The sequence below is a fragment of the Streptomyces albiflavescens genome (genome assembly GCF_014645835.1).
Taxonomy (GTDB): Bacteria; Actinomycetota; Actinomycetes; order Streptomycetales; family Streptomycetaceae; genus Streptomyces; species Streptomyces albiflavescens.
Genome location: NZ_BMMM01000036.1, coordinates 1 through 54,239, shown reverse-complemented (window position 1 = coordinate 54,239; position 54,239 = coordinate 1). Strand labels below are relative to the sequence as shown.

Genomic DNA, 54,239 nt, shown 5'->3' with positions numbered 1-54,239 from the left:
AACGATCTTGGACGCCCTGTCTGCGTTGCCGGACACACCGTCAGCATTCGGAATGACTCGTCTAGGTCCTCGCGTACTGCTGGTACCCGTCACGTATTCGAAAGCTGCGGTATTCGTGGGGCTGCCGGCAACACCTCGTCACTCGCCAGGACACCGCATAAGGACGGGCGCCCAGCCGACAGCCAGACGCCCTGCACCAAGATTTTCAGTGATCTTCTGCTAGAGGTTGTAGCCGCCCGATACCTCGATGTTCTGAGCGGTGACCCAGCGGCTCTCGTCGGAGACCAGTGTGGCGATCATCGCGCCGATGTCGTCGGGTTCGCCGACGCGGCCGAGCGCGGTCTTCGCGGCGAGGGCTGGGACGACCTCGGGGAACCGGGTGAAGGCGTCGTCGGCGATCCGAGTGCGGGTCGACCCCGGCGAGACGGCGTTGACGCGGATGCCACGCGTGCTGAATTCCTTGGCCATGTACCGGGTCAGCACGTCCAGTCCGCCCTTCATCGAGGCGTAGGCAGAGTAGCCAGGCTCCAGGCCGGTCGCCGCCGTCGCCGAGTTGCTGCTCGTATTGACGATGGCTCCGCCGTCCGCCATCAGGGGCAGCAACTTCTGCGTCAGGAAGTACGGGCCCTTGAGCAGTACTCGCATGAGCCTGTCGAACGTCTCCTCGGTCGTGTCCTCGATCAACGACGTCTGCGCGAAACCGGCGTTGTTGACCAGATAGTCGAAGGTTTCGCGCTGCCAGGTGTCGCGCAGCACGTCAGCCACTGTGTCGCGGAAGGCCGCGAAGGTGCCCGCTTCGCTGACGTCCAGCGGGAGTGCGACGGCCGTGCCGCCCTCCTTCTCGATGGTGGCGGCCGTCTCCAGCCCTCCTTGTGGGTTGGTGCCGTAGGTGAGGATGACTCCGTTTCCGCTTTTGGCGATCTCGATCGCGGCGCTTCGTCCGATGCCGGAGCTGGCGCCCGTGACGATGGCGACCTTCATGGTGTTCCTCCTGGTGTGCGGTCGTGCGTGTGTTGTGTGAGTGCGCCGGTGGCGCTACGCGGCGGAGTCCGGCAGCAGGAGCCGGGCGAGCCAGGCGGTGCGGGTCTGGCGGGCTGCGGCCGAGATGCGCGCCTGCGGGTACAGGGCGTCGAAGCCGTGGAAGCCGCCCGCCCAGACGTGGAGTTCGGCCTGGCCGCCGTCCGCCCAGATGCGGGTGGCGTAGTCGGTGTCCTCGTCGCGGAAGACTTCGGCGGAGCCGGTGTCGATGTAGGTGGTCGGCAGGCCGGAGAGGTCGTCGGCCAGCGCGGGTGAGACGTACTCGGGTACCTCGTGGTCGGTGAGGTCGCCGAGGACACAGCGCCATCCGAACTCGTTCATCTCGCGGGTCCACACGCCGGGCCCGCCGGAGTACTGGCGGCTGGAGGTGCTGGTGTTGCGGTGGTCGAGCATGGGGCAGATCAGCATCTGCGCGGCGATCGCCGGGGTGCCGAGGTCGCGGGCCAGCAGGGTGACACCGGCCGCGAGGCCGCCGCCCGCGCTGGCGCCCGCGACGACGATCCGGGCGGGATCGATGCCCAGTTCGGCGGAGTGTTCGGCGACCCAGAGCAGTCCCTGGTAGCAGTCGTCGACCAGGGTGGTACCGGTGGCCTCGGGTGCGAGCCGGTAGTCGACGGAGACCACGACCGCGCCGAACTCGTCGAGCCACTCCAGGGGGATGTCGATCTGCGAGAAGCGGTCACCCATGACCATCCCGCCGCCGTGCATCCAGTAGACGCAGGGTGCGGCGATAGCGCGATCGGTGTTCGCGGGGCTGAAGACCGACAGGGGGATCGGGGCACCGTCCTTGGCGGGCACGGTGACTTCGCGCCGGTCGACCTGCCGGTGGGCGAGGAGGGGCTCGACGGGCGTCGAGGGGAGCTGGCGCAGTTGCGCGAGTACTTCCGGGCTGAGCTGGGACATGAGGGGCATGTCGGCGAGCAGCTCACGCAGTTCGGGGTCCAAGGTGGGTCGTGCCCTGGTCATGGTCGCGGCCTTTCGTGGGGTGGTGGCGGACGGTCGGGCGAGGAGAGAGCCGGCTCGGCAGGCGCCGAGGCGGCAGGGGCCGGGGTATGGGGCGATCGGCGGGTCAGAAGGCGGCCTTGCCGCGGACCGGGACGTAGTCGGTGTACTCGGACTCCTTGGCCAGTAGTCCGTCGATCTGCGCGACGATGGCCTGGGCGGCCTCGCCGGCGAAGATCCGGTGGTGGTCCTCCTCGCTGGTCCAGCCCTCGGTGACGTGGACGATGTCGGGGTCGGACGCGGAACGGGAGACGAGGTAGACGACGCAGTGTGCGCTCGCGCCGGGGCTGCCCTCGTTCAGGCCGGTCAGTAGCAGGTCGACCAGCTGGTCGCCCATTCCGGGCTTGGCGGTCAGGGTGGCATTGAAGCCGTAGTTGGCGATCATGGATGTCCTCTTTTCGGTGATGGAGTGAGGTGATTCCATTCAACCGAGTTGACCTGCGGAAACGTTAGAACGATGCTCGCTCGTACTTGCACGATCCTCGCGTACGCGAGAGTTGCAGCGCGGAATGGTGCTGCAATGGACACATGTACCTCGAAGAGCTCCGCACACTGCTGGCCCGGCATGCCCGGCCCGACTGGACCACCGCCATCGACGGCGTCCTCATCTCGAAGGTCGACCGGCCGGATCCGCCGGCGCCCTCCATGTCCGGCACGGTGCTCGCGGTCATCGCCCAGGGGGCCAAGCGCCTCGCGCTGGGCGACCGGGTCTACGAGTACGGCCCCGGGCAGTACCTGGTCGCATCCGTCGACCTGCCTGTCACGGGGCAGTTCGCCCGGGCCGACCCCGAGCAGCCGGCCCTCGGTTTCGGTCTCACACTGGAACCGTCCGCCGTTGCCGAACTGCTGTTGCAGGCCGGTCCCGGAGACATCCCCCGCGCCGGCGGAGGCGTTCCGTCGGGGATCGCCGTCAGCGACGCTCCGGCCGCGCTGCTCGACGCGGTGGTGCGGCTGCTGCGCCTGCTCGACGAGCCCCGCGACCGGGCCGTTTTGGCCCCGCTGATCAAGCGCGAGATCCTGTGGCGTGTGATCACCGGCGAGCAAGGCGCGACGGTTCGTCAGCTCGGCCTGGCCGACAGCAGCCTCAGCCACGTCTCCCGGGCAGTGCGCTGGATCCGCGAGCACTACGCCGAGCCCTTCCGGGTCGACGAGGTGGCACGCATGGCCGGCATGAGCGTCTCCGCCTTCTACCGCAACTTCCAGGCGGTGACCGCGATGAGCCCCATCCAGTTCCAGAAGCAGATCCGGCTGCAGGAGGCCCGGCTGCTGCTCGCCACGCAACCGGGCGACGTCACCGGGGTCGGCCACCGCGTCGGCTATGACAACCCGTCACAGTTCAGCCGGGAGTATCGCCGCCGGTTCGGCGCGCCGCCCAGCCAGGACGCCGCCCGCCTGCGTCAGGCCGTGCGCACCCCGGCAGGTGTCCTTCCTTGAGCAGGCCGCGCCACGCAGGAGGATCGTGCAAGGGCGAGCGAGAATCAGTCTACGGTTTCCGCAGGTCACAGCGGTTCAATGGGATCACCGGTTCTCCTACGGAGCAGGAAAATGCCTGCCCGTCCCTGGATCCCACCACACCGCAAGGGTCACAGCATGAGTGAAACAGCGCTCTTCGCCCGCGAGTTCCTGCGCAGCCCGCTCCGGACGGCCTCCCTGATCCCGAGTTCGTCCCGCCTGGTCGAGCGGCTCATCGCCGCCGTGCCGGAGCGGGGCGAGCCCGTGGTGGTGGAACTCGGTCCGGGCACCGGGCCAGCCACCGAGGCGATCCAACGCAAACTGGCAGGCCGCGGCCGTCACATTGCGGTCGAACTGAACGAGCGGCTCGCCACGCATCTGGTTCGGCGGTTCCCTCGCGCCGAGATAGTCACCGCCTCCGCCTGGGACCTCCCCAGCGTCCTCGCTGACCGGGGCGTGCGCACAGCGGACGTGGTGGTGAGCAGCCTGCCCTGGTCGGCGTTCACCGGCCCGCACGGCGGCACCCTCGTACCGAAGATTGCCTCGCTTCTGTCCGAGAGCGGCGTGTACACGCAATTCACCTACACCTTCGCCCGCTGGGCGCCTCCGAGCCGTCACCGGCTCGCGCAGTTGCGGCAGGCGTTCGAAGAAGTGGTCGCAAGCAGGACGGTGTACCGTAACCTGCCTCCCGCCCTGGTGTATTCCGCCCGCAGGCCGCGCGGTCCGGTCGGTCAATCCCTTTCGCCGGCCGTGCGTGCCGCAAATCGAATCGCGTCCTGACTGGGTGGCGCGCCGAAGAGGCGTCGGTATTCTCGGCTGAACTGGGACGGGCTGTCGTATCCAACGCGGTATCCGATGTGTGCGATGTCCTTTGGATGTGTTGCCAGGAGAAGCCGGGCCTCATGGAGTCTGATCTTCTTCTGGAACTGGATGGGGCTCATTCCGGTGACGGCCTGGAAATTCCGGTAGAAGGCGGAAGTACTCATCCCGATCAACTCCGCCACGTCGTCCACCCGGAACGGATGTCGGTAGTTCTCCCTGATCCAGTGCACCGCCCTGGCGATATGGGACAGTTTGCTGTCGGCGAGACCGATCTGGCGAACCGTCGAGCCCTGCTCGCCGGTGATCAGTCGCCACAGGATCTCCCTTTTGACGAGGGGGGCGAGCATGTCCCTGTCGCGTGGCTGGTCGAGCAGGCGCAGCAATCGCACGGCGGCATCGAGGAGCTCGTCGGATGCGTCACTGACGGCGATAGCGGAGGGTGCGGTGCCGTTCGGCCGAGAACAGCCGTGAGCGGCCTGCAGCATCATCTCGGCGACGTCCGAGGATTGCAGGAGCAGGCCGAGCCCCAGCGCCGGCTGCTCCGGGGTGGCCCCGATGAAATGACCAGTGACGGGTAGGTCGACGGACGCGACCAGGTACTGCCCGGGGCCGTACTCGAACACCCTGTCGCCCAGGGCGAGACGTTTGGCGCCTTGGACGATCAGGGCCATGACCGTCCCCGTCATGGACGCATGGGGTGCTTGCGACTCCTCGCGGCCGATCAGCACATGCTCGATGGCGGTCGTTGCGTCACCTCGAGCGTGACGCACCAACAGGGTCCGGAGTTCGTCCAGCAGCATGCACCGATTGATACACCGCGGGCGAGGAGAGGTCCAGCAGTGCTTTCCGGGCCATAGGAGGTCGCGGAGAGGATTGTGCAAGGCTTCGCCACTTTCAGGCAAAGCAACTCCCCAGGTGGGCTGGTTGAATGTCAGAAATCCCTGAAGCTGTAGCTTTTCGGGGGTTCTCCGAATTGAGGAAGGAGGAGCGGCATGACGGACTACACCCGCAGCGAGATACACCTTTGCGTCAACGGTCAGTCGCACCGTTTGAACGTCGACAATCGCAGGACACTGCTCGACGCGCTCCGTGAGGAAACGGGCCACACAGGGCCGAAAAAGGGCTGCGATCGGGGTCAGTGCGGCGCCTGCACGGTGCTGCTGGACGGCCGGCGCGTGGTGTCCTGCCTGACGCTGGCGGTCGCCGCCGACGGCTCGGACGTCACGACGATCGAGGGCCTCGCATCCGATGGTGAACTGCACCCGCTGCAGCAGGCGTTCGTGCAGCTTGACGGTTTCCAGTGCGGGTACTGCACACCCGGGCAGCTGTGCTCCGCGGTCGGCATGCTGGCCGAACACGCGGCGGGCTGGCCCAGCGCGGTCACCACCGACGTCTCAGCCGAGGGACCGGCGCCGGAGTTGGACGCCGAGGAGGTGCGCGAGCGCCTGAGCGGAAACCTGTGCCGCTGCGGCGCGTACCCGTCGATCGTGCGCGCTGTGCTGGAGACGGCGTCCCGCGCGGAGGTGACTGGGTGAAGGAGTTCAGCTACCAGCGGCCCGGGCAGGTCCGTGAAGCGCTCGCCCTGGCCGCCGACGACGGCGCCCGGTTTCTCGGCGGTGGAACCAATCTCGTCGATCTGATGAAGGACGGGATCGAGACGCCCAACCGGCTGGTGGATGTGCGCGGCCTGCCGCTGGACGGAGTCCGCGACGCACCCGACGGAGGACTCGTCATCGGCGCGACGACGACCAACAGCGACGCGGCCGCCCACCCCGAGGTGCGCCGCCGGTACCCGGCGCTCAGCCAGGCCGTGCTGGCGGGCGCGTCGGGGCAGCTGCGCAACATGGCCACGGTGGGCGGCAACCTGCTGCAGCGGACCCGGTGCGGCTACTTCGCAGACTCCTCCCAGCCGTGCAACAAGCGCAGCCCCGGCAGCGGCTGTTCCGCGATCGCCGGAGAGCACCACAACCACGCGATTCTCGGCTGGTCCGACCACTGTGCGGCCACCCATCCCTCGGACATGGCCGTGGCCCTGGTCGCGTTCGACGCGGTCGTGCACTACGAGACCCTGGACGGGACCCAAGAGATCCCGCTGTCCGAGTTCTATCCGCCGGTCGGCGAGACCCCGCAACGGGAAACCATGCTCCCCTCGGGTGCCCTGATCACCGCGGTCACCCTGCCGGGCGCCGCTGCAAGCCCGCGATCGCGCTACCGGAAGGTCCGCGAGCGCGCGTCCTACGCCTTCGCGAACGTCTCCGTCGCAGCCGCGCTGGACGTCAACGAGGGTGTCGTGCAAGGTGCCCGGATCGCGCTCGGCGGGCTCGCCTCACGGCCGTTGCGCGCTCACGCCGCCGAGTCCGCCCTGCAGGGCGCCCCCGCCACAGCCGACCGCTTCGGTGTCGCCGCCGATGCGGAGCTGTCCGCCGCGCGGCCGCTGCGCGACAACGCCTACAAGGTGACGCTGGCCCGCAACCTCATCGTGGCCGTCCTGACCGAGCTCGCCCACCCGGCCGAGTGACGAATCGCTCCCGTCACGCCCCTGAAGGAGATCAACCCATGGCCGCCTCCTCGACCAGTCCATCACCGGCACCATCCGGACACCAGGCCCTCCGGCCGAACACTGCCGGGACCTCCGCGCCGTCGGCCCGCATGGGTGAACCGCCACTGGGAGCCATCGGCATGGCACGGCCCCGGGTGGAGGGTATGGCCAAGGTCACCGGCGCGGTGCGCTACGCCGCAGACGAGCCGATGAGCGAGCTGGCGCACGGGTGGGTCGTCACCTCCACGGTGACCCGCGGACGCATTCGCGACATCGACACCTCCGCCGCGCTTGCCATGCCGGGCGTGCTGGGCGTGCTCGACCACAGCAACGCACCTCGGCTCAACCTGGATGCCGGATCGTTCTTCGGGCCCGACGGCGGCATGCACCTGCTGCAGAACGATGAGATCCCTCACTCCGGTCGGCCGATTGCGCTGGTGGTAGCGGAGACGGCGGAGCAGGCCCGGTCGGCAGCCATGGCGCTGCGGGTGACATATGACGAGGAACCGTACGACGTCGACTTCTCACTCGAGCACCCGGCCGCCCGGCCGGCGACGGCGTTCTTCGGCGAGGACGCCACCGTCGGTGACGTCGAGAGGGAGGTGGCCGCGAGTACGGTGGCCGTCGACGAGCGCTACGTCACCCCCGAGGCGCACGGCGCCGCCATGGAGCCGCACTCTGCGACCGCCTGGTGGGAAGGCGAGCGCCTGCAGGTCGTCGACTCCAACCAAGGGCCCTTCCTGGTCGCCATGACGGTGGCCACGCTGTTCCACCTCGAACCGAAGCAGGTGCGCGTCCGGTCCTTGCATGTCGGTGGCGGCTTCGGGTCCAAATCGGGGGGCTGCGGACCCCAGTTGGTCCTGGCGGTGATGGCTGCGACGATGTTCAACCGCGCCGTGCGCGTCACCCTGACCCGCAGTCAGGTGTTTCAGACGGTCTCGATGCGGCCGGCGACCGACCAGCGCGTGCGGATCGGGGCCGATGCCGACGGCCGGCTGCGCGCCATCGACCACACAGCGGCCTTCGAAGTCTCGAAACTCGCGGATTACCTCGAGAACTGCACCGAGCTCTCCAACACGCTCTACGCGGCACGGGCGATCCGCACCCGGCGCACCGCAGTCCCCGTCGACATCCTGCCGCCGTACTCGGTGCGCGGGCCCGGCGCGACACCCGGCTCGTTCGCGCTTGAATCCGCCATGGACGAGGTGGCGGAGCGGTTGCGCATGGACCCCCTCGAGCTTCGGCTGCGCAACGAGCCCCGCGTCGGCCCTGTGTCCGGCCTGCCGTTCAGCCGCCGCAACCTCGTCACGTGCCTGAGAGAGGGCGCTCGCCGGTTCGGCTGGGCCACACGCGACCGCGAGCCGCGCACGCGGAGCGAGGGACACCTGCTCGTCGGCACCGGGATGGCGGCCACGTCCTTCTCCGCGGGTGCGCTGCCCTCGACGGCGTCGATCACCGCCGAGGCGGACGGGGGCTTCACCGTGGCCATCGGCGCCAGCGACATCGGTACGGGCGCACGCACCGCGTTGACCGCAGTGGCGGCCGAGGCGCTGCGCATAGATCCCGAACGGATACGGCTGCTGATCGCGGACAGCGACCTCGGTCCCGCGTGGAGCGCCGGCGGATCCCGGGGCACGACGTCCTGGTCCTGGGCGATCACCGGGGCCGCGGCGAAGCTGCGCTCCCAGCTGGCAGGCGCCACGCTGCCGCTGACCGTCTCGTTCGACACCACCGAGTCGCTCGGTGCGCTGCCCCCCATGGAACGGCATTCCTACAGTGCCGTGTTCTGCGAAGTAACCGTCGATCCGGCGACCGGCGAGGTGCGGGTGCGGCGGCTGTTGGGCATGTTCGCCGTGGGCCGCGTGATCAACCCGCTGCTCGCACGCAGTCAGCTCGTCGGGGGCATGATCATGGGGTTGTCGATGGCCCTGCACGAAGAAGGCGTCCGGGATCCGGCCACCGGCCGCCACGTCAACGGGGACTTCGCCGGCTACCACATCGCCGCACACGCCGACATCCCCGACATCGAAGCCGACTTCGTACCCGACTACGAACCGGGCGACCCCTCCGGCATCAAGGGTGTCGGCGAAATCGGCACCGTCGGCACCGCCGCCGCGATCGCGAATGCCGTCTGGCACGCCACCGGCCGCCGCCACCGGACCCTGCCCATCCGTCCGGACCGAGTGCTTGAGGAACCGCCTCCGCGGTGAGCGTTCGCAAGAACGGGCTCCCGGACCGCTGCCGTCACCGCCCCGGCACGGGGCCTGAACAGGAGGAACGCGTGCTACGCGAGGTATGGCCCTTCGTCGACGCCCACCGTCGGGCGGGCCGACCCGTCGTGCTGGCCCGGCTGGTGGGCCGGGACGGGCCCGGATCACGACCGCTCGGCGCCACCATGGCCGCCGCCGAGGACGGTACGTGGCGCGGCTCGCTGTCGGGCGGCTGCGTCGAGGGCATCGTCCTGGACACGGCCCGCGCCGTGCTCGCAGGGGCCGCGCCGCATGTGACCGCGGTATCGCCCGGGGACGACCTCCTGCCCTGGGAGGACACTCCCGTCTGCGCCGGCGAGCTGCGAGTCCTCATCACGCCCGCGCCGCCCAAGCCGGTGCACACCGCCATCACCACGGCCCTGGCCGAGGACCGTCCGCTCACCGTGCGGGTCGGGCTGAGGCCACCCCACCGCTGGTCGACGGCAGCCACGGCCGACCAACTGCCCGACATGGGCCCCGCGTTCACCGAGGAACTGACGGGTCGGCCGCGGCTGCTGCTGATCGGCGCAACAGATCTCGCCGCAGTCCTGGCCACCCTGGCCGGGACCTTGCACCGCAAGGTCGCCGTCCTCGATCCCCGACCCGGGCATGTCGCCTCCGGGGCCTTCACCGGCACCGCCGACATCGTCCGTGCCTGGCCCGACGACTGGATCGCCCGGCATCCGCTCGGCGTACGCGACGCGGTCGTCACACTCAGCCATGACCCGCGCATCGACGACCGTGCACTTCGCGCCGCTCTGGCAGGCCCCGCCGGGTACGTCGCCGCGCTCGGCAGCAGGGCCACTCACGCACAACGCCTGCGGCGCCTGGCCGACGCGCCCGGACTGGACCGGCTGACCGGCCCGGCGGGCCTCGATCTCGGCGGAGCGTCGCTCGCCGAGAGCGCCCTGTCGATCCTCGCCGAGCTCGTCGCGGTGGACAACGGCCGCGGCGGGCGTCGCCTGCGCGACGGCGATCTGCCCATCCGGGCCACGACGGCCGCAGCGCACATCTAGTGCTGGATTCCTCTTTCGTTGGGTATATGTCCTGGTGGCGGGGTAGTTGGCGGTGCTCGGGGACGGGTGCTGGACGATGGTTTTACGGGCACGACCGGGTCGTGATGAGGACGAGCGGACCGTCGTTCGCCGGTTGTCGCGGGCACGGAAGGCGCCGCGCGATGCAGTGATGCGGGCCCGGATGATCGAGCTGAGCTGGTCGGGACTACGGGTGCCGGCGATCGCCGTGGAGCTGGACTGCAGCCAGAAAACGGTCCGGTGCTGGCTGCATCGCTTCAACCGCTCAGGCCTGCAAGGACTGGAGGATCTGGGCGTGCAGGGCCGCAAGCGACGGATCACCGAGGAGGACCGATCTCGGATCATCTTCCTGGTCAAGAACCGTGCCGCCAGGGCGGCTGAGGTGGGAGCCCGTCGGGGAACTGTGGGCCTTCGACGAGTCCGGGCCATCCGAGTGGACGTTGGATTCCCTGGCCGCGGCAGCGCGGGCCGAAGGGATCGACCGCGCACTCCAAAGACGGAGTGGAGACGAAGCTGAAGAACGCCGTCTGCGCCGGCACCATCACCCTGTCCTCCGCCCGCAGCGCCATCAAGAACAACTGGACCACGGCCCTGCAGGTCACCGGAATCGGCTGACCCAGCCAACGGCCGGGACATCCAGACCACACGGGCTGGATGTCCCGGCAACAAGCGTCGAGTCCGCTTCGACCTGATCGACGCTGACGGTGGCCGGCCGGCCCGGCCGGGGCTCGTCGACCAGTCCGTCCAGCCGCTGGACGAGAAACCGCCACCGCCACTTGCGGACCGTGTCCGCGGCCACCCGAAGCTCCCGGGCAACCGTGACAATCGGCGGAACCTCCAGCCCCGCACACGCCAACACGATCCGTGCCCGCAGAGCCAGCGCCTGAGCCGATGTCGCCCGAAGCATCCACCGTTCCAACGTCGCCTGCTCCTCAGCAGAGAGCAACAACGGTTCCAGCTTCGGGCCCCGACGAGGAACTGACCACCAGCATTGTCCGGCTGTGCAGCCTGATTGCGCACCGCTCGTCCGAGGATGCGCAATCAGGCTGCGCACCACATGCACGCCAGGGCTGAGACGCGTGGTGGCCCGACCATGAGCCCGACCACGGCAGCTAGACGGGCGGCAGGGTCAGCGCAGGGCGTCGATGGCCTTCACGATCAGTGCGCGAGCGTCAGCCCCGTACACGGCCATGCCGCGCAGATGCTCGAACGCCTTCAAATACAGGGCGATTTCGCTGGGCTGGGTGACGCGGACCTGGGCCGACAGGAGCTCCACCGACACCAGCGTGTCGTCGTACACGTGGAACAGCTCCTGCGGCCGCAGGCGACGCTCCTGGGTTGCGCTGGGGATGATGCCCAGCGACACCGAGGGGAGTGCCCCGGCGGTCAGCAGATGACCGAGCTGGGCGGCCATCGCGTCCGCGTCCCCCAACTGGTAGCGCAGGACGCCCTCTTCGATCAGCATGACGAACCGGTGCCCCGGCTCGTGAATGACCTGCGACCGTTCGAGGCGGGCCGCGGCGGCCTCTTCGGCGTCGTCCGGGATGTCGAGCAGGCGGGCATTCGCGGACAGCAGGGCGCGCGCGTAGCCCTCGGTCTGGAGCAGGCCGGGAACCAGGGTGGGCGAGTAGATCCGGAACAGCTCCGTCGCCTGGTACAGCTGCACGTAGCTGCCCTGCAGGCGGGTGAGCCCGGCACGGACCTTGCGCTGCCACTCGACGTACTGCGACTCGGCGTCGCGGGACTGCACGATGATGTCCGCCGCCTGGTCGTCGGCGCCGCAGGCGCGGCACCACAGGCGGATGTCCTGTGGTGTGGGGGGCGTGCGCGCGTTCTCGATACGGGACGTCTTCGGGTGCGTCCAGCCGCAGCGCACGGCCAGCTCAGTGCCTGTCATGCCCGCATCGGCGCGCAGGTCACGCAGACGCTGCGCGACCCGCTCGCGCGCAGCGCCCTGCCGTCGCGGTCTACCGGCGCGGGCTGCGGTCGGAGAACGCGCCCGAGCCCATTTGTTCGAACTGCCCTTGGACATTGGCTGCGAAGGTCTGGGGGTCATCGGCCCCATAGGCCTGCCCCATGGTGCTCATGGCTACCGTGAGAACGCCCTTGAATGGCGCGCCTGGAGCGGTGCGCACGGGTGTGCACATGAAGCTGAAGTCCTGCGGCGTGTTGGCGTCGTACGTACTGAGGGTGACCTTGGGCAGCGTGGTGGGCTGTCCGCGGCGGAGAGCGTCGTCCATGGCGTGGAAGACGCCGACTCGGTCGAGGCCGGGCAGCGCGTGTCGGGCCGGGCTGAACTGCTGAGCCATGCCGAAGGCCTCGCCCTGTTTGCGGTTGGCGTAGCGCAGCAGGTGATCGGGGCCTTCGGTGAGCATGATGGGGAACAGGGCCCCGTCGAAGACCGCGAACAGCTCTTGCTGCTGGGCGAGAAGGCTGTCTCGCAGTTTGAATTCGGATTGCAGGGTCGCAGTCAGTTCCTTCATGGTGTCCATGATCTGGTCGTCCCAGACGCGGGGCCGGAAGTCCGCGACGCACACGGTGCCGAGGACCTGGCCTGTGTTGTCGAGCAGGGGAGTGCCCAGGTAGGAGCGCACGTTCAGGTCGTTGACCAGAGGGTTTCCCTTGAAGCGCGGGTAGGCGAAGACGTCGTCGAGGGCGAGTTGAGACCGCTCGGCGACGACATGCGGGCAGAAGCCGTACTCACCGGGTGCCTCGCGTCCGAGCGTGCTCAGATCGAAGGGTATGCCGCCGCCTTCGACGTCAACCACGTCCTCTGGGGATGAGCTGGGCACGTACATGCCGCGGAACATCTGCCGCTCGGCACTGATGAAGTTGACCATGGCCAACGGAGCCTGGGTGAGCGTGGCCGCGAGGCGTGCCACACGGTCGAATGTAGCTTCCGCGTCGGGCGCGTTGAGGCCGAGAATCGTCAGTCGTCGGGTCCGCTGTGGGCCGGTGCGACGGAATGGTTCGAGGGGATCGTGGGAGTCCATGACGTTAGATGAAAGCAGAGATCTTGCCTCTGTGGATTGCCTCTCCAGGTCATTGCCGTCTCATCTGTCACTTCGTGAACGCCGTGACGACCAGGGCGAGTTGGTTCGTGGCCGGGGCGCGGCCGTAGCTTCCCGTGGGTGCTCAGCACGGCTGCCGTGTGGGCATTCGGGAAGGCTGCCCAAATTTTTTGATGTTTCAACCATCGGCGATCACTTCCCGTCATTTCGGGTCGGCTCGTCGAACGGAAACGATTTTGCATCCGACAATCATGCGGTGAACCTACTTTCGATGCCGCGTACGCCTCGACATGACGAGCATGGATCGAATCTGTGTTCGGATTTGGGGAGGTGAGGCGGGTGTATGGTTCCGCGACTGTGTCTGCTGAGTGGGGGGCGGCGACACTGCCGTTCCCTTTCCTTCCGGTGGGTTGGGCGCCAAGGTTCACGGCTCCCTTGCGCAACCGCGCGGCCCCGCGGGGTAGCTGAACGTTGGCCTGAAAAGGGGGACCTGCGCGCGGTGTGCGACCGCACCGGTGAGTGGCCCGGCGTCGCGACGAGTGGTGCGCGTGGTCCCGCTGGTCTCCTCGCCCAGAGCGCCGGTTTCCCGCTGCGACGTGACGGATATCTGTGGCTAGATGCACCGGGTCAAGGTCAACTGCCTCATGGCGTAGCAACGTATGAAACGGAGTTCTCCCATGAACAGGTCCCGCGTGTCCGACGTGGACGCTCGGTCGGTGGCGGTGATCGGCCTGGCCTGCCGCCTGCCGGGGGCGTCCGGACCCAGCGAACTGTGGGCCCTGCTGAGGAACGGCGGAAACTCCATCAGTGAGACGCCGCGTGAACGCTTCGACGCGGATGCTCTCCATTCCCCTGAGCCCAGACAGGGGCGCATAGCCGGCCGCCGCGCGGGCTACATCGACGATATCGCCGGCTTCGACGCGGAGTTCTTCGACATGTCGGCCGCCGAGGCGGCCGAACTCGACCCGCAGCAACGACTCTTGCTCATGACGGCCTGGGAGGCTCTGGAGGACGCCGGACAGCGGCCCGACCTGTTGGCCGGCAGCCGGAGCGCGGTGTTCGTCGGCAACACCCGGGCCGATTCCCTTGAACTCACCCTGCGGCGTGGACCGGAGTCGGTAACCGCGGCCCAACTCAACAACTTCCGTTCGGTGCTGCCTGCCCGGATCTCCCACTTCTTCGATTTCCGTGGCCCCAGCATCGTCGTGGACACGGCCTGCTCCTCGTCGCTGGTGGCCGTGCACCAGGCCGTGCAGAGCCTGCGCTCGGGGGAGAGCCCGCTGGCGCTGGCCGCCGGCGTGAACCTTGCTCTGCGCCCGGACGAGAGCCTCGTGCTCACCCAAGCCGGCGGAATGTCAAGCGACGGGCGCTGCAAGTTCGGTGACGCAGATGCGGACGGGTACGCCCCGAGCGACGCTGTGGCAGTCGTCGTGCTGAAGCGCCTGACGGACGCGCTGGCCGACGGCGACCGGATCCGTGCTGTCATCCGGGGCAGTGCGATCGGCAACGACGGCCGCTCCAGTGACACGGTGCTCAACCCGTCGCTGGAAGGCCAACGGGACGTACTCCGCTGGGCCTACCAGGATGCCGGTCTGGACCCGGCCGACGTCGACTACGTCGAGGCTCATGGCTCCGGTTCGCCTGCGCTCGACCCGCTCGAACTGAGCGCGCTGGGCGAGGTGCTGGGTGCCGGGCGTCCCAGGGACCGGCCGCTGCTGGTCGGCTCGGTCAAGACCAACATCGGTCACGCCGAGGCCGGCGGCGGCTTGGCCGGTCTGATCAAGACAGTGTTGTGCCTGGAGCACGGTGAGGTGCCGGCCAGCTTGAACCTGAGCACACCCCATCCACGTGTCGACTGGGACCGGCTTCCGTTGGTCATTCCGGCCGCGCTTCAGCAACTGCCCGACCTGGGGCGGCCCATCATTGCTGGGGTGAGCGGACAAGGCTCGTCAGCCCTCAACGCCCACGTGGTGCTCCGCGAGTTCGACGCCAAGGCCACCCTCGCCGTCCCGGCTCCGGACGGCACGCCGTACGTCCTGGCAATCTCCGCGCACAGCGCCGCGGCACTCGAAGGCCTGGCCCGGTCCTACGCCGACTACCTTGGCCCCGCCGGCGTCGGCGCGTCGTACGCACTTCGCGATATCTGCTACAGCGCGGTCACCCGGCGCTCGCACCACGAGTACCGGATGTCTGTGGTCGGCTCCAGCCACGAGGAGCTGGCGGCGGCGCTCGCCGGGAGACCGGCGGTGGCCGGGCGTCCCCTGTCGGCTGTCGCCGCCCGGTACCGCGGTGGCGAGGAGATCGACTGGGCGACGCTGTTCGGTGAACCCGGCCACTATGTGCCGCTGCCGTCCTACCCCTGGCAGACCAAGCGGCACTGGCCCGGTGAGCAGCACGACGACGAGAACGACCTGGCGGCGTGGGTACTGCGCGAGCACGCACGCACCAGATTCGACGAAGGCTCGACGCTCACAGACATCGGCATCGACTCGCTGGCGAGGCTGCGCATCGTCGTCGAACTGGTCAAACGGTGCCAGCGAGACGTCGACCCGGCGGAGTTCGGCCGGATTCGCACGGTCGGCGAGCTTCGGCAGTGGACGCGTGCGCTGCAGGCAGTGGCCCGATGAGCGAGCTGCGCACCGTGTACGACTGGTTCGCCCGCTCAGCCGCCGCGCACTCGGATGTGACGGCTTTGGAAGTCGGCACGGCACATCTGACCTATGGAGAACTGCACGACCTGGTGGAGCGGCTCGCCGCGCGCCTCGTCGCGGCGGCGGGCGGCAGTCCACCGCGCCGGGTCGGGCTGCTGGCAGCGCGCTCGGTGACGGCGTACGCCGGCTACCTCGCCGTCCTGCGGGCCGGTGCCGCCGTCGTGCCGCTCAGCCCGGAGTACCCCGCAGCACGGACAGCTCAGATCGTCACGGCGGCCGGCCTGGACCTCGTGCTGGCCGAGTCCACCGACAGCGCCCTCGACCTCGGCGTATCCGTCCTTGTGGCCGACCCGGGCGAGCTGGCGGCCCTCGCTGGCACGCCCTCACCCGAGATGCCGTACCGGCAGGCCGGGCCGGACGACCTTGCGTACGTCATCTTCACCTCAGGGTCGACCGGCACCCCCAAGGGCGTACCGATCACACACCGGAACATCTGCGCCTATCTGGAACTGGTCGCGGGACGCTACGACATCGGGCCGGGCTGTCGCCTGTCGCAGACCTTCGAGCTGACCTTCGACGGATCGGTGCACGACCTGTTCGTCGCCTGGGCGGGCGGTGGCACGCTCGTTGTCCCCGAGCGCAGCCAGTTGCTGTCCCCGGTGAAGACCGTAAACAGCCTGCGGCTCACACACTGGTTCTCCGTGCCGGCCCTGATCTCCTTTGCTTCCCTCCTGGGCACCCTGGTCCCGGGCAGCATGCCGACGTTGCGGTGGAGCATCTTCGGCGGCGAGCCGCTCACCCTGCGGGCGGCCCGCGAGTGGCGACATGCCGCTCCGAACAGCCGCCTGGAGGTCCTGTACGGACCGACGGAGCTGACCATCTCCTGCACCGCCTACCGGCTCCCCGACGACATGACCAACTGGCCGCGCACGCCCAACGGCACGGCACCGATAGGGAGTTCGTACCCGGTCCTCGACCTGCTCCTGTTGGACGAAGAGGGACGGCAGGGCCACAGCGGAGAGCTGTGCGTGCGGGGTCCTCTGCGCTTTTCCGGCTACCTCGATCCGGCGCACAACGCGGGCCGCTTCCTCACCGATGACCTGCAGCCGGCCGGCGACGGCCCTCCTCCCGAGCAGTATTGGTACCGGACGGGAGACCGAGTTGCCGTGCAGGACGGTCACCTGGTGCATCTGGGCCGGACCGACCACCAGGTCAAGATCCGCGGCCACCGGATCGAACTCGGTGAGATCGAGGCCGCGCTGCGTGGCCAGCCGGAGGTACGTGACGCGGTCGTCGTCACCCTGCCGGCCGCCGACGGTGAACTGGAGCTGCAGGCCGCAGTCAGTGGCTCAGGCTGCACCACCGACCGGTTGTTTGCGGCGCTGGGTGACCAGTTGCCGCCGTACATGCTGCCCCGCCGGATCACCGTTTTGGAACAGCTCCCACTCAACGCCAATGGCAAGGTCGACCGCCGGGCGCTGCTCGCCGAACTGGGCGACTCCGGCTGACCATTCGCGCCCGCGGGCCCTGGCCCGTCGATCCCCGTGCCCGAGTCAAGGCTCCCCGACGTCCATTGTGAGGCATCCGCATGTACGACGCCATCGTGGTGGGCGCGCGCTGCGCCGGCGCGTCCGCCGCCCTGTTGCTGGCCCGTGCGGGGTACCGGGTACTCCTACTCGACAAGTCGACGTACGGCTCCGACACCCTCTCCACGCACCTCGTCCACCAGCCCGGGATCGCGGCACTTGCCCGCTGGGGGGTGCTCGAGCAGGTCCGCGCCTCGGGCTGCCCGCCCCTGGAGCGCACGGTTTATGAGGTCGCCGACATCCACATCGAGGGATGCGCCCGGGGCGTGGCGGGGCAGCAGGCGGGGTTCGCCCCGCGGCGCCGGGTCCTGGACGCGCTGTTGGTGGACGCGGCTACCACGGCCGGCGCCGAGTTCCGCGAGCGCAGCCGGGTGACCGGCCTGCTGCGGGACGAAGCAGGCCGGGTGGTCGGTATCGAGGGCCGACACGGGGACCAAAGCTTCGCCGAATCAGCGCATCTGGTCATCGGCGCGGACGGCATGCGATCCACCGTCGCCCAGCTGGTCGCGGCACCGTACAACGCGCGGGACCCGCTGCTGACCTGCGCGTACTACACGTACTGGCCGGACGTGCCCGCTGACCTGGAGCTGTACGAGCGACCCGGCGGCTGGGTGGCCACCGTCCCGACAAACGGCGAGGCCACCCTCGTTTTGGCCTACTTCCCGCAGTCCCGATTCACAGAAGTCCGCACAAACGCACGCCACGCCTACCAGGAGCAGATTCGCGCCACCGCGCCCGCGCTGTACGAGCGGCTGCGGGACAGTGAGCCCGCGGAGCGCCTGCGCGGCAGCGGCGACCAGCAGAACTTCTTCCGGCAGGCGACCGGACCTGGCTGGGTACTCGTGGGCGACGCCGGACATCACAAGGATTCCATCACGGCACGCGGCATCAGCGATGCCTTCCATCAGGTAGAAAGCCTCGTGGGCGAGGTGGGAAGCACGCTCGGTGGGAATCCGGCGCGGCTCGACGCGGCCCTGGCCCGGTTCGCCGAGGGCCGGGACAAGGCACTCGCCCCGGGCTACGAGGCCACGCTCAGCGTCGCGCGGCTGGCTCCCCCTCACGAGCAGAGGCTCTCCCTGCTGCGGGCGGTGCAGTCAGATCCAGAACTCGTCGCGATCTACCTCGACGTGGTGGCCGGAATCGCATCAGTCCATGACCTCTACACGCCCAGGCTCCTCGAACTCCTTTGATCCGCCCCCGATTACCGGCCGGAGACCGGGCTCTATCGCCACAGTGTCGGGCAGCCCAACTGCCCTGAAGAAACTACCCAGTTGCCCTGGCCCTAGTGTGACGCTGCGCGATGATCCTGATACGGTGCAGCTCGCGCCGACCTTCAAACAGACTGAGCCACTCACTGCGCGGGGACCGACGGTCGCGTATCCCTATCCCCACCCGTGTATCGCTGCTGCACGAGGAATTCAGATGCCAGGCAACCGCGACCGGCGGACACGTCACCGCGCCGCTCCGCGCAGATCTCCGCGATCCTCGTTCGTCGTCCCATTCGTCGTTCCCTTGGTCTGTCTGACCGGACTGGGGGGATACACGGCGGCCAGCCTCGTCAACGAGCACGTCCAGCTACAGGCAGACGCGGACCACGTCTCGTCAGTCGCCAGGCCGGTCCAGGAGGTACTGGCGCGACTGCAGGACGAGCGCCGGCTCACCGCGGTCTGGCAGGCGAACCGGACGGGCTCCGCCCGCGAGGACCTCGACGCGGCCCGCAAGAAGACTGACGCAACGGTCTCCGACTTCCGCCGCCGGATCTCCGCGCCGGACACGGCGGCGCTCAACCGGCGCGTCCAGGCGCTCGACGGCGCCCTGGAATCGCTGACGGACCGCCGTGACGCGGTCGACGCACGGACCCTGTCGGCCTCCGGCAGTTTCGCCTACTTCACCGCCGGCGTCTCCCAGTGCCTTGCCCTCCTCACCGAGGCGGTACGCAGCGCCGACGGGGAGCTCGGGCGCGGGGGCACCGCCACCGTGGCCCTGGCACAGAGTACGGAGATGCTCGCTCGCGAAGACGCCCTCCTGTCCGGTTCCCTGTCCGTCCGCCGGATTTCTGTGACAGACAGGGCCAGGTTCGGCCAGTACTTAGCCGGGCAGCAGGCGAGCCGGGCGTATCTGATCACACGAGACCTTCCCGGAACGGCGGCGACGCAGTACGGGCACATCACCAGCAGCGCGCAGTGGACCACGCTGGGCGCGGTCGAACGGGCCGTGACCGGTGGTCAGGGCACCTCCCTGCCGAAGCAGGCCACATCGTGGACGACGGCTGCCGGCAGTGTGGTCGGCAGCTCCCGGACGCTGGCCGCCAGCTCCCTGGACAGCCTGGCGGACCGAGCCGACGATCGCGCCGACGAGTTGTTGCTGGCCGCACTGATGGGCAGCGCAGTCACGCTTGCTGTCGTGGCCGGCGCCGCCGTGCTTGCCGGGCGCGCCCGGCGCTCGACACTCGGCCGTCTCGCCGAACTGCAGGAGGAGACGCAGCAGTGGGCCATGCGCCGACTGCCCGAGACCCTCGCCCGAATAGAGCGCGGCGAGCGCGTGGACCCCATCGCGCTTGTCCCGTTCAGACCGCAAGCGACCGACCAAATCGGGCAACTCGCCACCGACATCGACCAACTGGTGCGCGTCGCCGCCCACTCCACGATGCGACAGTCCCAGGGCCGCCAAGGCACGGAGAAGGTCGTCGGACAGCTCATCCGCCGCGCCCAGACCCTCATCCACCGCCTGATCAAGTTGCTGGACGACCTCGAGCGCAAGCACGAGGACTCAGACCTCCTCAAGGACATCTTCCAGGTCGACCACCTGGCCACCCGTGTGCGGCGGCACACGGAGAACCTGTTGATCCTCAGTGGTGCCCCGCCCGGCCGCCGCACCACCCCGCCCACTTCGATCACCGACGTGATGCGTGGCGCAGTGGCGGAGACCGAGCAGTACACCCGGGTACGGGTGAAGAACACCCCCGCCGACCGGCGGATGGCCCTTGCCAGCCGGGCGGTCGGCGACGTTACGCATCTCCTGGCAGAACTCATCGAGAACGGCACCAGCTTTTCCCCTCCGCACACCCAGGTGACCGTCAGCGCGACACGGGTCGCCAAAGGCCTCGCAGTGCACGTCGAGGACCAAGGCCTCGGCATCAAGCCGGAACAGCTGGGCCACGCCAACGAGCTGCTCGCCAACCCGCCCCGGATCGACATCACGGCCCTGGGCGAAGATCCGCGACTGGGACACTTCGTGGTGGCGCAGCTCGCCGAGCGGCACGGCATCAGGGTGGTCCTGCGCGAGTCCGACTACGGCGGCACACTCGCCCTCGTGGTCCTGCCCGCCGCACTTCTGGAAGTTGTCCCCTCGCCCGTCCTCGATCAGCTGCAGTCGGCGGCCGTCACCACCGGCCGGGCCGTCGTCGAAGACCCTTCACTCACGAGCGCGAGCGAGCGGGCGTACACCCGTCAAGACGTCCTACCGAGCGTGAGCGCCGGCGCGCTGGACGAGGTGGTCACCCACTCACCTGTGCCGGACCACAGCGGCTTTCCCGACTACGGAGGTGCTGGACTGTTGCCCCCCGCGTCAGGACATCACGAACTCCCAGCTTCGGAATCGGCCGGATGGACGCCCCGCGAGAGCGACCCTCCGCTGAGCCGGTCCGGTCCACGGGCAGGGAGTACGGAGCATCCTGCCGAATCGTCCAGGGAACCAGCCGAGGTGCCGGGGCCGGAACTGCCGCGTCGTCAGAGACCACCCGCGCGGCCGGAACCCTCCCGGGCGACTGCAGCACCGGACACAAAGCCTCTGCACACGCTCGATGTTCCCGAAGTCCTGCCGCAGCGTGTCAAAGGCGCCAACCTTGCGCGGGAGCTACGGCGAGAGGCAGCAGCGTTGCAGGATCCTGCCGTCGGCGAGAGCCACAACGCGTTCCTCTCCCCGGAGGCAGCGGCCCGCGCGATGAGCGCCATCGACGCTGGACTCAGACGGGCCGGGACGGACGACGAGCGGCACGGCCCGTACGCGCGGCAGGACGAATCGGCTGACCCCAGTGCCAGCGAACGGTGAGGACGATACGCAATGACTGACACAGTGCACAGCGGAGATCAACTGGACTGGCTCCTGGACACGTTGGTGAACCGGATCCCGGAGATCCAGTGCGCTGTCGTACTCTCAGGAGACGGTCTCCTCATCGGCAAGTCCCAGAGCATGCAGCGCGACGACGCAGAGCATCTCGCCGCGGTGGCATCAGGCGTCCACGCCCTGGCACGCGGCGCCTCCCACCGCTTCCAGGGCGGACTGGTCCAGCAGTCGGTCATTCAAATGGAGCAGGCGGTCCTGTTCATCACCACCGCAGGCACAGGAGCCCGACTGGCTGCGATCGCCTCGCAGGAGGTGGACCTCGGGATGCTGGCGTACGAAATGGCCACACTCGTCAAACAGGTGGGCCAATACCTGACAGCGGCACCTCGCGTACAGTCCCCGTCCGGCGGCCCCGCCCAGGATGCCTAACTCACGATGGCGTGACGGCCCGGAAGACGGACGCTACTTGAGGCCGTACGCCATCACCCGCGGGCGCACCCACCATAGTCAGCACGGGTTCGCACTGATCACGCATGTTGTCACGCGATCTGACGATGAGGTTCAGCCCAGTCATCTGGAGCCGGAAGCAACCCAGATCCTGGAACTATGCCGGAACCGAGCGATGGCCGTCGCCGAGATCGCCGCAGAACTGAACCTGCCAGTGAGCGTGGTGAAGGTGCTGTGCGGCGACTTGCTCGACGCCTCGCTGGTCCTGGTCCAAGCGCCGCCCGGGCGGGACAACCAGCCAAGCGTAGAAGTCATCGAAAGGGTGATAAATGCGATCCGCGAACTCTGAGCCGGTCATGCCCACCGCACTGAAGATTCTCATCGCCGGCGGCTTCGGCGTGGGCAAGACCACCATGGTGGGATCGGTGAGCGAGGTCGCCCCTCTGCAGACAGAGGAACGCATGACCGAGGCGAGCCTCGGCATCGACGACCTGGCCGGCGTGGAGGGCAAGGCGTCAACGACGGTGGCCATGGACTTCGGCCGCATCACGATCGGGCCGGAACTGGTGCTGTATCTTTTCGGCACGCCCGGGCAGGACCGCTTCTGGTTCATGTGGGACGACCTGGCCACGGGTGCCCTTGGCGCGGTCGTCCTCGCGGACACTCGACGGCTGGAGACCTCGTTCGCGTCGATCGACTTCTTCGAGGAGCGCGAGATTCCCTTCGCGGTGGCCGTCAACTGCTTCTATGGACGTTGCGGTAGCTCGGCCGAGCAGGTGCGCGCGGCACTGGACCTCGACGCGGCCACACCAGTCCTCCTGTGCGACGTGCGCGACCGTGACTCCAGCAAGGACGTCCTGCTGAAGGTACTGGGAGCGGCACGCGCCCGGGCGGCCGCCCGCCTAACGTCGGTCGGCGGCGGCTGAAGACTGGGGCCCCCGTGGTCGGTGCAGTCCCGTCATGGGTTCCTCGGGGGACCATCCACGCTGTGGCCGGCGAGTTCGCCCAGTCCGCAGCCGATGTCGAGGGCGAGCCCGCCCTGCGGGGCCGGGGCGTGTTCGGTAAGCAGTTGGCGCTCGGCGTCGCCGAGGTGCCGGAAGGTCTTGCCGCTCGCGTAGTGCGTATCCCACTCGTCGGACGTTGTGTATCCCACCGGTAAGGCTCCTTGCCTGGTTTGGGGGAGGTCAGAGGCGAGGCCAGGGCTGGAGACCGATCGAGAGGGGCCGCAGGTAGGGAGTGGAAGACTCACGGTGAGCGACAGATCTACACCAACCCTTGGGTGAATCTGTGTCTGGTCGACGTCCAGCAGCCTGATGGGCGCAGGTGGGAGTACCACGTCGTTCGCCTGCGGCACCTGGCCGTGGCCGCCGTGGTCAATGACCGCCAAGAGGTCCTGAAGATGTGGCGGCACCGCTTCATCACCAACTCGTGGGCCTGGGAGCTGCCCATGGGGCTTGTCGAGGAGGGCGAGTCTTCCGCGGTCAGATCATGCGCCAGCCCACCAGCTCCAGCACCCTCCCCTCCCTCGTCCTGCGCATGCTGGAAGACCTCCACGTCGAATCGGGGATGCAGGTACTGGAGATCGGAACCGGCACCGGATACTCAACCGCCGTGCTGAGCACCCGGCTGGGCGAGCAGAACGTCACCTCGATCGAATACGACGAGGACGTGGCCGCACGGGCAGGGACAGCCCTCGGCCGACTCGGCGTGTACCCCACGCTCATCAACAGTGACGGCCTCCTCGGGCACGCCGACAGCGCCCCGTACGACAGGGTCATCGCAACCTGCAGCGTGCACACGGTTCCTGCGTCCTGGATCGAACAGACCCGGCCCGGCGGGCTGATCCTGACGACCACCGGCGGCTGGCTCGGCTCCTCGGAACTTGCGCGCCTGACGGTCCACGACGACGGCACCGCGTCCGGGCCTGTGCTGAGCGGTCAGGTCAGTTTCATGCTCGCCCGCCCGCACACACCGCCCCCCGCTCGGCCTGCTTCCCGATCTCAGCGCGGGCAAGGAGCGCGAGGCCGTCATCGGAGCCGACGTCCTGCACGACTGGACGTCTCGCTTCGTCGCGCAGTTCGCCGTACCGCACGCGCAGCGCCTGACGATGGAACGCGACGGGCACACCGAGGACGTTCTCGTCGACGTTGCATCCGGCTCGTGGGCTGCCCTCTACGAGGAAGACGGCCATTGGACCGTGCGGCAGGACGGCCCGGATGCCCTCTGGGACGCCGTCGATGAGCAGCTCGGCCGTTGGCACGCCGCCGGCACACCGGCGGCTGAGGATTTCATTGTTAGCGTTACCCCGCAGGGCCAGACCATGCACTGGTAACCCCAGGCCGGCCCCGCTCGTCCGCTCCCCCCGAGGGGGATGGGCGGGGCCACTGAACTTGACGGCGACACGGCCGGCCCAGTGGGACGCCTGAGCGGCGCGACCAACGGCATGAAGGACCGCCGGTGTTCTCGACGGCGACTGGCTGTACTGGACCGACCGCGGCGCACCACCGGGCGGTAACACCCTCAACCGGGCACCCCTGCCAGCGGACGGGGAAGCGGGCCGGGCACCCGAGATCCTCGCAGACGGCTTCCACGAAGCGATCGGCCTGGCCCTCGACAGCCAGGCAGGCATCGCCTATGTCTCCGACCTCGCAGGCCACCTGCACGCCGTACCCCTGCCGGACGGACCGGCCGCCCACGAATCGCCTCGCCAGATCGCCTCACTGGGCCCGCTGACCGGCCTCGCCGGGCCCGGCTGAACCATCACGCCGCGGCAGTCACACCCGCGCGCACCTCCCGTACGGCGCGCCGCAGAGCTGGACGAACGCGTCGAAGCTGCCCCACGCCCGTTGGCTCCGCCCCGGGGCGCCGCGCACCGTGGGGCGCTCCTACGTTCTGCTCCTGATGATTGTTTCCCGGACGATGCTTACGACGGTGCAGTCGTCCGCCGACATGACAGCTTTTCCGCTGGGGTCCGCCCGCGGAGACCGAGTACGGACCGGTGCTGGCCCTCGACGACGTGATCGGCACCAAGGTCCGCGCGCTCGCGGACGGCGGCGCGGTCCGCGACCTCGACCTCATTGACGCCCACGCCGCCTCCCAGCACCGCACCACCGCCGACCTCGAAACGCTCGGCCGCCGCCACGCACGCTTCGAGTTCAGCCTCCAGGACCTGCGCGACCGCCTCAAGGGTGCCGAATGGTGGGACGACAAGGACTTCACCGACTACGGCCTCAATCCCGGGCATGGCCGACCTGCGTGCCTGGGCCCTCGCCTGGGCAGCCGAGCTTGACGCCCGCCTGTACGCCGAGGAGAACCCGGACGAGGTCTGAGAGTCGTACGGCGGTCCCATCGGTCGCCGCGCGTACGGGCCGCCGGCTGCACAGCTTGGGGCACTGGCAGGTGTCGATGACGCCAGGCCCTCCTCATAGCACAGGCCTGGGGCGTTTGGGGCACGCTGCGGCACTTCCGGCGCAGGGGTGGCCGGCGCGGTTAACGTGGTCCTGCAGGCGCAGGTACCGGTGAGCCGACATGTCGCTGGTGTCTGTCGAGATCCGTGAACCACGACCCGGACCCCTGCCCCCCAACCGTCCGCTTGCGGTTGCCTGTTGCACCCGCCTGATCCTCCCCTAGCTGTACCTGGGCTTTGCTGTCGGCGTGGAACTCAGTTCTGACCTTTGTGGTCGAACTGAGCGGTATCCGCGACCGGTTCGACCCCTGTGATGAAGGAGTCGAACCGGTGGATGTGCTCTCCCTGTGGATCCTGGCCGCGGCAGGCGTGGCAAGCGTTGTGCTGTTTGCGGTGCGTGGCGTTTTGGATCAGCTTCCGCAAGTCTTCGCGGCCTGGCACCGGGCTCGGCGCGCAATCCGCGAACGCCCCGACGGTGACGATCAGTTGTGAAACGCACCCGCCGTTCGCTGACGCAGCCGGCTCGCTTCGGCCGGTGCGACCTGGGCATGCCGCCAAGCATGATCACTGTCCAGAACCGGGGCGAGTCGTGCTCTTCAGAGCACCAGGTCGCAGTACGTCTTCGGGGGGCGTGCCGAACTGGTCGCGCCAGGCCACGGTGTTATTCCCATGGCCGCGGCCATGCGGACGCCGGTGACCAGGGGATCGGCCTCTCAGAGTGCGTAGAGCTCCTCGATGTCCGACGCGTACGCCCGTACGATCGCGCCCCGCCGCAACTTGAGCGACGGTGTCATGAGGCCGTCGGCCATGCTGAACTCGGCCGGAAGAATCCGGAACGCCCGAATGGACTCGGCCCGGGACACCGCGCTGTTCGCCATGGACACGGCCCGCTGGATCTCCGCGTGCAGTTCGTCGTCGACCGTCACCCCCTGCGCGGGCGGCGACAGCCTCCTCCGCAATCGGTGCCAGTGCTCCGACGCTTCGGGGTCCAGGGTGATCAGGGCCGCGATGAAGGGCCGGTTGTCGCCGACCACGAGGCACTGGGAAATCAAGGGATGCCGGCGCAGCTGCTCTTCCAGGATCTGCGGGCTGACGCTCTTCCCGCCGCTGGTGACGATGATGTCCTTCTTGCGTCCGGTGATCACGAGATGGCCGTCGTCGAGACAGCCCACGTCGCCCGTCGCGAGCCAGCCGCCGCGCAGCACCGCCTCGGTGGCCTCGGGATCGTCGTGATAGCCGGAAAAGACGACATCGCCCCGGACCCAGATCTCCCCGTCCTGTGCGATGTGGACGGCGCAGCCCGGCAGCGGCCTGCCCACAGTGCCGAACCGGGGGTGGCCAGGCGGCTGGCTGGTCACCGCGGCGGTGGTCTCCGTGAGCCCGTATCCGTCGTGGACGATGATGCCGGCCCCGGCGAAGAACAGGCCGAGTTCCCGGTCGAGGGTCGACCCGCCGGAGGTGGCATGGCGGACTCGGCCGCCCAGCACGTCCCGCAGCTGCCCATACAGCAGACGGTCGAAGACCGCGTGCGCGGCCCTGAGCATTGGCCCCGGCCCTGGGCCCTGGCCTTTGTCCCGACGCTCGACCTCCTCGGCATGGCGCACGGCGACGTCGACGGCCCGCCGGAACAGATCCCCCCGCCCCGCTTCCTCAGCCGTACGACGCGCCTTGTGGAAGATCTTCTCGAAGATGTACGGCACGGCGAAGACGTAGGTCGGCCGGAAGGACACGAGGGCGGGCAGCAGCACCGCGGGCGCGAGGTCGGGCTGGTGTCCCAGCCGTACGCCGCCTCGCATACAGACCACTTGCACCATCAGGCCGTAGATGTGGGACAGCGGCAGGAACGCGAGAACGGACGGCTGCTCCCCCTGCTCGGCGAGGATCCCCTGCCAGCCCTCGTACAGGGTGTCGCACTCGGCCGCGAGATTGGCGTGGGTGATCACGCAGCCCCTGGGCCTCAGTCCGGTGGTGCCCGAGGTGTATGCGATGGTGGCGACCGACTGCGGCGCCACCGCACGGCGGTGACGGTGCACCACGGTGTCCGGGACGTCCTGCCCTCGGTCCGTCAACTGCCTTACGCAGTCTGCGTCGAGCTGCCAGATCGAGCGAAGCAGCGGCAGCTCGTCGCAGGCCGCACCCACGGTCATGGCGTGGTCCTCGTGCTCGACCACGACGGCCACCGCCTGCGCGTTCGACAGGATCCAGCGGACCTGGTCGGCGGAGGAGGTGGGGTAGACGGGTACGACCTGCGCGCCGATCGACCACAGCGCATAGCAGAACAGCGTCCACTCGTAGCGCGTCCGGGACATCACGGCGACCCGCTCTCCGAACCGCACACCGTCGGCCAACAGCCCCTTCGCCAGCCCCATGACCTCGTCACGGAACTCGGCCGCGGTCACCGGAAGCCACTCGTCGCCGTCCGGTCCGCTGCTGCGCCGGGACAGCTGTAACAGTTTCGGGTCGCGTTCGGCCACGTCGTACACCGAGTCCGCTAGACCACCCGTTGGCAGGGGCTCCACGATCGGCGGAAGGCTGAAGTCACGCACGGTACCCCCTCGTTGAACCACCGCTGTGCCTCGTCCCGCGACGGCCAGAGGCGAAAAGTACCGGCCACTGATGTGGCTGCCTAGGGGCTTGACCATGGCAGGTCTGCGCAATCGGCCTGCGCATTCGCGGCCGTGACCATTGCGCACACCTCACCCCGTCACCCCGAGCCATTAACGGGCTGACGACCGGTGAGGTGAAGGCCCGCCTTGCGGGAGGCTGTGGCTGTGAGCGCGGGTGGCTTACATGTCATATTAGGTTGGGTGGCATACGGGACCTACTGATTGGCCTGGCAGGTACGCCGTGCGTTCCTGTGGGGTGAGCTCGCGGTTGACGGCACGGCATATCTTCCGGATGGCCGCATCAGGTTGGGGCAGGACGACATTCCACAGCCGCGCTGTGCTGTCGGTGCTGCCTGTGGCGAGGGTGTGTCCATCGGGGCTGAAGGCCACCGAATTCACCAGGTCGTTGTGTCCGGTGAGGGTGGCGATGGTTTTGCCGGTGGCGATGTCCCACAGCCGTACGGTGAAATCCTCGCTGCCTGTGGCGAGGGTGTGTCCGTCGGGGCTGAAGGCCACCGACGTCACATCATTGGCGTGTCCGGTGAGGGTGGCGATGGTTTTGCCGGTGGCGATGTCCCACAGCCGTACGGTGAAATCCTCGCTGCCTGTGGCGAGGGTGTGTCCGTCGGGGCTGAAGGCCACCGACCTCACTGAGTCGGTGTGTCCGGTGAGGGTGGCGATGGTTTTGCCGCTTGCGATGTCCCACAGTCGCACCGTCTTGTCGGCGCTGCCTGTGGCGAGGGTGTGTCTGTCGGAGCTGAACGCCACCGAATCCACCGAGTCGGTGTGTCCGGTGAGGGTGGTGCGGGTTTTGCCGGTGGCGACGTCCCATAGGTACACCATGTAGTCGGTGCCGCCTATGGCGAGTGTGCGTCCGTCGGGGCTGAAGGTCGCCGACGTCGCCAGGTTGCCGGCTCTGGTGAGGGTGGTGCGGGTTTTGCCGGTGGCGACGTCCCACAGCCGCACCGTGAAGTCGAGACTAGTTGTGGCGAGGGTGTGTCCGTCGGGGCTGAAGGCCACCGACGTCACCATGGCGGTGTGGCCGGTGAGGGTGGTGCGGGTTTTGCCGGTGGCGACGTCCCACAACCGCACCGTTTTATCGCCACTGCCTGTGGCGAGGGTGCGTCCGTCAGGACTGAACGCCACCGACTCCACTGCGGCGTTGTGTCCGGTCAGAGCGGTTTTGCCGGTGGTGACGTCCCACAGTCGCACCGTCTTGTCGGCGCTGCCTGTGGCGAGGGTGCGTCCGTCGGGGCTGAACGCCACCGACTCCACCCATTCACTATGCCCGACCAGGACGGCGCGGGTTGCACCGGTGGCAATGTCCCACAACATTGTGATGTTTTCGATGCTGCCTGTGGCGAGGGTGCGTCCGTCGGGGCTGAAGGCCACCGACGTCACCGCCTCGTTGTGGCCGGTGAGGGTGGTGCGGGTTTTTCCGGTGGTGACGTCCGACAGTCGCACCGTGTGATCGGCGCTGCCTGTGGCGAGGGTGCGTCCGTCGGGGCTGAAGGCCACCGACATCACCGATTCGTTGTGGCCGGTGAGGGTGGTGCGGGTTTTGCCGGTGGCGACGTCCCACAGCCGCGCCGTGTGGTCGAGGCTGCCTGTGGCGAGGGTGTGTCCGTCGGGGCTGAAGGCCACCGACGTGACTGCGTGGTTGTGGCCGGTGAGGGTGGTGGTGGTTTTGCCGGTGGCGATGTCCCACAGCCGTACGGTGAAATCCGTGCTCCCTGTGGCGAGGGTGTGTCCGTCGGGGCTGAAGGCCACCGACGTCACCGCAGCGTCGTGGCCGGTGAGGGTGGTGCGGGTTTTGCCGGTGGCGACGTCCCACAGTCGCACCGTTTTATCGCCACTGCCTGTGGCGAGGGTGCGTCCGTCAGGACTGAACGCCACTGACATCACCCAGTCGTTGTGGCCGGTGAGGGTGGTGCGGGTTTTGCCGGTGGCGACGTCCCACAGTCGCACCGTCTTGTCGGCGCTGCCTGTGGCCAGGGTGTGTCCGTCGGGGCTGAACGCTACCGACTCCACCGCGCCGGTGTGGCCGGTCAAGCGCCGATACAGCGGGAGGGCTGCCGCCGCTCGCAGGCTTGCAATGGACTCGGGAGTGTGGCTGGTGCGATATGCCTGAACAGCCAGCAAGGAGGCGAGTTCGGGGTTCGCTCCCATGAGAGTGTCGGACTGGGTAGCGAGCTGTCTCGACAACGCTGCTTGCTCTCCGACTACTGCCCTTTGCTGTTCGGCTACTGCTCTCCGCCACTGCCACAGGGCACCTCCTGCGGCCACGAGTGCGAGTACGAGCAGGGATGCAAGGACGGTGTTGAGGCGTCGACTACGCCGGATGACAGCCTGTTGGCGCTGCTTGCTTGCAGCGAGAAAGGCCGCAATGTCGCCTGGCAACCGGCGTTGCCGGCCCCATTCGAGGCCTTCGGCCAGTGCGGTTCCCCCCAGCAAGTCTCCCGGGTCAGTTGTTGCAGCCCAGCGGGCCTGCCGCTCACGGGTGTTGTCGAGCCAGTCATGGAAGCGGTGGTCCTGACCGACCCACTCGCGCAGTGCGCCCCAGTCACGGATGAGGGCCTCATGGACCAGTTCGGCCACCGGTTCCCCTGGAGGGGTCTCGGGGCGTTCAGGCGCGCGGAGTGTTTGGGTGGTGATGATGCGATGGCGCGTGAGGGAAGCGATGACGTCGTCGACGGCTTCCTGGCCGCCCGGTCCGCCGCCAGGGTCGGCGGCCAGGTCGCGTAGCTCGTCGAGGGGGACCTGGGCACGTACTGCGGGCACGTTACGGCTCGGGTCGGCAGGGTGTACCAGGGAGGTCAGGATCCGCCGAGCGATGGGCCGCTGCTCAGGGGACAGGCTCCTCAGGACGTTGTCACACCACGTGGTCAGGCTTCCGCTTACCGCGCCGATGCGTTGGTAGGCCCCGTGGGTGAGGTATCCGTCCTGCCGCCGAAGCCACAGCTGGCTGAGTGTCAGCTCCAACAAGGGCAGCACAGTGACTGGCGCCTGCCGGGATGCGGCTGCCTCGGGAGTGATAGCCAATACATCGGCGATGATCTGCTCCGGCAGTCCAGGCTGCAAGTGGAGCCCCACATTTTGGGCGGGCAGAGTGATGATGTCGTGCAGATCCTCCTGGCTCAGGGTTCCCGGCACATTGAGCAGTCCTGGCATCGCGACGTCCAGCAGCTTGGGGGCCACAGCGGCCAGCTGAGGATAGAAGTCGTCACGCATCACCAGGATCACGCTGAGCTCGGCGTCGGAGCCGGCCACTGCGGTGATCTCGTCCATGGAGGCCCGGCGGCTGTGCTGCCGGCCGTTGGCGGGCTGGGTGAAAAGCTCTTCGAACTGGTCGACGACCAGCAGGACGCGCTGACAGCCAGGGTTGGCTGCGAGTTTGCGGGTGACCGCTTTGGCAATCCCATCCGTGGCCGCCCCGGGCAGTTCGGAACGCTCGATCTCGGCCAGCAGATTCTGCCTTGGCCGGACAAGGCAGTACAGCCATCGGTCACTGCCCGGCAGGGCACCCGCCGCCAGGGCACGCTGCACACCGGCCTGGATCAAGGATGACTTGCCCGAGCCGGAAGGCCCCAGCAGCAGCGTCAGCCGCCGCTGCCGGTCCAGATTGGCAACGACCTGCCGCACCGCTTCTTTGCGGCCTTCGAACCACCGCGCCGACTCCGCAGTGAACGCCTCCAGTCCCTGGTAGGGGCACACGTCCTGCAAGACAAGTTCCGGCACGATCTCCCGCAGCACCTGCCCAGGAGTGGCATAGGCGATCCCCTGCCCCCGTTCATACGCATCGGGGGCGGTGATCTCAGTCAGCATGCCGATGACCAGGCCGGTCACCTCATCAAGGACCGGCCCGCCACTGAACCCGCTCGTCAGGTCATTGGCGGACGTCAACTGCAGGAGCGCGCCCCGCCCCCCAGAGCTCGGCAGCAGATCGCCGGCCACACCGAAACCGAAGTGCCCCTCTGGCGGCGCCTGAACGGGAAACCCGAACGAACGGACTTGATGACCCCGGCACCCCGCAGCGGAACCCAACGGCAACACCCTTCTACCCGCCGACATACCGCTGAGCCGGACGACAGCCACGTCCTCGCGCTCCGGGGCCCGCCACAAGTCCTCCGAGACAACTCCCTCGGCCCGGGGCGCCCCCTCCACGTGCGGGAAGGCCACATGCACTCTCGACCCCGGTCCACCCCCTGCATCCTCGATGACATGCGCACAGGTGACCAGGACGCCCTCGGTCACCAGAAAGCCCGCCCCGGCCACTTTCCCGCCCGGTCCCAGGACCTGTGCTACGGCAGCCGCCAGGTCCGGTGCGATGCCGCCACCCGGCATCTCAGCGCTCTCCACGGGTCAGCCTCGTCTCTCGCCTCCGTGAGCCTGACGGGCGTCGTCCATCGTCCACGACAGGGTCACCTTCAGATGGCAACTGGCTTGGCTCTTGGTAATCACAGCCCCGGCCTCGACCGCGAGGTCGACACCGAACTCAACCGCGACTTCGTCAGGGCACGCCTTGCGCAATTGGTCGAGTGTGACGCGCGCCGCCTCTGTGATCGGCTCCAGGGCACCTTGCAAAGTCACCGGCAGCTCGTGGATGGCATCGCTGATGCGTCCGGCTTTCACCGGCCCTTCCAGCGCAGCCCCCGACTCCTCGACCAGGATGTAACCCCCGCCCTCCAGCGGAATCCGAGTCAGAGGTGTCAAATTGCCTCCTCCAGCCTTTTCGCGCTCCCTCCTTCTCGGTTCGTACGCCGCCGAGGAAGGAGACATCGATCCGGATCTGGAATCCTGCAACAGCAGAATGTCCATTATTCTCTGACCAATGACGAGACATCAGCTGCACGAGAACGGCAGGGTCTGCAGCGACGTGCCTCGCCCAACATAACCGCGATGGCGTCGCCCGGAGTGATTCACCGCACCCGTTGATCGTCTCTCATTCATTTCGGTGAGGAAGGTCAACACCCATGTTATGTCGTGCGCTGTGACTGCACATCTCAGGGAGCTATCACCCAGACGAGGTTGAATCAACAACGGAAAATCCCCCTGACCTGTGCGGATGTCAACAACTATTTTGCGATCGGGCGCGTCATGAATGCTCATCAACTTACATATGTACAGGGAAGCAGCGGAGACCTCTTTGATTTCCTCTCGTTTCAGAATATGTCTAATGCCGCGATGGGGCGGCGAGGCTACACTGCCCGCCCAGGAGCGGACGGGCATGCTGTCGCCGGTGCGCGTAATGGAGCGTCACCGCAGAAGATGGTGTTCGGCGTTGAGGTTGCAGTGGCTCGGTGTTCCGCTTTCAGCATGCCTGGGCTGGTGGTTCGTTGAGTGTGCTGACCTAGGTGCGCGGTGAGCGACCCGCCGCCCGACCCGCCGCTCCCGTCAACAGCCGTATGTCCGATGCCGATACGGCGGCCCAACTGCTCGCGGACCGTCCGTGGCGCCCGAGACAGACTCATGCCGGGCTCAGGTGCCATGTTCGCGCACGGAGGCACCACCGCTGGAACGACAGCGCAGCACCGTGCCGCGTGCAAGGCCGCTCACCAGCTCCTGTTGCCCGGGTTGTGGGAGTTGCCATGACGCCTGCTGCGCGTGCAGCCACTGCCGGGCCTGGTCTTCGTCCGGCGCGCCGGGCCACCACACCACGCCCGCGGGCATTCCGTGAAGGTGGTGGCGGGTGGCCCAATAGGAACGCTGCCAGTTCAGCGGCCAGGGCGGGTTCCACCAGGTGTCCAGGGCAGTGAGCTGCCGGCCGAGGCGGGTGGGCTGGGTGGCGGTGCGCTGGGTGGCGGTGCGCTGGCGGTGGCGCTGCTGGTTGAGCCATTTGCCGAGAGTGAAGCCGTCATGGGTGGTGGGCTGGGAGACGGCCAGATGTCCATGCCGGGCCGCATAGGCGCGGGCGTGATCAAGGCCTTCCAGGAACCGCTTCTGCGTCACGGCCGTGAGCCCAGCACCGTGCCCGGCGCGCCGTGGCACCCAGACCGCGGGCCGCCATCTTGTCGACTCTCCTTGCTCCTGCGCGGCGACCGAAGTAGCGGTGGCCAACAGATGTCAATCCCCTCGAACTGTGGAGATCTTCTAAGCGGCCAGTTCCAAGGCGGAGTTGGCCCGGTGGTCGTGCTCGTAGTCGATCGGACTCTGATATCCACACACGCTGTGTAGTCGGTGCGTGTTGTAGAAGCCGGTGATCCAGGTCGCGATCCGAAGCCGGGCCTCGGTGCGGGTGGCGAACGTGTGTCGGTGGACGTACTCGACCTTGAGCACGCTGTTGAACGCCTCGCTGACGGCGTTGTCGAAACACGACCCGACGCGGCCCATGGACTGGGTCACGCCCAAGCGGCGACAGGCCCGGCGAAAGCGCCGGGAGCCGTATTCGCTGCCGCGGTCGCTGTGGAAGATCACGCCCTTCACGTCACCGCCGCGGGTGGCCGCGTCCATGTTCAAGGACGCCACGAACGGCGTACGCTTCCAGTGGACCAGGTGCGGGTGGGCACGGCAGCCGCTTCGTCATCTCAGGTTCCCCAGGCCGTAGTTGACACCTTCACCTCCCGGCCTACTCCCGCACGAACCCGCCGTCAACAAACCACCGCTAGCTCACCGGCGTACCCATCGTCCTGAACACCAGCTATAACGACCGCGAGCCCATCGTCGAAAGCCCCGCCGACGCGCTCGCCGCGTCCAGGCCTGCGACCTGGACGCGGCGTGCATCGGCCCCTACCTCGTCCAGCGGCCCTGACCCCTCTTCGGGGACTGCCACAGTGGAGGTATGGCGACCTCCATGCCGCCGCTGAGGGAAGCCGTCCGCGCCATCCTGCTCGACCCCGACGGCCGCGTCCTGCTGCTGCGGTACGACGAGAACGGCGGCTTCTGGGCCACACCGGGCGGTTCCCTGGAGCCGGGGGAGGACGACACCACGGCGACGCTCCGCGAGCTGCGCGAGGAGCTCGGTTGCGACGAGCAGGCGGTCGACCTGGGCGTGCAGCTCGCCGAGCGCAGCAAGGAGCACCTGGTGGGCGGCCGCACAGTCCGCCAGGTGGAGAAGTACTTCCTCGCCCGCGCCGGCGGGTCCGCCGTCGACCCGACCCGTGCCACGCAGCCCGACAACATCCGCGAATACCGCTGGTGGACCGTCACCGACCTGCGTCGCACCACGGAGACGGTCTATCCCGTAGGCCTCGCTGACCTGGTCGCCCGCGTCTGCGACGGCCACATTCCCCCGCATCCGGTCGTGCTGGCCTGATCCCTGACCTCAGGTCAGCTCGGTCAAGGCCAAGTGGCGGGATTCGAACTCCTTCGCCACGGGCCGGTACCGCATGTGGTCCGTCTCCTCTCGCGTCAGGTCAGCTGGGGCAGAACGTCCGACATGGAGGTGCAGGTGTCTCGGACGCCGTTGCTGTTGTGGAGGCGGTGGCGTTCCAGGCGGATCGCGCCCAGGTGGCGGGCTTCGTAGACGAGGGGGCGCCATGGCTGCGTAGGTGAGACTCAGCGACATCACTCTCCCGTGAAACCAAGCGTTCCCGCCGCTGAACAACGGACGTTCCTGAAACTCACCTACAAAGCCAGACCCGCCGAGCATGGCTGGGAGGACCAGCGATGGACCCTGGCCTGGATCAGGGTGCTGATGGCCTGGAGGTTCCGGCTGGACCGCTCGTCCGCGGCGGTGTGGCGGCTGATACACCGGCACGGCTGGTCGTGGCAGTGTCCTGCCCGCCGGGCGCTGGAGCGCGATGAGGGCGCGGTGGGCTTGTGGAAGATGGATGTGTGGCCGCAGGCGGAATGACTGCGGCGGCGCTCGGGGCCTTTGTCGTCTTCGAGGACGAGGCGGGGTTCTCGATGACGCCGCCGCGCGCTCGCACCTGGGGCCGGCGTGGGCACACGCCGGTGGTGCAGGTGCGGGGCTGCTCCTGGCGCTGCTGGTCGATCGCCGCGATGTGCTGTTACAAGCCGGGCGAGTCCTGGGAGGGCCGGCGGCGCCGGCGCTTCGGCGCCGGGGGCGGTAGTGCCCAATACGTTAGCCTCTCGAACCACCTGGTGGCCTCTGGCGAGACACCTTCTTGATCTCGCCGGGCGTGCGATGCAAGCGCGACAGAGTAACTTCATGGCTCGCGCGGTCGTCGGGCGGCCGTTGCGGGAGGCGTCACCTGGAGGAGGTGATGGCCGGTTCCGCGAAGCCGTGCGGCTTCGCGGCGGGAGAGGTGGCTGGCCTCTCTATACCGGCCATCGTGCGGCGTTCTGGTCCACCGGGCGTTCGTCGTTCCCATAACCAGAGGCCGCGGTCTTACGGTATCCCGTGTTCGACGCGGTTCGGTGCGCTGCAGTCAGGATGTGGAGGGGGAGCGGCGGGCGGCCAGTTCCTCAACGCGGGAGCGCTTCCAACGTTGTTGGCGCGGTCGGCCGGCGCTGCCGCGGCGGTACTCGTATCCGTCAGGCTGTTCGAGGTCGGGCAGATGCCCGTGCCCGAGCGCGCTGATGAAGCTGTCGGCGTTGTTGTAGCCGAGGATTTCAGCGGCTTCTGCGGCGCTGACCATGTCATCGTTTGCGTCCTGGTCGGCGGGAGGCAGCACGCCGCGCTTGCGCGCTGCCTCGACCACTGTGGCGCGGCGCCACTTCTTGCGGGCCGGGCCGCGGCTGCCTTCCTCCTTCACGAGGGCATCCGGCTCCGGCAGTTCGGGCAGGCCCCCCTGGTAGAGGACGCTGGAGAATGAGGCAACGCTGCCGTAGCCGAGCAGCGAGGCGACCTCGGCTGTGCCGAGCAGTTCGTCGGGGTCCCCCTCGACCGACACCTCCGGTAGCGCGGCACCCGGTGCGGACCTCCGCCGACCCTTGCCAGGCCGGCTGGTGGCCCAGGCGACGATTGTGCCGCGGCGCCACATCGGGCCGTCGATGTCCTGATCCGGCTCGGGGAAATATCCGGGTCGATCACGGAAGTAGGCGTTGATGGTCGACGTTTGTGTGTACCCGAGGAGCTGGGCCACTTCCCGTTTGGTCAGCAGCTCGTCCTGGTCAGCCTCGAGCACCGCCGCCGGCAGCGTGCGCTTCTTCGGGGCACGCTGGGCGAAGAACTGGGCGACCTCGTCGTGGCGCCAGAACCGCTTGCGGCCCTCGGCGTGCGCGACCTCGGGGAAACCGCTGGTCGGGTCGTTGCTCCACTCGCTGATCCGGGGCTTGCTCGTGCCGAACTCGGCAACGATCTGCGTGGTGTCCACGAGCCGCTCGGCCTGAGACATCTGGGCCCCTTTGGAAAGATCGGCAAGGTGATGCCGGCACCCGAACGAGAGCGGCAGGTTCGATAATGCCAAGTTTGGTGAGATGATGTCCAGCCCATCGCCCCTCGTCGGCCTACTGCATCTCCTCCGGCAGTAGACAGACGCCGAAGACCGCGGCGCGTTCCTCCAGCTCGGTGTAGGCGATGGCGGCCGGCGCGGCCTCCCAGGTACCGAACGCAAGCGCGGAGACAGCCTCGCCGCGCGTCATCTTCTTCTCCCACGGCACGCCCGCCGCAACGCACAGCTCGGCGAGCTCATGGTCGGACAAGGCCGCGGTCTCCTGCTCGATGCCGGACCGGACATCGGCGATGCCCTCGCACCAGGCGCGGTGGCCTGTGGCCAGGAGGTCCTGCAGCGCGTCCCGGTCGTCGAGGTCCTGGGCGCGCGCTGCGAGGTCGAGAAGCAGGGCGGTGGGGTTGGTGTCCATGGTCATCTCCTCGCAGAGGTCCGCGTCGGTGAAGAACCGGGTCTTCGGGCCCGCGCCCCGCGTCGCGCCACTCCCCTCGCGCAATCGTCTGACCGCTGTCCACCACCGTAGGGGGATCTACAGCGCAAACGACCGGGACTTGGCTCAACTCTCTTCATCCACTGGCGGTTTATGGACACACTGGACACCTGACTACAGAGCGTCGCGGCCGTTCACACCTCCTCGGCCACGGAACCGGCCGTACCGACGTGCGCCCCCGGACAGTCGCGCCCGCATCGTCACGCAGTTCTCTCACACGACTCTTCCGAGGGCAGGGACATGGACGAACAGGAAGACGCCGACGGCCGTTTCGTGAAGGCGGAGAGACTGCTGCAAGGGCTCGCCATGGCCCTGATGCGGCTCGGCGTGGAACTCGACATCAGAGGGGCCGACAACAGCGACTGGCTGCTTCTGGTACGGCAGCTCTACGTACTGAGCTCGCTCGGCGAGCACCAGTTCGTCTCGATCGCCGGCGAGCAGGGCGCCGGCAAGACGCTGCTCGCCCGCAACCTCTATCCGGACGCGGACACCTGGCTCGAGGACAACACCGGCCTGGGCGAGAAGTGCCCGGTCGCCATCGTCGAGCGGGCCGGCCTCCAGGAGCCGCGCGGGGTGGTGGTCTTTCGGCGGCCCGGCGCCCACGCGGAGCGCAGCGGCCAGCTCGTGGAGCGGCGGTACTACTCCGCCGAGCAACGCGAGGAGTGGCGTCGGCATGTGAAGAGCCAGGATGCCCGGGTGCTGCTCACCCAGCTCGAAGTGCCGCTGAGCTTTTGGCACTTGGAGGGCACCGGGTTCGTGCTGCTGCCCGGCCTGGAGCGGGGCCGGGCGCAGGAGCAGTGGCAGGAGCTGATGAAGATCGTCCTGGCCACCAGCCCAGCCGCGCTCCTGGTCGCCGACGAGCGCCGGCTGGCCAACGCCGGACAGCCCGAGCTACTGAGCCTGCTGCGCCGGGACGAGGACGAGCTGCATCTGGTGGTCGCGGTGACCCGCTGCGAGGCTTCCACGCCCGAGGCGATCGAGGAGCGGACCGCTCGCGCGGTGGAGGTCTTCGCGGTCGACCCGGTGGACGTCATCCCTGTGGGCAAGGACGGCAGCAGCCCGAAGGGCTGGATCGACACGCTCAGGGCGCGCATCGACGCCAAGCGCGGAAGCGCCCGGGACAGCCGGCGGCTGGAGACCGACCTGATGCGTGAGCTGATCCGGCGGGATCTGGCGGGTGTCCTCAGATCGGCGAAGGCGGCACGTGACCGCAAGGCCCTCGACAGCGAGGTCGCCGAACAGATCCAGGGGCTGCTGGACGAGTTCGACAAGGCGAGCGACGGCTTGCGGCGCGCGCTCGCACCCCAGGTGGCCGAGCACTACGGCCGGCACATGGACCGGGCTTCGACCATGCTGACGAAGCTGTTGCAGGACAGCGGAGGGTTTAAGGAATGGGCGCGCATTACCGGCGAGAATGTCCGGCTGCGCAGGAACGAGCGTGACGACCGCTTGGCCGAGCTGGTGCGACAGGCGTGGCTGACGCCTGCGGAGTCGGAGCAGCCGGGGCTGCCCGGGCCCAACGCCGCCTACCTGGGCAGCATCGAGGCGACGGTCCAGGTCCAGCGGCAGGTCTATTTGGGGGCCTTCGCCGGGTCGCTCACCCAGGGCCGTCTCGACCGCGATGTCGCACTGGTGCTGACGGGCCGGCCGCCCGTCGACGGCGCCGACGCACAGCCGGACGACACCCGGGGCGTCGTCTCACCCACCGTGAACGTCGGAGGGCGACTCGTCGAGGCCGTCAGGGCGCTGCCGTTCATGACACTCGACGCCCGGGCCTTCGCGGTTGGCGAGCTGGCGATGCCCGACGGCTCACTGGAGACGACGAAGTCGCCCGAAGAACTGTCGCACCTGCTGCGCGGCCTCGCGGATGAGCGCAAGGCGCTGCTGGGCACCGTCGGCCTCCTGCTGGGTACGGATAGGTTCGTCACCGAGGACATCGACCTGCTCGCGAACGTGGGACAGCTCTCGGCAGGCCTGTTCGCTGGAGGCGCGAAGACCGTCGGGCTGAGCGCGACCGCCTCGACGCTGCTGCTCACCACGCTCGGCGTCGGCGTCGTCGGCGCCACGCTCCTCAACGCCGGAAACATCAAGATGGCTGAGCGCGCCCGTCTGGCCAGGTCGCTGCTGGCCCGGCACCGGGAGGGGGCGGAGCGGCAGGTGGGGGAGAACGTGGACGAACTGCTGCGCGTGACCCGGGAGGTCCTGCAGGCCCGACTGCAGCGGGCGCTGGGGGCGGACAGCGAACTCAACGGCCAGTTCCGGCTGGTGTCGGCCACGCGTGCGGTGGAGAGCTACCGCGAGCGGATGTTGGAGGCGCTCGGCCATGACGAACTCGGCTGACCTCGACCGGCTGCGCTGGTCGTGGTCGGCGGAGGCCGCCGCCTGGCTGCGGGCCAGGCTTCGGGGTGTGGACGAGGCGCTGGAGCAGTCCGACCTCGCCCATGTGATGGTGCTTGGGGACTCCCAGGTGGGCAAGACGACCCTGCTGCTGAGGCTATTCGGCGTGACCGACCCGGAGGCCGCGACCGAGGCGGCCGTTCCCTTGCGGGCTGGGCGGGGGCGTGGTCGGTCGGCAACGCCGGTGCCCATCCGGTACCAGTGGTCCGGGGACCCGGACCACTGGTCCCTGGCCTACGACGACCCGGGCGATGAGTCCGGCGCGCACCGGGGGACCGCCTGGCTGACCTCCGGGCAGCTGGAGAAGCGGCTGAGGTCGTTCCGGACCGGCGCCACGGGAGACAGGCTGCGCTGGGAATCGCGAGCCCGGCCGCTGGAGATCGGACTGCCGGGCCGCTTTGCGGGTCCCGAGCGGAGAACGGACCTGCGGGTCTTCGACCTGCCCGGGCTGCACAGCGCCGGGGCCGAGGAACAGGAGGCGGCCAAGGCCCTGCTGGCCGTCTACGCCCCCGTCGTGGACCATGTGGTGTTCGTCGTGTCGGCGGACCAGTTCGCCGAGATGGTGCGGGACCCGGCGATCACCGAGAACCCCTTCCTGCTCGGCTGGGGTGAGCAGGCGCACCGCTTCAGCCTGGTGTTCACCAGGGCGTTCAGCGGTGACAGCGTGCGCAGGCACCTGCAGGCGGTGCTCGGCGAGCCAGGCTCCCCCTGCTGGACCCGCGACCGGATCGTCGCGGCCGTCCAGGAGCACTACGCCGACCAGTTGCTGGTGTCAGAGCTGCCCTCGGTCGCGCCGAGCGGCCTGTTTCCGGTGGAGATCGGCGAGTCCTGGAAGGAGTTGCTGGACAGCGACCCCGACTACGCCGAGGCGGTGGCCCCCGTCTGCGATGACCTGCTGCGGCGGCTGACCGACACCGTTGCCCGCTACTCGGACCCCGACCGCAGGCATCTGGCCGCGTCGGAGATCGCCGCCAGGGTCGAGATCGTCGTACGGGACAACGTCAGACGCCGTGAGCAGGCCCTGAACGCGGCGGCGCAGGCCTGGCGGCGCGCCAAGCGCGCGCACACGCAGGCGCTCGCCTTCGTGCACCGGGCCCGGGAGGCCGCGAAGGCAGCTCGCCAGAGGACCGAGGCGCTGCGGAAGCGCTTGGAGAGGCTCGCCGAGTGGCCGGTCGTCTATGTCCGCCCGGACGCGCCAGAAATGAAGGGCAACCTGGTCCGCGCAAAGCAGGAGGAGGAGCGCGCCGCCTGGACGGAGGCCGCCCGCAGAGCGTGGACAGATTGGCGGGAGACCACTGAGGAACCAGAAGTGCCGCGGCAGCCGCCACACGACCTGAGCACGCGGATACGGGAGAAGTACGACGAGCTGTGCCGCTGCTGCCATCTGTGCGAACGGTGGAAACGCTTTGTGGGGGATACCCCGGACCACTGCTACGGGCGGATGACCGGCGTCGGCACGCGCATGCCAGCCTGGATCCGGACCACCCTGCGCGAGCATGCCGACTCGGCGACCGCCCGGCTGGCCAAGGCCGAGGCCGATACCGAGCGGCAGTGCGCGGTCGCGTCCCGGTACGCCGACCACACCGCCGAGGCACTGGCGCGCGCGGTCGCCGAGCTGGACGACTTGCTCGAACAAGCGACCGAGGAACAGGTCGAGGACGCGGCCAACCTCACGGTGGCCCGGTCGGTACGGGCCGTCCACAGCCAGAGAAATGAGACATATGTCCACCGCTTGCTGGGCCGGGCGGCACAGTCGGACGGGGACGAGCGGTCCTGGCTCGTCCTCGCGGCCCTGCGCGGGATCCACGACCTGAACCGGATGTTCCCGTGACCGATGAGCCCTCTGCCGCCGAGCCGCTGTGGGCCTCCTTCCAGGATGTCGTCGAGCAACTGACCGGACCGCTGGCCGCAAGCACGGTCGAGCGGGTCGCCGAAGAGGTGGGGCGGCTCGACAAGTCCCTAGCCGGGCTCAGGAAGGACCTGAACGGGCTGGCCGTCGAGCAGGAGGACGCCGCCCGCGCGCTGAAGAAGCGACAGGAGGCGCTGGCCCGGGAGAACCAGGAACTGCGCTGCCAACTGGACACCCTCAAGAATGACTTGGTCGAGCAACTGAAGCTGAACCACGAGGCACAGTCGGCCGCCGCGCGCGAGGACACGGCCGCCGTTCTCCGCGAGCTGAGCCGGGCCGCCGAGGAGGCACGGTCATCCGCGACAGCGCTTGAAGCGGCAGTCGACGAACGGCTGACCCGGCTCCGCGCGTCCTGGGCCGCAGACGTCGAGGCCCTGCGCGCCGGCCAGCCCGCCACCGAACGGCTTGCGAGAGTCACGGTGGTGCTGCTCTCTCTGACGCTCGTCCTTGGGGCCGTCGGGGTCGTTCTGCGGTGACCGATGTTCCTCTTGGGGCTACCACTCAGTAACTGCTTGCTCCTATGTTGCCGCCAAGGCGCATCAAACAACGGGCTTAGGACAAGCGGATTCTGAGGCGGCTGGCGGCCGTCGTAGGCGCCGGGGTGCCGTCCGTGCTGGTATCCGGCATCGCGGACTCGGACGTGGACGTGGGCGTGGGGGTGGCGAGATGAGCACCATGCGTGTTCGCCACCGCGTTCGTGTGAACGCGCCCGTGCGCCCTCCCCGCGGACCCCCCAACGATGGGACGCTCGGTCGATGCACACCAGTCGCCATTGCTCGATGGACAACGGTGCGTGGACGGATCTCATCAGTAACGCCACCATGCTCAAGCTAGAGGAACGGGGCGACCTTAGGCGCTGGCTGGGCGAACTGCCTGGCGGGGCCCGCCGTGTGGCCGCCCACGTCCACAAGTCGACTCACCACCGGTGCTTCAACTCCATCATGGGCAACGCCCTTTTCTGCCTCGCGGCCCGGGCGGAGAGCAACGCTCAGGTATACCTGCCGCGCCGCGCCGCCACGCGGGAGCGGGACCATGGTCCGGAGCTCGACGCAGTGGGAGGAGCGTTGGGCGCGGTGGCCGAGGAACAGGGTGGACGGGGACGCAACGGTGCCGCGCTGACAGACGAGGAGAGGGACGTCGCCCCCTGGCTGATCCTCGACGACGTCGTACGGCTCCAAGTCACCGTCCAGCTGCTGAGGCCGCTCGGCGAGGGACTGGCGCTCTTCGCGGAGCACGACGCGGTTCACCGCGCGAACAGCCGGGTCGGCAGCCACCTCGCCAAGGACCTGGCCTTCTATGCAGCCGTGGGCAAATGGGCTTCATTGCGTGACTGAGGTATGGGGGGCAGGGCATTGTCACAACCGGTGCAGTGGGTATTGGGAATCAAACTGCGGCCCGCCGTCGCGACGGCGGGTCCCGGTGTAGAGATCGTTCTCAGTGACGGAAAGTCGCGGCACAAGGCCGAGGTTCCGGTGCCGGACCTGGAGGTCAGCCGGCACGACCACGAGGAAATCCGGTGGTATCTCGAGGAGTACCGCGAATTCCCGTCCGACCCCGCGCCGGTCATCGGGACGCGCTGCTCCGCCCGGCTGGTGGAACTCGGCGAATTGCTCTTCCGCGCGCTGTTTGAGTTCTCGGAGGAAACGGGGACCCTGTGGAGGCAGGCCAAGGCACGGGTGCGAGATCTTCGCGTTGAGGTGGATGCTGGCCTGGACGCCGTGGTGTCCGTGCCGTTCGAACTGCTGCGGGAGCCGAGGGAGCCCGCCCTCTCCCTGACGGCTCGCTCCTTCGTCCACGTGTGGTCGCCTGGGAATGACGCCGCCGAAGGGCAGACGCCGATCCGTCAGGGGCCGATCAGGATCCTGCTCGCGATCTGCCGGCCACGCCATGACCGCGATGTGCCCTTCCGGTCGGTTGCTGGCCGGCTGATCCGATCGGCTGAGCGGCGGCCGGATGTCCGGATAAAGGTTCTGCGTCCGCCGACGTACGAGCAACTGAAATGCACCCTGCAGGCGGCCAAGAACCGCGGCGAGCCCTTCCACATCGTCCACTTCGACGGGCACGGCTTGTTCAGCAACGCGGGCGGAGCAACCCCGCAGGGCTTCGCCGTCTTCGAGGACCCCGGCTCCACGGACAATTGCAGGCTTGTCACCGGAGGACAACTGGGCGGGCTGCTCACCGCGACGGGGGTCTTCGCCCTCACCCTGAACGCGTGTGGCTCGGACCGTATCGACAGGAACGGCGCCCACGCCGCCGATCCGGTGCCCGGCCCGGAGTCTGCCCCGCAGCAACTGCACAGTTTCGGATCCCTCGCACGCAATGCCCTGCGGTCGGGACTCGGCGCGGTGGTGGCCATGCGCTACGACGTGTATGTCTCCGCGGCCGCCACCTTCGTCTCCGCACTGTACGAACGTCTCGTAGAGGGAGCCGAGTTGGCTGAGGCGGTCACGTCGGCCCGGAGGGATCTGGCCGCGTCGACCGGTCCGGGACCGCGGACGGATGAGTGGCTGGTGCCAGTGGTGTATGAGCGCAGTCCAGTCCGTCTGTTCGACGCGACGCACCACGCGGCCGGTGACGGCCAGAGTGCACTGCCGGATCCGGTCGCCCATCCCCTGGACACACCGCTGCCCGTGCCGCCGGACATCGGATGCGTGGGCCGCGACGACGTGATCATCACGGTGGACCGGGTCTTCGACGGCGTCCGGCCGGTGCTGCTCCAGGGCCCGGTTGGCAGTGGGAAGACCACCACAGCGGCGGACTTCGCACGCTGGTACCGCCGCACTGCAGGCGTGTGGGGCCCGGTGGTGTTCACCTCCCTTCGGACCACCGCCTGCGCCGGACTCGACGACACACGGCGGCGCCTGGACGGCCTGACACCGACGCCGCCCGGTGGCGCATCGCCGGCATCCGCGCTGTGGGTCTGGGACGACGTGGAATCGGCTGCCACCTGGAGCGGCGCCGAGCGTGCCCGCTTGGCGGGTCTCCTCGCCGAGCTGTCGGGGGGGCCGGTGCGGGTTCTGCTCATCGCCACGGACGGAGCGCCGTGGCTACCGGGGCGGATCGAGCGAGTCGTCTTGGGATCCTTGAGCATCGCGGAGCGAACCGAGTTCGCGGAACTGGCTCTGGGATCGCACGCGCCTGGCCTGCCGGAGTCGGTCGTCCGTTTCAGCCAGGGCAATCCCCTGGTGCTCCAGGCCCTGTGCCGCCAACTGCCGGACGCCGAACGGATCGGAGGGGTGGAAGCCTGGCTGGAGGCTCTGCACGCCGGCACCGGCCGTCCGCTCGAACCCGGCGAGGGCGCACCCACTTTGGCCGGCACCGTCGCGAGCCTTCGCACGGTCTTCGACGAGCAGGAGCAGCGCCTGCTCAGTCTCCTGCTGTTCTTCCGTAGCGGCGTCGCCGCTATGCATCTGGCCGCTCTGACCCGACGACTGGAACATACCGAAGCCGGCCGGTACGTGACCGCCCTGGACGAGGACTCCGCCGCTCGCCTCCTCACGGCGGTCGCCGCCCTGGGCTGGCTCACCCCCCAGGGCGCGGATTTCCACGCCATCCACCCGATGCTGCCCTTCGCCGTGCGGCCGCTGTTGGATGGCTGGGCAGACAACCTGTCGGCGACGATACGCAGGGCTCTCACCGAGCACTACGACCGGTACGGAGATGCGCTGTTCTGGACTTACAACCACGGCAGCCGCGAGGTCCTCGACCTCATCGCACTTGACGAGGACAACCTGCTTCACGCACGACGGTTCGCCCTGGACCACGCGCTGGTTGATGAGGCCATGGGCCCCATGCAGGCGCTGCGCATGCTGTACCTGGAAAGGGGCCGACGGCAGCGCTGGCGCGACCTCGTTGAGGGCTTGTCTCCCACGCTGCTCGATCCTGCCACCGGCGCCCCACGCTCGGACCTGCGGTTCCGGGACAGCGCCCTCCATGCCGTGCTCGCGCAGTACCTGACCGAGGCGGATCAGGCACGGCCCGGCCGCGCGGCCGCACAACCGGACGGCGGGGCGCGGCCGTATACGAGCGAGGGAACGGAGACGGCGTCCGCGCCGCCGGAAACCGCCACGCAGCACAATCCCCGCCACGAGGTGCAGCGCCTGCTCGGCGAGAAGACCGAGCTGAGCCTGCGGCGGGCGGTTGACCTCGCGCACCGGATCGATGACCGGACACTGGAGGCGACGGCGCTCATCCAGCTCGGTCGCTGGTACCGGGCTCGGCGCGAGCCGCGCTTCGAGCGCATGGCGGAAGCCTGCTTCGAGAAGAGCCGCACCCTTGCAGGGAAGACCGACCACCTCACCACCGCGCGCGCCCTGGACGGCCTCGGAGCCCTTCAGCTCGACCGTGTCAACAGACTCAACAAAGAGCACCTTCAGCGGCTCGTACAGACCGGGGCGATCGACACGAGCCGCCCTGGCCGGATCACTGTTCCCCTTCCAGAGGAGGCATTCGACGCACTCGCACTGGCGGAGAGCTATTACACAGAAGCGCTGGAACTGTTCCAAGGAGATGACAGGAAAAGCGACGAGCTCAGGGCGTCGCTCCATCACCAGTTGGGCGGCATCTACAAGATGGTCGGCGCGAACGAAAAGGCCGCGCGGCACTACCGTCAGGCTGTCCTGGCGCACGACCTCGCGGGCGACACCCTCCGCGCCGCGCAGAGCCGGATGGACTTCGCGAACTTCCTCGTGCACCGCGGGGGCCGAGTCGAGGACGCCCTCCTGTACGCCCAGAAGGCGCTGCATGACTTCCAGTCGCTGGGGAAGCCGTGCCGTGAACAGGCCGAAGCAGCTCAGAGCCTGGTCGACGAGCTGACGCGAACCGTCGGGAATGCTCCGTGACCCGCTCGAGCGTGCGCCCTTCGCGGTTCACCGAGCCGACGGTGGCGGCGAACCGCTGTCCCCTTCCGACCTCATGCGGCGAGCCTCCGCCAGGGCCTGGTCCTTGTCCATCGCGATCAGCTTGGCGGCCGGGACCACCGAGACCTCGCAGCCGGCCGCATGGTCGTACGAGCACTGGGCCATCAGCCGGTCACTGCTCATGAACCACATGCGCCATTCCGCCTTGAAGGGACGGTCCCGAAACAGCAAGAGGCCGTCGCACACGCAACAGCGTGTCCCGACCCCCTCCGGAGGAGCCCCGAAGGAATCCAAGTGCGAATCAGACATGAGGATCCCGTCCTGTCGTCGCGCCATCAGTCGCACGGGCAAGGGTCCTGCGTACGCGCTCCCCGCGCAGAATCCACTCGAACTCCGCCGCACTGCCCAGCGCTGTTACGGCGGCTGCCGTCCAACGGCACACGGCATGCCCGAGTGACGCTTCCTCCGGTGGGGCCAGCACCAGGGTGGCGGCCGCCCCCAGCAACACGATTCCCACGTTGTACGCCGTGCTGCCCCGGCGGCTCAGGCGCCGCCACTGGTGGAAGTCGCGCTGTTGGTGCTGGCGCAGGGTGCTCTCGGCCGGGCGGGGTCCGCCGGGCGGGTACCAGGTGTCGACATCGGCGGGGGAGTAGAAGTGCTGGCGCGCGTGAAAGCCGTACTGCACGCTCGCGATGAGTGCGACGAAGGCCAGGGTGAGCAGCAGCATCGCGGGGCCGGGCCAGCGGAATTTGTCGCCGTCGGCACCCAGGACACCGATCGTGGCGATGCAGGCCCCGGCAAGCAGCGGGGCGGCGACGAAGTGCGCCGTCTCGGAGGCGATTCCGTACCCGAGTGGTGTCGGCTTCGCCCAATCCGGCGAGGTGTCGCTCAACGTCGGTGCCCCCTTCACGACGCGATCACGGGCACCAAGTGTCACGGTTACGATGCGGTGTGTAAAGAGCGGTCTCCCGCCGCGCCGATGGCGCCGTGCTGTCGGTGTTCTGGTCTCGCGCGCTTCCTGGCCGGCCTGTTCGGCTGCGGCCTCTGCGCTGGCGGCGTAGACGATCTCGACGCTGCCGAACGTGTCTCGGGCGTCCTCGCAGTACTCGTCGCATCGGTCGGACGTTCACCGGGACCGGCGGGGGCCTCTTCCACGTGCCAGATCTCGAAGTCGCCCCGCCCTGCCACTGACCGACCACGAAGTACGCGCGATCCCGGTTCTCCGGCGCGGCGGTGAGCCTGGCCAAACGCCTCGTACTCCGACCGGAAGAGCGCCAGACGCCGGCCCTCCTCGGCGGCTGCCCTCGCGCTGATCTCGGCCCACTTCGGCAGGTACTCGGCGCGGTGCGCCAGACTCTCGCGGTCCGGTGCCAGCAGCGGCGCGAGCACCGGGTGCGGACGGGCGGTGAACCAGCGGGCCAGCGTCCACCAGGCGGCGAGACTGCGCGCGGCCTGGACCCGGTGGGCCTCCGCCTCCTCCAGTTAGCGAGCCCGCGCCTGTTCCGCGTACGAGGTCATCGCGTCCAGCCACTTCAGCAGCTGCGGGGTGTCGTGGCGACGGGCCGCGCGCTGGAGGCGGGCGAAGTCGCTTCGTGCGGCGTAGTCGCCAGCGCACGCGCGCAGGATGGCGGTCAGCGTCTGGCTGGCCTGCGGGGGCGCGGGGCGGTCGTCGGTGTCGACCAGGGACACCGGTTCCTGACACCCCCAGGGCAGGTCGGCAGAGTGGGCCAGCACTCGGACCCTGCTGCCCTGGTAGGCGCGGCCACGGATGGGCACCAGGGGCTCGGTGGGCAGTCCGCGCACGGCGCTGGCGGATCCGAGACTGGCTCGGACGGCGTCGAACTGGTCCCACCGGGCGGGGCTGTTGGTCGCGGTTATGTGGACGGTTCCGCTGGCGGCATCGGTGAGGCTGTAGCGCACGCTGCCGGTGGCGTCAGCCTCGGACGGAACGGCGCGGGCGGTACCGGACGGGGTGGCAATGGCGATCACAGGGTGTCTTCTCAGAGGGCGTACAGGAACGGGGAGTTGGCGGGCTGCCCGGCCCTCAGCGAGGGCCGGGCCGGTGGTCGGCTCAGCCCGTGACGGACGGGTCTGGCAGGAACGGCGCGGGGTACGCGCGGGCGGTGGGCGCCGGACTGCTTGCGCACGGCTGTACGGCGGCCTGCATGGTGGTCGGCTTCATGCCGTGCAGCCATCCGTGCTTGATGCGCCAGCCGCAGACGACCGGACCTGGTTCCTGCTCGGTCTGCACGACCAGGGTGGCCAGGACGGTGCAGCTGCCTTCCAGGGCGGCCGTTACGGCTGCCTCGATGGCGGTGAACTCGTTCGGGTCGGCGTCCAGCTGCCATGCGGGGGCGGTGACGACCTCCACGGTGGCGCTGGCCAGGGCGTACCGGCCGTCGACGTCCAATGCGGCGTAGTGCAGGCGGACGTCCCGCACCGAGGGCGGTGAAGAAGCTGGGCGAATGCGAGGTGCGCACGGCGGCGGGCGGCCGTGATCGCTTCGTCTCCAGGGTAGGACAGGGTGGGTCGGTCGGCGGGCTGGTCGGGGTGCGGGCTTGTCACGGTGACTCCAGCGGGGCGACGGGTGGGGGCCGGCTGCGCGCGACGGGCGGTGGTGCCCGCGCGCCGTGGCGCGCGGGACTCGGTCAGATGACGGGGCGGCGGCGGCCCTGTTCGTCCAGGCGGCGTACGTCGGGTGCGGGTACCCGGAAGTGGCACCATGTGCGCCCAATGAACTCCTCGGCGGTGTAGAAGTGCACCGTGCGGGCCCGGTCGCTTCCCCCTGCTGTGGTGTACGCGGCGGAGTACCAGTAGCCGTTGATGTTGAACTGAACGGCGTCCTCGGGCCAGACATGGGCGATCGGGGTCAGGCTCGCCCGGTCGGCGTGGTGTACGCGGTGGTCGGTGGTGAGGTCGACCACCATGAAGTGGTCCCGCTCCATTGGGTGCCGCTCTTCGAACTTGTCTTCCTGCTCCCAGCAGGCGTCGCAGTGGCCGAACCACGTGCACGGCAGGACGTACAGGGGGCGGTCGTGCAGCTCGGTGAAGCGGCCGTGGTAGGTGACGCGGGTCCCGATGAACAACCGGGGCGCGGGTTCGGCTTCAGGCATGCGCGGCCTGCCAAGCCTTCGCGTTCCAGGCGCGGGTGAGGTCGTCGGAGTACGCGACCTCGCGGGCCGACTCCGCGTCCAGCGCGGCCACGGTCAGGACGCTGCCGCTGATCTCGTCGGCTCGGCGGTGCGCGGCGGCGGCCTGCTCATGACGTTTGGTCTCGTCCTGCGGTACACGCCGTACGAGGTGAATGTGCCCGTCCTGGGTGAGGACGACCAGATAACGGCGGAAGTCCTCAATCCGTCCCGGGCGGGCGGGGCCGGTCGTGGTGTCGGCCAGCGTCGCACGGGCCTCGGCCAGCAGCTGCGCCATTTCCTCGGTCGCCTTCACACCAGTGTTTCGCTGGCGGCGGTTACGGCCGTAAAAGACGCGGGCCTGGTCGCGGACGGGCGCGGATTCCACCGGGGCGTAGAGGCTGATGATCCGACGGGCGTACGCGTCGCGCTCGTCCCGCTCGCGCTGGGAGGCGTGCCCGGTCTCGGTCACCTTGCCCTGCGTCCAGCCCAGCGCGGTCGCCGCGCACGCCGTGCCGTAGTACACGACGTCTTCGGCGGTGCCGTCCTCGTTCCCGTCGGCGTCCAGCGGCATGAGCGCAACCGTGCGTTTCAGTCCGCGGCGGCCGCAGCAGTGGCAGGTGGTGAAGTCGTCGGTGATGCCCTTGATGGTCCACGGGATGTTCATGAAAAGGCCTTTCGGGCGGGCCCGGCGGCAGTGCCGCCGGGCCGGTCAGGGGCGGTCAGAAGAGTTCGCCGATGACGTTGGCGATGGCCTGGCCGAGCGTGGGGAGATCGGCGGTCGAACTCAGGGGGAGGTGAAGGCTCTCGCCCAACTCGTCGTTGCGGAGGTAGAGGTATCCGGCCTCGCAGACCCCGACTGTGAACGGGGTGTGGTCGGCGTTGTGCAGGTGGCCGGTCCTGCCCCAGGGGCCGGGCCGGGCGCCCCACTGGTCGCCCATGGCCGTGACGGCGGCACAGGCGATCTCGTAGGGGGTGTGGGGCTGTTCGGTGGGCTGCTGGTGGAAGCTCGTGGCCATGGCGGTGTGGTCCTCTCGATGCGTGCGGGCTGTCGGATTCGGGGGCGGTGAGCGCACCCGCCGGCGCGGCTGGGCGCGGGAAGGGGGGCGGACGTGTTTCTCGGCGCGCTCTCTGCTCCGCAGACACGTCGCGCTGCCGCTACGCGGCAGGGGCGGGCGGGGAGCGCTCCGCGATCCCGAGGCGGGGTGAGCGCTCCACGCTTGGGCCCGTTGGCCGCTGCGGGCGGCCTGGGACTTGGGGGCCGGGACCGGGCGGGCGCCCGTGGGGGAGGGATGGCGCCCGCCCGGCGTTGGGGGGTCAGACCGCGGTGAGCGCGAATGCCCGTTCCATCAGGGCATCGGATGCGCCACTGATGACCCGCTCGGCGCGGGAGCGCAGCTTGTCCGCGTCGGTCTTGCCCCGGGCCGGGGCCACGTGGTTCGCATACTCGGTGAGCGCGTTGTATCCGCCCCACCGCGTGCCCCGGATACCGGCCTGGGTGTCGGCGTGCTCGAACAGGTGGCTGATTTTCGCCCACCGCTGGTGCTGGTTGGTCTTGGTACGGGCGCTGTCGCTGTCCTTGACCGGCCACATCTCCTCGACGACCGACCGCAGTTCGTTCAGCGTCATCTCGGCCTGGATCATCCGCTGTGCGGCCTTCTCGAACTCCTCCGCGTACCGGAAGGTCAGACCGAGAGCGGAACGGGCCTGTGTGATCCGGGCCTTGGCTCCGGCGGTGTGCCGCACGACGAAGCTGGAGCGGGCCCCCTGGATCGCCGCGCGCTGAGTGTTGGCGCACACCACCCGGATCGGCGTCACGACGATGCGGAACGCGGAGCCCCCGTCGTGACTGTTGAACGCCGCGATGTACAGGTCCACCCGGTCACTTCCGCCGATCGTCAGGGACTGCGGCATTTTCATGGTCAGGAACACCTGGCGGCCGTTCTTGAGGGATCCGGCGGTCTCGAAGTGCGCACCGGACTGGTCGGCCAGCAGGTTGAGGAACTCGGCGTGCTCCTCGTTCTGCACCGGGTGGTAGTCGCTGCCGACCACTCCGAGGGTCTCTGTGGCCTTGGACTTCGGGTGGGTGCGCGCGGTCGCGAAGTGGTTCGGGACCTCCACGCGTGTGGCGCCGTCCGGCGTGATCTCGGTGGCGGACAACTCCAGGAGCCGGACGTTCCAGTTGGCCAAAGACGCGATACGCATCGCAGCCTCGGCCGTCAGCGCCCCCTCTGTGACAGTTCCCAGACCATGCCACGCGCTCTCACGCGCGGACACGAACGCTGCGCTGCCGTCGGTGAACTGCTCGATTTCGTGGGCCACTTGGGGCTTCCCTTCTGCTGATGAACTTTCGGTGAGTCCGGGAGGGGGCCACCCTCTCGAACTAGTTCCACAATACCTTTACTTGAGGGTAGGGCAACCGAATAAACTCCCCGATCACCCCACCCGGAAGCGGCGGCTTCGGCCTACCACTCTCCGTCGAACACCTCGGGCCAGTCGTACGCCTCGGCCATGACCTGAGTCTCACCAGAGGTCTGAACGCCGCACTCCGGCAGACTGTCCGGCTCACTGCACGGCAGATCCCGGACGTCCCGTACGCACCGCATCCGGCCGTTGTGGCACACCTGACAGCTACTCACAGACGGGCCAGGAAAGGGCCGTCTGCTGCGTCTTGGAAGTGCTGCGGCAGCGCCGTGACGCTCTCCGCGTGCACGCCATGCAGTGCATCGCGCAACCGTCCTTGCGTGTACGTGCTGAGCCGGTAGGTCACCAACTCTTGCCCGTGGGCGTCGGCCTCGCGGTGAATCCGTGTCACCCAATACCGCCCGTGCGCGCCCTCCACACTGCCGTGATAGCTCACCAGTTGGAGCAACTCGGGCCCCGGTGCCTCGCCACCCACTGCGGATGCCAGAGACGAAAGGGCCGTGCCCAGCACGTAGGGCGGAAGCGGCACATCGGCCAGCGCGGGGCCGGTGTGCCCAGTCCGCACACCGCAGATCCATCCCACCTCGAACACAGGCCGCGCCAGATCGCGCACCACGCGCGAGACTCCGGCGCCCGGGTACAGCCCCTCCAGGGCAACCCGAAACGCCGCTGCCATCTGCTCTCGCTCCGCCTCGCTCGCCGGAACCGCGATACGACGGACGGGGCTCAAACGCGTACCACTCACAGTGACTTCCCTCCAGGGTCTTCGGATGTGACGCCGGGTCCTGCCCCGGGGCCCGGAGGACCGGGCCCCGGGATCCGACTACTTCAGCCCTCGCGTACGCAGGAACTCACTAATGCGGTACGCAATAGCACGCACCGAAAGGGAAACACCCCGATGGCGCTCCGGAATCGAACCGAGAATGCGCGCCCCGGTCTCGCTGTCGTGGATGATGTGGAACTCGAACCCCTCCGCAACGGGCAGCACCACACGAACGGGACCGGCCCCGGTCTCGAACCGAATAGCCGTGTACTTCTCGTCTTCGTTGTGCACGATCGTCGCGCCCGTGAGCAATTCCGGACGGGGAAGGAAATTCGCGATGCGCCGAGCCTTGACGGCCTCAGGGGTCTTGATCTCGTCCGTGCGGGCAGTCACCTTGCCTGCGCTGATGACGATTTCCACGTGTACGCCTCTCTGTTGACGAACGTCGGTGAAGGGGGGAGGGAGCCACCCTCCCCTGCATGTTCCACAATACCTTTACTGGGATCTCTTGCACCACCCCATGCGCAAACCCGTGCGCCATCTCTTGCACCAACTCCTGACCTCGACCGGCCGCCGGCCTTCGAACTCCCCAGGTCAGAAGCCATGTTGTCCATGGTCGGAGGAGCTGACATCCCCTCTGCTGCCGCTGCTCCCTGCCCGAATGGAGAGAGAAGGGGGGCGGGGCATGGTCGACGCGACGGCATCGGGGATCGGGCCGGGGCTTCTTGGGTTGCGCGTCGGCGGAGCCTCCGCGCTCGGGCGCTGGCGCGCCCCGAACCACATTCAGCGGCGATCGACCACGCAGAGTGCGGCTCTGGCCGCACGGTACGGAGCCGCGTACCGTGCGAACCATTCGAGAATAGAGAGAAAGTGGCGAGAGGTTAGATTCCTTACGGAATAGGGGAATTGGCGAACTCCCTTAAAATTTGAAGGGAGTTCGCCAATTTACGAAAGGAATACGAGTGGAAATTGATGGATTATCAGAATTCGGACGGGACGCGTCGCCCTGCCCGCTTGCTGCGCTTTCGAGAATTCGCGGAGCGAATTTCTCGGGCCGAATCGCGGAGC

General features: G+C 68.6%; 47 protein-coding genes and 4 pseudogenes. 25 read left to right on the top strand and 26 right to left on the bottom strand.

Annotation, left to right across the window (positions count from 1 at the left end):
- Nucleotides 1–219: 219 nt before the first annotated feature.
- From IEY95_RS48185 to IEY95_RS48175, 3 genes are all read right to left on the bottom strand, one after another.
- A complete protein-coding gene (locus IEY95_RS48185; RefSeq protein WP_189192687.1) occupies nt 220–981 on the bottom strand; it encodes an SDR family NAD(P)-dependent oxidoreductase in 762 nt (253 codons plus the stop codon).
- A 54-nt stretch (nt 982–1,035) separates the two neighbouring features.
- Entirely contained in the window at nt 1,036–2,004 is a 969-nt protein-coding gene (locus IEY95_RS48180) for an alpha/beta hydrolase (protein ID WP_189192686.1), read from the bottom strand.
- Between the two features lie 103 nt (nt 2,005–2,107).
- A complete protein-coding gene (locus IEY95_RS48175; RefSeq protein WP_189192685.1) occupies nt 2,108–2,425 on the bottom strand; it encodes a putative quinol monooxygenase in 318 nt (105 codons plus the stop codon).
- Between the two features lie 143 nt (nt 2,426–2,568).
- Here IEY95_RS48175 and IEY95_RS48170 point away from each other — a divergent pair, with 143 nt between their 5' ends.
- Together IEY95_RS48170 and IEY95_RS48165 are read left to right on the top strand one after the other, a co-directional pair.
- On the top strand, nt 2,569–3,474 hold the full coding sequence (locus IEY95_RS48170) for an AraC family transcriptional regulator (RefSeq protein WP_189192684.1): 906 nt from the start codon (nt 2,569–2,571) through the stop codon (nt 3,472–3,474).
- A gap of 156 nt (nt 3,475–3,630) precedes the next feature.
- Nucleotides 3,631–4,272: a class I SAM-dependent methyltransferase gene (locus IEY95_RS48165; RefSeq protein WP_189192683.1), complete on the top strand. Its 642-nt coding sequence runs from the start codon at nt 3,631–3,633 to the stop codon at nt 4,270–4,272.
- Here IEY95_RS48165 and IEY95_RS48160 read toward each other — a convergent pair.
- A complete protein-coding gene (locus IEY95_RS48160) occupies nt 4,224–5,114 on the bottom strand; it encodes an AraC family transcriptional regulator (RefSeq protein WP_189192682.1) in 891 nt (296 codons plus the stop codon). The genes IEY95_RS48165 and IEY95_RS48160 overlap by 49 nt on opposite strands.
- A 192-nt stretch (nt 5,115–5,306) precedes the next feature.
- Between IEY95_RS48160 and IEY95_RS48155 the strand changes: the two genes are divergently transcribed.
- From IEY95_RS48155 to IEY95_RS48135, 5 genes are all read left to right on the top strand, one after another.
- Nucleotides 5,307–5,849 (top strand): (2Fe-2S)-binding protein, encoded by a 543-nt coding sequence (locus IEY95_RS48155; protein WP_189192681.1) that lies wholly within the window; start codon nt 5,307–5,309, stop codon nt 5,847–5,849.
- On the top strand, nt 5,846–6,832 hold the full coding sequence (locus IEY95_RS48150; RefSeq protein WP_189192680.1) for an FAD binding domain-containing protein: 987 nt from the start codon (nt 5,846–5,848) through the stop codon (nt 6,830–6,832). Before IEY95_RS48155 ends, IEY95_RS48150 begins: the two co-directional genes overlap by 4 nt.
- A 161-nt stretch (nt 6,833–6,993) precedes the next feature.
- Nucleotides 6,994–9,063, top strand: coding sequence for a xanthine dehydrogenase family protein molybdopterin-binding subunit (locus tag IEY95_RS48145; protein ID WP_229703867.1), 2,070 nt, complete (start codon nt 6,994–6,996; stop codon nt 9,061–9,063).
- A gap of 71 nt (nt 9,064–9,134) precedes the next feature.
- Nucleotides 9,135–10,118 (top strand): XdhC family protein, encoded by a 984-nt coding sequence (locus IEY95_RS48140; RefSeq protein WP_189192678.1) that lies wholly within the window; start codon nt 9,135–9,137, stop codon nt 10,116–10,118.
- 76 nt (nt 10,119–10,194) lie between these two features.
- Nucleotides 10,195–10,653, top strand: coding sequence for a helix-turn-helix domain-containing protein (locus tag IEY95_RS48135; RefSeq protein ID WP_308429436.1), 459 nt, complete (start codon nt 10,195–10,197; stop codon nt 10,651–10,653).
- An 81-nt stretch (nt 10,654–10,734) separates the two neighbouring features.
- On the opposite strand, the gene IEY95_RS50995 is transcribed toward IEY95_RS48135, so the two are convergent.
- The 3 genes from IEY95_RS50995 to IEY95_RS48120 form a co-directional block, all read right to left on the bottom strand.
- Nucleotides 10,735–11,043 carry a helix-turn-helix domain-containing protein gene (locus IEY95_RS50995; RefSeq protein WP_373294696.1) on the bottom strand — a complete coding sequence of 103 codons (309 nt, stop codon included), beginning with the start codon at nt 11,041–11,043 and terminating at the stop codon, nt 10,735–10,737.
- A 222-nt stretch (nt 11,044–11,265) separates the two neighbouring features.
- Nucleotides 11,266–12,060: a helix-turn-helix domain-containing protein gene (locus IEY95_RS48125; protein ID WP_268240562.1), complete on the bottom strand. Its 795-nt coding sequence runs from the start codon at nt 12,058–12,060 to the stop codon at nt 11,266–11,268.
- Between the two features lie 43 nt (nt 12,061–12,103).
- On the bottom strand, nt 12,104–13,129 hold the full coding sequence (locus IEY95_RS48120; protein ID WP_189192676.1) for a GAF domain-containing protein: 1,026 nt from the start codon (nt 13,127–13,129) through the stop codon (nt 12,104–12,106).
- 695 nt (nt 13,130–13,824) lie between these two features.
- On the opposite strand from IEY95_RS48120, the gene IEY95_RS48115 reads away from it, so the two are divergent.
- The 7 genes from IEY95_RS48115 (at nt 13,825) to IEY95_RS48085 (ending at nt 22,822) form a co-directional block, all read left to right on the top strand.
- Complete coding sequence (locus tag IEY95_RS48115) at nt 13,825–15,774, top strand: beta-ketoacyl synthase N-terminal-like domain-containing protein (protein ID WP_189192675.1); 1,950 nt, start codon at nt 13,825–13,827, stop codon at nt 15,772–15,774.
- On the top strand, nt 15,771–17,306 hold the full coding sequence (locus tag IEY95_RS48110) for an amino acid adenylation domain-containing protein (RefSeq protein ID WP_189192674.1): 1,536 nt from the start codon (nt 15,771–15,773) through the stop codon (nt 17,304–17,306). Before IEY95_RS48115 ends, IEY95_RS48110 begins: the two co-directional genes overlap by 4 nt.
- 80 nt (nt 17,307–17,386) lie before the next feature.
- Nucleotides 17,387–18,574, top strand: a complete 1,188-nt coding sequence (locus IEY95_RS48105; protein ID WP_189192673.1) for an NAD(P)/FAD-dependent oxidoreductase — start codon at nt 17,387–17,389, stop codon at nt 18,572–18,574.
- 322 nt (nt 18,575–18,896) lie between these two features.
- A complete protein-coding gene (locus IEY95_RS48100; RefSeq protein WP_189192672.1) occupies nt 18,897–21,434 on the top strand; it encodes a sensor histidine kinase in 2,538 nt (845 codons plus the stop codon).
- A gap of 12 nt (nt 21,435–21,446) precedes the next feature.
- The gene (locus IEY95_RS48095; RefSeq protein ID WP_189192671.1) at nt 21,447–21,878 is read left to right on the top strand and encodes a roadblock/LC7 domain-containing protein; all 432 of its coding nucleotides are present in this window, start codon (nt 21,447–21,449) and stop codon (nt 21,876–21,878) included.
- Nucleotides 21,871–22,245, top strand: coding sequence for a DUF742 domain-containing protein (locus IEY95_RS48090; RefSeq protein WP_189192670.1), 375 nt, complete (start codon nt 21,871–21,873; stop codon nt 22,243–22,245). Before IEY95_RS48095 ends, IEY95_RS48090 begins: the two co-directional genes overlap by 8 nt.
- Nucleotides 22,226–22,822 (top strand): GTP-binding protein, encoded by a 597-nt coding sequence (locus tag IEY95_RS48085; protein WP_189192669.1) that lies wholly within the window; start codon nt 22,226–22,228, stop codon nt 22,820–22,822. Before IEY95_RS48090 ends, IEY95_RS48085 begins: the two co-directional genes overlap by 20 nt.
- 32 nt (nt 22,823–22,854) lie before the next feature.
- Here IEY95_RS48085 and IEY95_RS48080 read toward each other — a convergent pair whose 3' ends face one another.
- A complete protein-coding gene (locus IEY95_RS48080; RefSeq protein ID WP_189192668.1) occupies nt 22,855–23,049 on the bottom strand; it encodes a hypothetical protein in 195 nt (64 codons plus the stop codon).
- 21 nt (nt 23,050–23,070) lie between these two features.
- Between IEY95_RS48080 and IEY95_RS48075 the strand changes: the two are divergent.
- Both IEY95_RS48075 and IEY95_RS50030 read left to right on the top strand, forming a co-directional pair.
- Nucleotides 23,071–23,376 (top strand): annotated as a pseudogene (locus IEY95_RS48075) (hypothetical protein); the annotation flags it as partial.
- Between the two features lie 8 nt (nt 23,377–23,384).
- Nucleotides 23,385–23,696, top strand: a pseudogene (locus IEY95_RS50030) (rRNA adenine N-6-methyltransferase family protein); the annotation flags it as partial.
- 148 nt (nt 23,697–23,844) lie between these two features.
- Here IEY95_RS50030 and IEY95_RS50025 read toward each other — a convergent pair.
- Nucleotides 23,845–24,156 carry a hypothetical protein gene (locus tag IEY95_RS50025; protein ID WP_229703868.1) on the bottom strand — a complete coding sequence of 104 codons (312 nt, stop codon included), beginning with the start codon at nt 24,154–24,156 and terminating at the stop codon, nt 23,845–23,847.
- Nucleotides 24,157–24,861: 705 nt separating this feature from the next.
- On the opposite strand from IEY95_RS50025, the pseudogene IEY95_RS48065 reads away from it, so the two are divergent.
- Nucleotides 24,862–25,225: pseudogene (locus IEY95_RS48065) on the top strand (nucleotidyl transferase AbiEii/AbiGii toxin family protein); the annotation flags it as partial.
- 347 nt (nt 25,226–25,572) lie between these two features.
- Entirely contained in the window at nt 25,573–25,794 is a 222-nt protein-coding gene (locus IEY95_RS48060; protein WP_189192692.1) for a hypothetical protein, read from the top strand.
- A gap of 221 nt (nt 25,795–26,015) precedes the next feature.
- On the opposite strand, the gene IEY95_RS48055 is transcribed toward IEY95_RS48060, so the two are convergent.
- The 5 genes from IEY95_RS48055 to IEY95_RS48035 all read right to left on the bottom strand — a co-directional run bounded on the left by IEY95_RS48055 (nt 26,016) and on the right by IEY95_RS48035 (nt 34,358).
- Nucleotides 26,016–27,848: an AMP-dependent synthetase/ligase gene (locus IEY95_RS48055; RefSeq protein ID WP_189192667.1), complete on the bottom strand. Its 1,833-nt coding sequence runs from the start codon at nt 27,846–27,848 to the stop codon at nt 26,016–26,018.
- A 252-nt stretch (nt 27,849–28,100) separates the two neighbouring features.
- Nucleotides 28,101–32,252, bottom strand: a complete 4,152-nt coding sequence (locus tag IEY95_RS48050; RefSeq protein ID WP_189192691.1) for an nSTAND1 domain-containing NTPase — start codon at nt 32,250–32,252, stop codon at nt 28,101–28,103.
- An 18-nt stretch (nt 32,253–32,270) separates the two neighbouring features.
- Nucleotides 32,271–32,726 carry a CU044_2847 family protein gene (locus IEY95_RS48045; protein ID WP_308429435.1) on the bottom strand — a complete coding sequence of 152 codons (456 nt, stop codon included), beginning with the start codon at nt 32,724–32,726 and terminating at the stop codon, nt 32,271–32,273.
- Between the two features lie 660 nt (nt 32,727–33,386).
- Nucleotides 33,387–33,857 carry a helicase associated domain-containing protein gene (locus IEY95_RS48040; protein ID WP_229703862.1) on the bottom strand — a complete coding sequence of 157 codons (471 nt, stop codon included), beginning with the start codon at nt 33,855–33,857 and terminating at the stop codon, nt 33,387–33,389.
- Nucleotides 33,858–33,998: 141 nt separating this feature from the next.
- Nucleotides 33,999–34,358, bottom strand: a complete 360-nt coding sequence (locus tag IEY95_RS48035) for an integrase core domain-containing protein (protein ID WP_444544776.1) — start codon at nt 34,356–34,358, stop codon at nt 33,999–34,001.
- A 328-nt stretch (nt 34,359–34,686) separates the two neighbouring features.
- Here IEY95_RS48035 and IEY95_RS48030 point away from each other — a divergent pair, with 328 nt between their 5' ends.
- Both IEY95_RS48030 and IEY95_RS51170 read left to right on the top strand, forming a co-directional pair.
- Nucleotides 34,687–35,160 carry an NUDIX hydrolase gene (locus IEY95_RS48030; protein ID WP_229703861.1) on the top strand — a complete coding sequence of 158 codons (474 nt, stop codon included), beginning with the start codon at nt 34,687–34,689 and terminating at the stop codon, nt 35,158–35,160.
- 318 nt (nt 35,161–35,478) lie between these two features.
- Nucleotides 35,479–35,915: pseudogene (locus IEY95_RS51170) on the top strand (winged helix-turn-helix domain-containing protein); the annotation flags it as partial.
- 323 nt (nt 35,916–36,238) lie between these two features.
- Here IEY95_RS51170 and IEY95_RS48020 read toward each other — a convergent pair.
- Together IEY95_RS48020 and IEY95_RS48015 are read right to left on the bottom strand one after the other, a co-directional pair.
- Nucleotides 36,239–37,147: a hypothetical protein gene (locus IEY95_RS48020; protein WP_189192664.1), complete on the bottom strand. Its 909-nt coding sequence runs from the start codon at nt 37,145–37,147 to the stop codon at nt 36,239–36,241.
- Nucleotides 37,148–37,259: 112 nt separating this feature from the next.
- Nucleotides 37,260–37,613, bottom strand: coding sequence for a hypothetical protein (locus tag IEY95_RS48015; RefSeq protein WP_189192663.1), 354 nt, complete (start codon nt 37,611–37,613; stop codon nt 37,260–37,262).
- 318 nt (nt 37,614–37,931) lie between these two features.
- Here IEY95_RS48015 and IEY95_RS48010 point away from each other — a divergent pair, with 318 nt between their 5' ends.
- From IEY95_RS48010 to IEY95_RS47990, 5 genes are all read left to right on the top strand, one after another.
- Nucleotides 37,932–40,031 (top strand): hypothetical protein, encoded by a 2,100-nt coding sequence (locus tag IEY95_RS48010; protein WP_189192662.1) that lies wholly within the window; start codon nt 37,932–37,934, stop codon nt 40,029–40,031.
- Nucleotides 40,015–41,919: a GTPase gene (locus IEY95_RS48005; RefSeq protein ID WP_189192661.1), complete on the top strand. Its 1,905-nt coding sequence runs from the start codon at nt 40,015–40,017 to the stop codon at nt 41,917–41,919. Before IEY95_RS48010 ends, IEY95_RS48005 begins: the two co-directional genes overlap by 17 nt.
- Complete coding sequence (locus tag IEY95_RS48000) at nt 41,916–42,473, top strand: hypothetical protein (RefSeq protein ID WP_189192660.1); 558 nt, start codon at nt 41,916–41,918, stop codon at nt 42,471–42,473. Before IEY95_RS48005 ends, IEY95_RS48000 begins: the two co-directional genes overlap by 4 nt.
- A 303-nt stretch (nt 42,474–42,776) precedes the next feature.
- Nucleotides 42,777–43,331: a hypothetical protein gene (locus IEY95_RS47995; protein ID WP_189192659.1), complete on the top strand. Its 555-nt coding sequence runs from the start codon at nt 42,777–42,779 to the stop codon at nt 43,329–43,331.
- 30 nt (nt 43,332–43,361) lie between these two features.
- Complete coding sequence (locus IEY95_RS47990; protein WP_189192658.1) at nt 43,362–46,838, top strand: CHAT domain-containing protein; 3,477 nt, start codon at nt 43,362–43,364, stop codon at nt 46,836–46,838.
- 27 nt (nt 46,839–46,865) lie between these two features.
- Here the strand turns inward: IEY95_RS47990 and IEY95_RS47985 are convergent, their stop codons facing one another.
- The 10 genes from IEY95_RS47985 to IEY95_RS47940 all read right to left on the bottom strand — a co-directional run bounded on the left by IEY95_RS47985 (nt 46,866) and on the right by IEY95_RS47940 (nt 53,591).
- Entirely contained in the window at nt 46,866–47,039 is a 174-nt protein-coding gene (locus IEY95_RS47985) for a hypothetical protein (RefSeq protein WP_189192657.1), read from the bottom strand.
- Nucleotides 47,040–47,157: 118 nt separating this feature from the next.
- Nucleotides 47,158–47,748 (bottom strand): hypothetical protein, encoded by a 591-nt coding sequence (locus IEY95_RS47980; protein ID WP_189192656.1) that lies wholly within the window; start codon nt 47,746–47,748, stop codon nt 47,158–47,160.
- Between the two features lie 590 nt (nt 47,749–48,338).
- Nucleotides 48,339–48,845, bottom strand: a complete 507-nt coding sequence (locus IEY95_RS47975) for a hypothetical protein (protein WP_189192655.1) — start codon at nt 48,843–48,845, stop codon at nt 48,339–48,341.
- An 82-nt stretch (nt 48,846–48,927) separates the two neighbouring features.
- Complete coding sequence (locus IEY95_RS47970; protein WP_189192654.1) at nt 48,928–49,296, bottom strand: hypothetical protein; 369 nt, start codon at nt 49,294–49,296, stop codon at nt 48,928–48,930.
- 208 nt (nt 49,297–49,504) lie between these two features.
- On the bottom strand, nt 49,505–49,969 hold the full coding sequence (locus IEY95_RS47965) for a hypothetical protein (protein WP_189192653.1): 465 nt from the start codon (nt 49,967–49,969) through the stop codon (nt 49,505–49,507).
- Nucleotides 49,962–50,651, bottom strand: a complete 690-nt coding sequence (locus tag IEY95_RS47960; RefSeq protein WP_189192652.1) for a hypothetical protein — start codon at nt 50,649–50,651, stop codon at nt 49,962–49,964. Before IEY95_RS47960 ends, IEY95_RS47965 begins: the two co-directional genes overlap by 8 nt.
- 55 nt (nt 50,652–50,706) lie before the next feature.
- A complete protein-coding gene (locus IEY95_RS47955; RefSeq protein ID WP_189192651.1) occupies nt 50,707–51,003 on the bottom strand; it encodes a hypothetical protein in 297 nt (98 codons plus the stop codon).
- Between the two features lie 298 nt (nt 51,004–51,301).
- A complete protein-coding gene (locus tag IEY95_RS47950) occupies nt 51,302–52,306 on the bottom strand; it encodes a DUF932 domain-containing protein (protein WP_189192650.1) in 1,005 nt (334 codons plus the stop codon).
- A gap of 313 nt (nt 52,307–52,619) precedes the next feature.
- Nucleotides 52,620–53,084: a hypothetical protein gene (locus IEY95_RS47945; RefSeq protein WP_189192649.1), complete on the bottom strand. Its 465-nt coding sequence runs from the start codon at nt 53,082–53,084 to the stop codon at nt 52,620–52,622.
- A 147-nt stretch (nt 53,085–53,231) separates the two neighbouring features.
- A complete protein-coding gene (locus tag IEY95_RS47940) occupies nt 53,232–53,591 on the bottom strand; it encodes a hypothetical protein (protein WP_189192648.1) in 360 nt (119 codons plus the stop codon).
- Nucleotides 53,592–54,239: the final 648 nt, after the last annotated feature.

Coding starts and splice junctions, on each gene's coding strand:
- IEY95_RS48185 (WP_189192687.1), bottom strand. CDS start 981: ATGAAGGTCGCCATCGTCACGGGCGCCAGCTCCGGCATCGGACGAAGC.
- IEY95_RS48180 (WP_189192686.1), bottom strand. CDS start 2,004: ATGACCAGGGCACGACCCACCTTGGACCCCGAACTGCGTGAGCTGCTC.
- IEY95_RS48175 (WP_189192685.1), bottom strand. CDS start 2,425: ATGATCGCCAACTACGGCTTCAATGCCACCCTGACCGCCAAGCCCGGA.
- IEY95_RS48170 (WP_189192684.1), top strand. CDS start 2,569: ATGTACCTCGAAGAGCTCCGCACACTGCTGGCCCGGCATGCCCGGCCC.
- IEY95_RS48165 (WP_189192683.1), top strand. CDS start 3,631: ATGAGTGAAACAGCGCTCTTCGCCCGCGAGTTCCTGCGCAGCCCGCTC.
- IEY95_RS48160 (WP_189192682.1), bottom strand. CDS start 5,114: ATGCTGCTGGACGAACTCCGGACCCTGTTGGTGCGTCACGCTCGAGGT.
- IEY95_RS48155 (WP_189192681.1), top strand. CDS start 5,307: ATGACGGACTACACCCGCAGCGAGATACACCTTTGCGTCAACGGTCAG.
- IEY95_RS48145 (WP_229703867.1), top strand. CDS start 6,994: ATGGCACGGCCCCGGGTGGAGGGTATGGCCAAGGTCACCGGCGCGGTG.
- IEY95_RS48135 (WP_308429436.1), top strand. CDS start 10,195: ATGGTTTTACGGGCACGACCGGGTCGTGATGAGGACGAGCGGACCGTC.
- IEY95_RS50995 (WP_373294696.1), bottom strand. CDS start 11,043: ATGCTTCGGGCGACATCGGCTCAGGCGCTGGCTCTGCGGGCACGGATC.
- IEY95_RS48120 (WP_189192676.1), bottom strand. CDS start 13,129: ATGGACTCCCACGATCCCCTCGAACCATTCCGTCGCACCGGCCCACAG.
- IEY95_RS48115 (WP_189192675.1), top strand. CDS start 13,825: ATGAACAGGTCCCGCGTGTCCGACGTGGACGCTCGGTCGGTGGCGGTG.
- IEY95_RS48110 (WP_189192674.1), top strand. CDS start 15,771: ATGAGCGAGCTGCGCACCGTGTACGACTGGTTCGCCCGCTCAGCCGCC.
- IEY95_RS48105 (WP_189192673.1), top strand. CDS start 17,387: ATGTACGACGCCATCGTGGTGGGCGCGCGCTGCGCCGGCGCGTCCGCC.
- IEY95_RS48095 (WP_189192671.1), top strand. CDS start 21,447: ATGACTGACACAGTGCACAGCGGAGATCAACTGGACTGGCTCCTGGAC.
- IEY95_RS48090 (WP_189192670.1), top strand. CDS start 21,871: ATGCCTAACTCACGATGGCGTGACGGCCCGGAAGACGGACGCTACTTG.
- IEY95_RS48085 (WP_189192669.1), top strand. CDS start 22,226: ATGCGATCCGCGAACTCTGAGCCGGTCATGCCCACCGCACTGAAGATT.
- IEY95_RS48050 (WP_189192691.1), bottom strand. CDS start 32,252: ATGCCGGGTGGCGGCATCGCACCGGACCTGGCGGCTGCCGTAGCACAG.
- IEY95_RS48045 (WP_308429435.1), bottom strand. CDS start 32,726: ATGGACATTCTGCTGTTGCAGGATTCCAGATCCGGATCGATGTCTCCT.
- IEY95_RS48035 (WP_444544776.1), bottom strand. CDS start 34,358: ATGGACGCGGCCACCCGCGGCGGTGACGTGAAGGGCGTGATCTTCCAC.
- IEY95_RS48030 (WP_229703861.1), top strand. CDS start 34,687: ATGGCGACCTCCATGCCGCCGCTGAGGGAAGCCGTCCGCGCCATCCTG.
- IEY95_RS48020 (WP_189192664.1), bottom strand. CDS start 37,147: ATGTCTCAGGCCGAGCGGCTCGTGGACACCACGCAGATCGTTGCCGAG.
- IEY95_RS48015 (WP_189192663.1), bottom strand. CDS start 37,613: ATGGACACCAACCCCACCGCCCTGCTTCTCGACCTCGCAGCGCGCGCC.
- IEY95_RS48010 (WP_189192662.1), top strand. CDS start 37,932: ATGGACGAACAGGAAGACGCCGACGGCCGTTTCGTGAAGGCGGAGAGA.
- IEY95_RS48005 (WP_189192661.1), top strand. CDS start 40,015: ATGACGAACTCGGCTGACCTCGACCGGCTGCGCTGGTCGTGGTCGGCG.
- IEY95_RS47995 (WP_189192659.1), top strand. CDS start 42,777: ATGGACAACGGTGCGTGGACGGATCTCATCAGTAACGCCACCATGCTC.
- IEY95_RS47985 (WP_189192657.1), bottom strand. CDS start 47,039: ATGAGCAGTGACCGGCTGATGGCCCAGTGCTCGTACGACCATGCGGCC.
- IEY95_RS47965 (WP_189192653.1), bottom strand. CDS start 49,969: ATGCCTGAAGCCGAACCCGCGCCCCGGTTGTTCATCGGGACCCGCGTC.
- IEY95_RS47960 (WP_189192652.1), bottom strand. CDS start 50,651: ATGAACATCCCGTGGACCATCAAGGGCATCACCGACGACTTCACCACC.
- IEY95_RS47955 (WP_189192651.1), bottom strand. CDS start 51,003: ATGGCCACGAGCTTCCACCAGCAGCCCACCGAACAGCCCCACACCCCC.
- IEY95_RS47945 (WP_189192649.1), bottom strand. CDS start 53,084: ATGGCAGCGGCGTTTCGGGTTGCCCTGGAGGGGCTGTACCCGGGCGCC.